Origin of the sequence: Streptomyces argenteolus (assembly GCF_042902585.1) — a bacterium.
Lineage (GTDB): Bacteria > Actinomycetota > Actinomycetes > Streptomycetales > Streptomycetaceae > Streptomyces > Streptomyces argenteolus.
In genome coordinates this window covers 57,672-113,909 of the sequence record NZ_JBIBEG010000005.1, presented here as the reverse complement: position 1 = coordinate 113,909, position 56,238 = coordinate 57,672, and the positions used below count along the sequence as shown (strand labels likewise).

Below are 56,238 nucleotides of genomic sequence, written 5' to 3'. Positions count from 1 at the left end.
CCACGATGGTGTTGGCCCCGATGACCAGGTCGGCTCCCATGTCGTGGAAGACCTGAAGCATGGCGAGGAGCTTGCGGTCCTGCGCGATCCAGGCGGAGAGCCCTTCCGAGTCCAGGACGACGGTTTCGATGCGTTCGCTCACGCGGCGTCCGCGCCCGTGGAGGTGTCGGCGGAGTCGAAGATCTTCGCGCGGGCCTCGGCGAGCTCCTCGTCGCTGAAGCCTCCGTGCTCCTCTTCATGCCGGCGAAGGTCGTCGCCCAGGAGTTGGTGCCGGATCTGGCGTGCTACGGCTTCGGCTACGTAGCCGGAGACGTTGTCCGTGAGCTTGCGGAGTTCCGCCACCTGATCGCTGGGAAGCGTAACGGTGATACGAGTCGTTGAAGACATATAGCAAGCATACTAGAGTATGCGCACAAGGGCTTGAATATTGCCGCCCATCGCCACTCTCCGTGACGCTCGCCATGCAATGTGGGCGAGGCGCCACACGTCGCAAGGTTGCCTCTCCCTCGGCCTCGATGTGCGGGGTGAAGCTGTATGAACAAGCTCCTGTGTGCACGGGACTGTTGAGTCTTAGCTCACGGCCGGCTGGACGACCGGCGGGGCTCAGCGGAGTCGCGATGGTCGATTGGCCGTCGCCACCACTCCGTAGATTTGAAACAGCCCATCAGCCAGTGCGCTTCCGCTATGTCAAGGATGATGTTGCCGACCCAAGGGATTGGCTCGAAGCGGAGCATCCCCTCCTGGATATGCACTGGCTCCCAATCCAGGTCGTGGTGGAGAAGGACCGCATATGGCTCACCGCGACGCTGCCAGAAGACCATAGGTTCGTGGACCTCGTTCACGAAGGGTTTGACGATGTCTTCCGGAGCGAACTCGACGTTTGCCATGTCCGCCCACCTACCGACTCCCTCGCGTTCCCGTGCCAGATAGCGCCGCATGACCTGTACGAACGCGTTAAGGCTCGCATCGTCCAGTACGGACTCCCGGGAGACGATGATCGACTTCACTTTCTTGCGTAGCGCTCTGCCCCGGCGGAGCTGGCGGGTCGCATTGGCCCAGAAAAGCCCGCCGCGCTCGGGATCGTGGACCACGCAGAGAACGGGAAGGCTGCCATCGCGCCAGTTATCCCCATGATTGCCGACCGGTACGCGGTGCCCGCGTCTGGTTCGGGTTGAGACTCCTCCCTTCACCTGCATGGTCAGGGAATCCTCCGTCCGCTGTCCGTTATCGACGAAGGTGATGTGCAGATCCTCGCCGTGGTCGTTACCGCCGTCTATCTCCTGCACGATGTGGCCGTGCCGTTCCAGCAGTGAACGCACCTCATTCACTGCCATGCGTCCGATACGCCTGCTTTCGGGCACCTTCGGCATATAGCCCCCTCTTCACGAATGCCGGGGGACCAGATTAGGACCAGCCACTGACACGCATGGCGCCTTCGGTGAACGTGGCGGGACGTGCAGCAGTGTGCCCGCCTAGTCAACTGCTGTCATCATGGGAAACCACGAGATTGAGGACGACCTGATCCGGCGCAACCCACCCTGGGCCGAAGGCTGGACGAGCTGACCAGCCGCGTCCGCATGGCGGCGCTCGAGCTGACCGCCGCGCTCCTGGCGACACCAAGTCGGAAGCAGGCAAGTGGGTCGTGGTCCTGCCGGCCTTTCTCCGGACCAACCTCCGGCCTCACCTCGACCGGCATGCGGAGAAGGGGCCGGACTTCTGCTCGCCGGGGAGAAGGGCAAGGCGTTCCACCGTCCGAAATGGCGCACGGCTCGCGCGCTCGTCCGTATGCCGGAGGGCTTTCGCTCTAGGGCCTTCGTCACACGGGGCACACCCTGGCCACTCGGTCCGGGGCCACCCTCAAGGGCACGATGGTCCGCGTCGGCCAGGCGTCGGAGAAGGCCGCGTTGATCTATCAGCACTCGGATCTTGAGCGACAGCAGGAGGTCGCGAGCGGGCTGGACGACTTCGTGCGGTCCGCCCGTAAGAAGGCTGATCAGGGGCCTTCTGGTGCGGATCTGGTGCGAGACCCCTGAACTGGTCCAGACAACAAAGAAGCCCCCGGCCGCTGGCCTGGGGCTTTTTCATGGAGCGGGTGACGAGAATCGAACTCGCGCTCTGAGCCTGGAAATCACCGGCGATTCTGCCCGTAACGGGCTGGCGACCTGGGACAGCCGTGGCTGGCACCCCTCCAGGCCAGCCAGATGCCGGCTCCTGCTGACCGCTGTTCACCGCACGTGGTGGCACGGTTCTGGCACGGCTACCTTCTGATCCGTAGCTCTCTGTGGCTCGGTAGGTAGCGGTCATACTCGTTGCCTTATAACCCTACGAGGGGGCTGTCAGGCACGGTCTGTTGTGGTTGCTGGCCTTCGCTGTTGTACCGCAACATCCGAGACCAGGGCAGTCAGCTGGGGCAGTCAAGGATGAAGTCGACCTGGCAGTTCACTGCTTGCCCGAAACGCAGATGATGTTCGCGATCCACCGCTCCTCGATCGCACCCTGCATCCATGAATGAATTCTTTCGACCGCCTAACCCAGGCGAGAAATGCAATCGATGGCATATGCAATGTGATTTTATGCTGCAAGATAAAGGTTGACTTCTGTGTGTTGAAGTTTTCGGAGCTAATTTGGAAACCCTCAGCAGGTCTCTTCTTTTCTGTTGTGGGTCCAGCTAATGCTGCAAGTCTTCATTGATTTAGGGTAAGCTTGCAGCGAGGTGCACTGATGAGTCCTGGGCAATTATTGGAGCTGTGACGTGAACACCAATGTCACTGACACGCTGAAGCCGCGTGCTGGGAAAAGATTTCAGCCGACTAAGGAACTTGCCCTGCATGAACCGGCGCTGAGGGCCTGTGTCGAGATTTGCCCGCCTAGGAGTAATTTGACTGTTGTTCGGGAAATGACGGGACCGTACGGGATTCCTGATTTCACTGCCATCCTGGGTGGGCGAGATCAACTTGACGCCCGCCTCAATTGCCCAGTGCCTCCGTTGCTGAACGAAATCGACGCGGCGATTGCAGCGGTCGCTCATGTCAAGGCGGCGCGAAGTATTGACTCCTTGGCCCGCGCGATCGGATGGCCCGTCTCCACCATCGCTCGGAGGATTCCTCGCCTGGTCAAGGCTGGTGGCCTTGTCGAGATTCGACCGAAACTTTATGTCAGGCCACAAGGTATTAAGCCCCTAGGCGGCGTAATTGCTGTCGAGGCTAAAGTGGAAGACTGGCGAAAAGCGCTACGTCAGGTGCGAACCTACGCGGTATGGGCAGATTCATATGTTGTCGTAATGGGGGATCTCACTGCGAACGCATTGCGCACGATGAAAGGTGAGGTTGACAAGGATCGTGGCGGGCTCATGGTCAGCGGAGAATGGGTCGTCCGCCCACAGGTTCAATTGACGCACTCGCGACCGCGGCGCGTCTGGGCGGCAGAACATGTGCTCGCCGCCCTCCGCGACACTTACCAACCTTCCTCGGCCCCGTAGCGGGACAGCCCATGCCGGAAGGGCTCGGTCCAGTGAGAAGCGTTCAAAGGCGACCCTGTGGCAGCTGCCACACGCGGCCAAAGGGCGGACGCGGTCTGATACATGTCCAACAGCGTGGAGTATCGAGCTTCGTAATTATCTCCGTTGTCGCCGATTTCTCCGACGGCTATGTGAAGGGCGGCGATGTGGTGCCGAAATGCTTCCTGGGGGCCAGGCGGAGGAAATTCACCTAGGGCCTGGTAGAGAGCCGGGTTTTGGTTTTTGAGCACGTTGACTTCTGCCGACCTTAGCGAGCCTAGTAGGCGTTTGACGGTCACACGTTCGTACCATCCTCCGCCGCCTCCGTCGCCAGGCTCTCGCGCTGCGTAGCTGGCGTAGGCGCAAGCCCTCTGACGCTGGTCCCAGCCGGATCCTACGCTGGCGGCTCCTGCCGCGACCGCTGGCAGACTCGTGAGATCACCGTGCGAAATATGGACCGGGGCATTCTCGCTCAAAGCCCGGACAGTTCTACAGAGTCCATGGGTTTCTTTGGCGCTCGCCTCTGCTGGAAGGCTAGCGAGATGACGTACTGGTACTACAAACCAGCCTGCTGGTTCAAGCTGCGCAAGCGCACCAATATGCGCGTCTAGGGTTGTTTCACCTTCCCAGAAGGGGGCAGTTCCGGCAATTGTGAGCCAGCAGTCTGGTGCTAGATCGATGGCCTGTTTAGCGAGTTCGAGAGTTACCTCACTCGTCTGGGTTTCTGCGTGGTGGAGCAGCATGGTCGGAGCAAGTTTCGTTGCTCCAATTTTGTCCTGGAAATCGAATACTTTGGATAGGTGATCGTGCCTCAAGAGTGGAGTGGATAGGTCGCCTCGGTTTCCGCTCCACAGGTCATATGCCTGGTAATATCGAAAGTCCCCCACGCCTGCCATTTGGAGTGCGTGTGTCTGGGCGTCGAACCAAACGCGTGCCCCTTCTGCGTGCAAGCCTCGAGCCATAACGTCTGCGCTTCGCCGATGTCGCAGCGGCTCGACAGGAGATGCGAACGGAGAAATTACGGCACCCTCTGCGTCGCCAGATTTTACGGCCTGGACTATCCATGCAAGAAGATTGCGCGGACTGTCCTCGATCAGAATGCTCACGATAGCTCCTCGATGGCCTGAGCCAATCGATTTCCGTTCAGGTAACGACGTGCTGGTTGTGGGTGCAGGCATTTGCGAATGAAGGTGCTTTGTTGATCTGACAGGTCCGGTCTATGCTCTGCGATATCGACGATTCGCGTGTTTATCAGCCGTACGGCGTAATCTGCGTCATCGCCCTTGAAGGGTATTGGTAGTTCCCCGCTGAGCGCGGTATACATGAGAATGCCGACGCAGAAAACATCGGAAGCGGCAGTTGGGGCGCCTGAAAAACTGTGCAGATGCTCTGGACTAGCAAAGCCAGGGGTGCCAGGTTGCCCTGCGATTGTGAGACCCGAGCGTAGGGTGTGTCGAGCAAATCCGAAGTCCATGACCTTGTAGGTCCCGTTGGAGAGCCGGCGGATGTTGTTGGGGCTCAGATCTCGATGAACCACTCGCTTGACATGCGCAGCCCCAAGTCCGCGGGCCACGTCTCGGGCCATTGTCATGGTTTCTTTCCATGTCCATGGTCCGGATTGAAGGCTCGGAGTTAGGTCGTCGCCGTCAAGGTATTCCTCCAGCCAAGCTGCACCCACTGGTGGGTTGCCTATCTCGATGAGCTCGGATGCAACAGCCACGACGTATGGGCTGCTGATCGCGGCGAGCAACTCGACTTCGCGCTCGGCCCGCTTAATGCTGTCCGGATTCGATGCTCCTATGGAGATCACCTTGAGAACCAGCCGCTCCTTCCCGCGGTCAACGAGCGTGACCGACTTTTGCGCGCCGCCCCTCAAGGAAGCAACCTCGGTCACGTTCAGGGCAGTTAGAGCTTGCACGACAACTTCACGGGGTACGTCCTCCATGTCTCGGAGGCTAGCGCTGCGCGATCTCGCATGTGAAGGTTTTGTGGAAGCTACCAACCGGTAAGTCTTGAAGTGGCGTGAACGGCAACCTGCCGCAGGTTTAAGCGCGCTGAGGTGGTGCGGGTTTGGCCGGTGTCCTGCGCGGTTTGGGGTCGGGCATGATCAGGGGGCCGTACGCTGGCCGACAACTCGGGCAGGCTGTGATTCTGCCCGGAATTTGAACGAGTGGCCCCTTGGTCTTGCTCGACGCGGGACCCGAACCGGGGAGGTGGCTAAAGCCGTGGAGCCGACCGCCCCAGCCACAGAGGGTCTCTCCCCACTTCATGCCCGCAGCCGCCGAGCGCGGCCAGCCGGGGCGGAGACAGGAGGCAGGCCCCGCCGCTGAGGCGGCGCGCGCCCGCGCTGTGCGCGGGTCTTGATGAACTAGCGAAAGATCTACCGCGCTGAAGCCGGGCACTCCGTGGGTCGTGCCCGTACATGGCCGTCGGCCGCCCTTGGTGTGGGAGCGGCCGACAGCGGGTCCGGAGGTTGTCAGGCAGATGTGGCGGCCTCGCGGCCCCTTCGCGTCCGGCGATGGAAGACCTCGTCAAAGGTGGCGCGGGCGCCAGTGGGGTCGATGTAGTGCATGGCCAGGAGGGCTGCGATGACGGCGCCGACGAGGTCGTTCTGGACCTCGGACCAGGTGTGGTCGTCGCCGCAGGTGGTGAGGCCCTTCAGGCCGTGGAGGGCGTGCATCGCCTCGCCGGCTTCCTCTGCGACCTTGCCGACCTGGAGGGCTTTGAGCTCCTCGTCGGGCAGGTGGGCGCCAGCCGCTCGGCAGACGGCGGAGAGCTTCTCGATGTTGTCCCACAGGGTGTCCACGGCGGACCTCCGATTTGATGGGTTCGGTTATTCCTGTGCGGGTCGTCCGAGCTGGCGTACGGTCCATCCGGCCATGCGCCAGGCGTCGGCGTCGATGAGGTTGCGGAGGTCGACGAGGACCGGGGCCGCGACCAGTGGGGCGAGGGCCTTGGGGTCGGCCTCTCGGAAGTGCGGCCACTCGGTGGCCAGGACGATCAGTTGGGCGTCCTGGACGGAGTTGTCGAGGGCTTCGGCGTAGTCGAGCTCCGGGTGCCGGCGCAGTGCCGTGGGCACGGCGTGCGGGTCGTGGACGGTGACGGTCGCGCCGCGCTGGTGCATGAGGGCGGCGATCGCCAGGGCCGGGGATTCGCGGACATCGTCGGTGCCTGCCTTGAAGGAGGCGCCCCAGACGGTGATGCGTACGCCGTCGACGGGGCGGCCGAGCGTCTGCTCGATGAGCCTCAGTGCGGCGGTGGGGCGGGATTCGTTGACCTCCTCGGCGGCTCGTAGCATGGTCGCTGCCTCGGTGGCGCCCAGGGTGCGGGCGGATGCGGTGAAGGCGCGGACGTCCTTCGGTAGGCAACCGCCGCCATAACCGGGGCCGGCGTTGAGACCGCCGCGGCCGATACGGGGGTCGAGGCCGATGGCCTCGGTGAGCTGCTGGACGTCGGCTCCGGCGGCGGTGCACATGTCGGCGACGCCGTTGATGAAGGAGATCTTCATGCCGAGGTAGGCGTTGGCGGCGCCCTTGATGAGTTCGGCGGTGGCGGGGTCGGTGACGAACAGCGGGATCCCGTTCGCCAGGAGAGGTGCGTACACCTGGCGTACGGCGGCCTCCGCGCGGGCCGAGGGGACGCCGACGACGATCCGGTCGGGTCGCAGGGTGTCGTCGATGGCGTGGCCCTCGCGGAGAAACTCCGGGTTCCAGACGACCTCCACGTCCTCACCGGCCGGGGAGAGACGCGCGAGGAGTGCGCCGAGGTCGCGTGAGGTGCCGACGGTGACGGTGGACTTGCCGATGATCACCGTCGGGCGAGACAGGTGCGGGGCGAGGGCGCGCGCGGCGCCGAAGACCTGTCCGGTGTCGTAGCTGCGTCCGTCCGCGTCGATCGGCGTGCCCACGGCGAGGAAGTGGACGTCCGCGAACTCGGCCGCCTCTTCGAGGCTGGTGGTGAACCGCAGTCGTCCAGTGGCGGTGTGGGTGGTGAGGAGTTCGGGCAGGCCGTCCTCGTAGATGGGGCACTCGCCGGCGTTGAGGCGGTCGATCTTTGCCTGGTCCAGGTCCACGCCGATGACCTCGTGGCCGATCTCGGCCATGGCAGCGGCGTGGGGGATGCCCAGGTGACCGCAGCCGATGACGGATACGCGCATGGGGTCGACGCTCCTTTCCTTGCCTTTCGCCCGCCCGGTGAGTCCGGGCCGGCCGGGTGCGTCACGCTAGCGTCACCCCCCGGCGCGGCCCTCTTCGTGCAGGTGAATCAACCAGCGGGCCGTTTCAGGAGATTGACGAGTGCGGGCAGCGCCTCAGCGGCGGTTGCCCGGCATACCAGATCACCGTCCTGGGGCCCCTCCAGCGGGTACGGCATGAACTGGCCGTCGTGCCAGAAGCCCTCCGGGTCCAGGTAGACGATCTGCATGCCGCGAGCACGGGCGCGAGCCTGGACCTTGCGTCGGTCGGCGTGCAGGCCGACGACGAGGAGGGCCTTGGCACCGTCGACCCACTCGACGTCGGGTACGGCCTGGTCGTAGCGGCGCATGAAGCACTCGTCGAGCCCGGCCCGCGCGGCGAGCACGTCGAAGTTGTTGGTGATGACCGGACCGACGAGGTGCCCGGCGTCCTTCAGTTCCTTCAGTGCCCACATGGCTGGGGTCGGCTCGGCCAGGAAGCAGGCACGGAACATCTCCACGAATTCTGCCGTCTTCTCCTCCGGCTCCGTCAGCACCTCATGGAGGAGTGTGTCCGCTGTCGGGGAGAGGGTGAAGCGGTGCTCCCGCGGCTCGTGGCCCTGGCGGTCGGTGACCCGGTAGATCTCGTGGAGCCGGTGCAGGGGCGGAATGCCCGCCTCGACCGACGTACCGCATCCGATCTCCACCTGGAACGGCCGCAGGTCCGCGAGGACGGATAGGTCCGGCACCCGGGTCGGCGTGCCGGGGCGGTCTTTGAACCGGATTCCGGTGGAGAGCACGTTCCACGGCAATTGCCGGACAGCGGGCGGCGGTGCGTAGGACACAGAGGCGATCTGCACGTCCAGGCTCCGATAGCCGGCTGGGAGGGTGCGGCCCGCAGCGGCGTCCTGGGGGTGGACGTCGTGCTCGGTGATCCGGCACTTCAGATCCCGCCGTGTCCATAGAAATCCACCGGGAGCCTCCTTCCAACCACCGGTGGCGAGCGAATCCCACAGGGCGTCGTGGTGTGCGTCGATCTCGTCGGCCGGGGCGGATGCGGAGTGATAGAGGTACAGGTCGGTCAAGCCGATGGCCGGCGCAGCCGTGGTGGGCACCAGGCCGTACCGGTAGCGGTAGTGGATGATCCGCCGCCGTGCGTCGTTGGAGGCCGCCCAGCCGGACTGGCCGGCGGTGGCCTTCTCCTGGGTGCGGCGCCAGATGCCTTCCTCGATGTAGCGGGGGCGGTCGGCGTCGCCGAAGTACGTCTTCCAGACCTGCTGCTGGTCGGGGACGAGCTGGTCGATGACGATATACGGGATGTCCATGATCCCTCCCTGGGGAATCACGCGTGGATGTTCCAGATGGCTGACGAGGTGCAAGCCGTCCCGCCCCGGGCAGCCGAAGCCGCGCTGAGCGGGGCGGTTCTTCAGCGCCGCTCGACGAGAGAGCAGCGTGGGAGGCTCCGGCGGTCGAGCGCGGGCAGACGGCGGCGGTGCCGGGAGCGGCCTCAGCGGTCGGAGGGCAGGCTGGCGTCCGGTGCGACGGCGGTGGGCCGCTGGCCTGCTCCTTCAAGGAGCGGGCCAGCGTGCTCACGCAGTGCCCAGGCCGGGCCGACCAGGCCGGCGACGGCCAGGAACGTGAGCGCGATTCGACCTCCGTGGTCGGCCCGTGCGGTTCTGGACGCGGCGATTCGGGCATGGCGGCGCTCCGCCCCGGTCACGAGGTGCCGCCGAGGGCGCGTTCGTGTGCATCCAAGAGGCGGCTGGTCTGCGCGTACAACCGCTCCAGCTCCGCCGTGGTGAGGATGAGGGCACCATTGAGGGTCGAGCCGTCATCGAAGTGGAACTCGACGGGGACCGATCCTTGCCGGGCCCTCGGGTCGTAGACCGCGTCCCGGCCTGCCAGCAGCGTGGCGTGGGTGGCCTTCACCGGCACGGGCCTGAGCGTCGTCCCGTCGGCGGGCGCGGACCACTGGGTCCCGCCCCCGGGCGGGCGCAGGTGGTAGGTCGTGGCGGAGCCCTCACCGGGGAGAGCGACCACGACCCCCACACGGTCCTCGCGGGCGCTGTCGGTGGCGAGGTCGCCAAGCTGGGGAACGAAGGGAGCTGCGGTACCTAACCCGGACCCCTGCGAGGGAAGGTGGGGAGAACGTCGTCGCGTCATGCCCTGAAGTTAGGGACAGGGGAACCCTCGAATATGAGCCGGAGGAATACGACCCCTATCCGTCCAGGTGAAAGCGGTCGGACATGCGCCGCAGCTTCTCCCGCGTGGCTGCTCTTTCCGCGTAGACGATGCTGCGAAGCGTCGAACGGGCGATGGGGTGGTTCCGTACGAGCTGGGGCGCGATCCGCTCGGCTGTCTCCAACTCGGCCAGGGCCTTGCCCCGGTTCCCGTCCCACAGCCAGGCGCGCGCGACGTCCATGTGGTGGTGCCCCTGACGGGAGTTGGGCAGCGAACCCACCAGTCCCGGGCTGGTACGGCGGTTTATCTCCAGCGCTTTGCCCTGCTTGCCCATCTCCAGGGCCACGCTGATCGCGTGGATCTGCACGTTCCCGGCGGAGAACGTCAGCGAATGCCGGTCGTACACCGGTGCCCCGACATAAGCGTCCATGCGCTCGGCGGCAGCCTTCGCGTGTCCGATCCGGTCCTCGGCCTCCGAGGCGCGGCCGGCTCGGGCGGCAGAGACCGCAGCCCGTAGCTGCAGCGTGCCCCAGGCCCGCACGGCCAGCGGCTCACCACGGTCGTACTCCTGCTCCACCGAGGTGATCGCCTTGTCCGAGAGCGTCAGAGCGTCGGCCCAGTCAGCCGTCGCCCACATGTCCCAGACCCTCATCCAGTCCGCGACGGCGGGCAGCACCGGATCTCCCGACAACCTGGCTGACCAGGCGGCCCGCTCACAGGCCATGGCGACCAGTTCGGGGTGCCCGAGGGAGTGGGCGGCGGTGTGTGCGAACTTGCAGCACACGGCGTAGATGGCATACGCCTCCTCCCGTTCGTGCCCCTCAGACTCCTCAGCCAGGGCTCGTGCCTCGCGGAACAGGTCCGGGAGAACGCGGAGAATCGCCACGTTGGAAGCGGTGTCCCGCAGGCGGTGCAGCCGGGTCACCTCACGCCACAGCTGTGATGCGGGCCGCGGAGCCCCGTCGAAGACGGGGACGAGGTCGTAGCGGCGCAGCTCGCGCAGGATCGACGAGGCGGCAACCTGCCACTGGTTGTCGTCGGGGGAGCTGCTGTACGGGCGTCCGATCAGGTCGTTGGGATGGACGTGCAGCTCTGCGGCCACCTGGTTGAGCAGCCCGACCCGGTCCAGCTCGATCAGGCCACGTTCCATCTTCGACACCCAGCCCTGCGACTTTCCCAGGGCCGTCGCCAGGTCGGCCTGCGGCATGCCCAACCGCAGCCTCGCCCTGCGAACGCGCTTGCCGATCTCCTCGGCTTCCTCCAGCATCAGGACACCTCCCGGCCGCCGGACGATCCGGCGCGATCGCCGGTCTGTCCGTACAGAGTTCGTCTCCAGCACGGTACCCATGACGCGGCTTGCGCGTGAGACGAGCGGCCGGGGCAGGGCTGCAACAGCCGTGTTTCCCGCTTCGCCATGAAGGGCCAACACAAGGCAGGGGAACTCTTGCCTTATCGGCGACCGGCTCGTCCGAGCCTGGTGCTGGGTCCTCCGCCGTTCCTGTTCCACGGCAGCGGATCATGTTGATGAGGAACACACCACGTCGCATTTCGCCGGAGGCAGCCAGTGACCGTCGTGACCGTCTTGCACCCGGGATCCATGGGCGCGGCGGTCACCGCCGAGCTTGTCGCCGGCGGCCATGAGGTGCTGTGGGTACCCAAGGAGCGCAGCGAGAACACGTGGCGCCGCGCGAGGGAGGCCGGAGCCATGGCCTGCGACTCCCTTGCGGAAGCGCTGTCCCGTAGCACCGTCGTTCTCTCGATCTGTCCTCCACAGGCGGCGGAAGACGTGGCAGCGGCAGTGGCTGCGCACGGCTTCTCTGGGACGTACGTCGATGTCAATGCCATCAGCCCGCAGCGTGTGCAGCGCATCGCCGAGGACATCCGCCCCGGCTCCGAGGTTGTCGACGGCGCCGTCTTCGGTCCGCCGCCAGGTGAAGGGCGTACGGCAAGGCTCCACCTCGCAGGGGCCGGCCCCGCCGTCGACCTGGTGGAGCCGCTGTTCGCGAAGTCCTCGCTGGATGTGCGCCGGGCAGGCGAGGCCATCGGTTCCGCTTCCGCCCTGAAGATGGCCTTCGCCAGTTACCAGAAGGCCGCTCGTACTCTCGCGGGGGTCTCCCACGCGCTCGCACACGCTCATGGCGTCGGCGACCAGCTCACGGCTGAAGCCGAGATCATGGTCTCTGCGATCCTCTCCGATCCGGGATACCTGCCGAGCGTGGCTGCCAGGGCCTGGCGCTGGGCGCCCGAGATGCAAGAGGTCGCCGACACTCTCCGGGCGGCCGACCTGCCTGCGGACATGGCCGAGGCCACGGCTCGGGCCCTTTCGTTCTGGGAGCAGGACAAGGACCAGTACGACTTGCCGGTCGCGCAGGTCCTCTCTCAGCTCCGGTCGGGAAGAACCGCTTGACGCTGCTCCCGCTGAGAGTGCCTGCCCAGGGCTGATCACCTCCGCCGAGGCCGAGAGGTAGCGGTGGGTGTGGCCGGTGCCGCAGGCTGCGGGAGAGCTACGGGGCGTAGGACGCTGCTGCGTGCCTGTGCCGCCTGAGCTTGCCGGCTTGGAGCGGGCCTCTGCGAGAGCCGTTGTACGCGCCAGGCCAGTGTGCGTGCTGGGGAGCGGGCGTCGTCGAGGGCGCGTTCGTCCGCTGCCTGCTGCAACAGGCGTCGAGGATCGTGGCCTGTGGTCTCCGCGGCGGCCAAGGCGGCAGTCAGCGCATCGGTGGCGGGGTCGGCGAGGATTTGGTCAGCGTGTGCGGGGGCGGTCTGGTGGATGAGCTGGGCGTACCGGACTGCGACCTTCTGAGGTGGTCGATGCTGGCCGGCGGCAAGCAGGTGCCCGGATGAGGTTCGCTCGTAGGCGGCCCGGAGGTGGAGCAGAGTCTGGTGGGCGGCTGCGGCCTGCTGGTTGTGCTGTTGTTGGTCGTGCCAGCGGGCGGCGGCGATGACGGCCAAGAGCGCGGCATCGAGGAACATCGCCAGGAGAGCTCCGTCCTTGGGTGATGGCTGGCGGAGCATAGATTTCACTGCCCCGCGCAGGGCACGGGCGTGGTGGTGTTCGGAATGGATACGTGAACGGGTTGCCCGTTCGAAGGCAGAGGCTGCCGACCGAAGTTCACTACGGATGTCCGGTGGTGCGGTGAGGGCCACGGCGTCGAGTGCTTCGCCGAGGGCGGCCAGGTGGGCCTGGGCGGCTTCGGCGTCCGGCCGGCCGAGGTGGTGAGGGATGCGCTCCGTGGCTGCGGTGGCTTGGTGCCACGGGTGCGGCCGTAGATGCCCGTTGGGATTGCCGGCAGGGATGTCTGCTGCGGTGAGACGGCTCTGGATCTTGGGGAGGGAGAGGTCCGGTGACAGCGTCGAGCCGGAGAACCACACCGGTTTTCCTTCGGTGTTCGTGTCGTGTTTCAGGGCGACTTTGTAGCCGCGGGGTTCTCCGGAGGGGAAGTGCAGGACCTCGACGAGGACGCCGTTGGTGCGGGTGAGTAGAGCGAGAAACTCCTCGGTGGTGGTGGCAGCAGCCGCTGCTGTGCGGACAAGGCTGCGCAGGCGTACGCGGGCGGGTTTGTCGTGGCCGGTCCGGTGGGCCTTCTCCTGCTCGGCGCGGGTGGGCCGTTTCGCGGCGGTGCGGTCTCCGCGTACGACTTGGAAGAGGCCGTATTCCTTCTCGACGGCTGCGAGTTCGCGGTCGGCGGTGAGGAAGTCGTTCCAGTGGCGTGCGGTGCGCAGGTCGCCTCGGATTTTGGTGGCGGCGATGTGGATGTGGTCGTCGGCATGCCGGACGGCGACCCATCGGCAGCCGTCCGGATCGTCTGTCGGTGCGATGCCGGTTGCTGTGACGACACGACGGGCGATCTCCGCCCATTCGGCGTCGTCGAGGATGCGGTCGCCGGGTGCTGCGCGGACGGAGCAGTGCCACACGTGCTGCTTCGGGGCCCGGCCGAGTCGCTTGGCCTGCTGCACGCGTAGGTCGAGGTCGGCCACGAGGAGCTTCTTCGTGGCGGCGGTGTCGTCGGTGCGGCCGGGGTCGGGTGCGAAGCCGTCCCAGGAGGCGACGAGGTGCGGGGCGGTGTGCTCGTTGGCCCGACCGGGGCCGTAGAGGTAGCGGATGAGGCCGGCTGTGCTCTTGCCGCTGCTGATCTTCGCGATCACCGTGGCCCCTTTGTGGCGGCAACCTGATTAGTGGCTGCTGCGATGTGGCGGACGGCGGTACCGGCCGTGTCGAGGACGCGTTCCGCATGGTCGAGGAGTGCGGTGTCCCCAGGGTGTGGAGGTCGCCGGAGTTGAGCTTCTTGGCGATCTGGTTGACGTTGTGGCCGATCTTGGCGACTTCACCTCGGAGGGCTGTGAGTTCGTCGATGTAGTCGTCGAGCTGAGTGCGCTGACCAGGCAGCGTGAGGTCTCCCTGGATGTGGGCCATGACGACGGCGCCGACGTAGTGGGCGGCGGCGATGTTCAGCGAGCGGGCCACGGTGAGGATCGCTGTTTTCTCGTCGGTGCTGTAGCGGACGTCCACGCGTTCCTTGCGCTGGGTCTCTTTGCGCTGACGGCGGCGGGCGACTCGGTGCAGTGCGGCGGCTTCGGCGGCACGCTGCGGCAGCACGGCGCGGGTGGTGGTGTCGACGGGCTTGTTCCGGTCGGGCGCCCCCTGGCGCCCGAGCTCCTCCGCCACCCCCGGGGCGGAGGCATCTGCGTTGGACCGGCCCTTGGACGGTCCAACGCCATACCTTGCTCCGCCTGATGTCGGGGTGGAGGTGGTCTGCTGCTGCGCCGGCGAGGTCTCGCGGACGGGCGTGTGCATGTGGGCTCCTGCAAGCGTTGGTGGAGGGAGAGGGCCCGTTCCCCCCGTGCTGATTCATGGGAGGAACGGGCTGGGGTGACGTGGGGTGCGAGGTTCAGTCGGTGCTTGTGGTGACGGCATCGAGCTCGGCCTGCAGCAGGTCCTTGACCTTGTCCAGGCGGGCACGTGACATGCCGAATCCGTTGTCCCGGATCGCCTTCTCGACGTTGCGGCGGGAAATGCTGCCGCCTCGTCCGAGGGGAGCCGTGCGGCCGATGGCCACGGCCTGCTCCAGGGAAACGCTCGACTGCTTGTCTCCCGGCTTACCGGGCTGCTGTGGCACATCGGTGTCCGTGTCCGTGGTGTGTGGCGGCGCGAGCTCACCGATGGTGTGTTCCGCACCGGGTTCGTGGCGGTCGTCGCTGTTGTGGCGGTCGGTGGCTGTGGGGCGTCGGGCCACGAGGAGGTAGAAGTGGACGGCTCCGGCCAGGGCGAGCGGGGCGATGGCGGAGATGACTCCGACGGTGATGTTGTCGAGGGCGAGGTTGGTGTGGCGGGTCTGCTGGTTGAGGCGGACGGCGTGCAGGACGTTGGCCCAGATGCTTGTGGCGGTGGCGACGCCGACCAGGGCGGAGACGTAGAGGCGGGCGGACAGGGGTGCGGTCCGCAGGATGAGCAGGGCGCCGATCCCGATGGCGATGAACCCGTCGATGACGAGTGGGAAGGCGTAGGTGAGCGCCCGGTGGATGTGGCTGGCGGCGGCCATCTGACGCAGCGCGTCGTAGGACAGTGCGAAGGCGGCCACGGCCAGCAGCGACACGCCCGTGCGGATCGCGGTGGCCAGTGGCAGCTGGGCAGACGGTGCCGTGGTGATGGCGGGGGAGGGCAAGGGAAATGCTCCAGAGTGCGGGTGCGGCTGAGGTGGCCCTGAGGGCGGGGGACCCGTCACGACTCGTCGCGTGCCTGGTCAGGGCCGGTACGAGTGCGGCGGTAGTGACGAGTCGACTCGTCACCGGACCGCGACTCGTCACCGCGCTGACCTGCGCGGGGGCGAGTCGTGACGGGTCGTGCCGGGTCAGGCCCCGGTCGCCGTTTCGGGGGTGGGCTCGGGGCAGTAGCGGGCCCAGGAGTCGGTGAACTGAAGGCGGGTGAAGCCACGAGCCTGGACGTTGCCGTGGAAGCGGCGGGTGACCGAGCTGATGTCGTACTCCTTGAGCAGGAGCTGCAGGCCCCGAGGGGTCAGGCCGTGGGTGGTGTACTCCGCCCAGGGCATCTCGTCGTCCTGGTTGAGGATGTCGAGGAGTCGGCTGGTGCGAAGTGCCGGCGGGTTGCCTTCGGTGGTGAAGGCGCGGCGGATGTCGGCCAGGAGGCGGATGCCCAGGCTGCTGCGGTCCTGGTCGTGCTCGGCTTCGTGCTTGGCCATGATCTGGCAGGCGGTGCGAGCGAGGTCCGGCCATGCTCCGCCGGCGAGATCGGCGACGCTCACCAGCGGCTGCCAGGTGTCGGCCGCCCGGTCTTCGACCGGCATGGCCGGTGTCAGCTCCATCGCCTCGGCGTGCAGGGGAGTCAGCCAGGCGACGAGCCGGTCACGTAGCGCGTGGAGGGGCGGGGTGTCACGGAAGGTGCGGAACTCCGCCACCTTCTCGCCCGGCCTGCGGCGCCGCATCCGGATGACGATCGACCGGTCCATGATCGTGTCCGGCAGGTCGCCGATGCCGGCGAGGGCCGCCATGGCGAACGTGGGGAACTTCGAGACCTCGTGGTTGGGTCCGGAAACCCGCAGGGTGGGGCGGTTGCGCTGGTGCCCCGCGTTGAGCAGACCACGCATCTCCTCGTTCTTCTCCGCGACCTTCGCGGAGCCGAAGAGCGTGTCGGCCTCGTCGACCAGCAGGGGGGGCGGCGTGGCGGTGATCGACCGGAACACTGCGGCGGCCGACGCGTTGACCGTGATCAGCGGATCGTGGACGCTCTCGGTGATCACGTCCAGCAGCCGAGACTTGCCGCACCGCTTCGCCGGCCCCACCACGGCCAGTCGCGGAGCGTGCTGCCACGCCGTCTGCAAGTGCGTAGCCGCAACCCACAGGGTCACGGCCGTGAACGCCTCCCCGCTCGGCAGTACGACGTAGCGGCGAATCTGCTCCCGCAGCTCCGCGAGCACCGCCTCGCCCTCGGACGGCGGAGCGGGTTCGGGCTCCTCTGCCGGCGGCGGTAGGGGCTCGGCGGGGCGGCCGGGTATGGCCACCGGCGGCCATAGGGTGGCGGTGTTCGGAAGGGATGGCGTGCTCTGGGCGGGATCGTCCATACTGGACATGTAGCTCCTCCGCTTGCGGGCCAATGGGACGGCAATCCCGGCCTCGCAGGTCAGTCGTTCAGGGATGGGCGGCATGAGGTTTGCGCTCTGAGCCCCTCGGTGTTGGGTCACCGGGGGGCTTTTTGTATGTCGAGGGCTGGTTGAAGGCATGCCTCAGCGGATCGGTGCGGTCTGCTGGGGTGCTTTACGGTACCACGGACTATGCGGATCGCATAGCACTATGCGATCCGCAGAACGGATGTTAATCTTGTTCCATGCCGCACAACCGGCGGTACACGCAGCGAACGGGAGGAGGGAGCGATGCCGGATGACGAGGAAAGCCCTGAGGGCGTGCTCCTCAGCGGCGAGGAGAACGCTGCTGTGCGGGTCAAACTGGAGCGCGATAAACGCGGCTGGAGCACCACCACGCTGTCCGACCGCATGAACGACGTCGGCTTCGACATGAACCCGTCTGCAGTCTGGCGCATCGAGAACCGCAAGCGCCGGATCAACCTCGATGAGGCCATCGGCTTCGCCGAGATCTTCGGCATCCCGCTCAGCAACTTCGTCGGGCCGCCCAGCCTGGCGACCATGGGCCGTGCCATGGAGCTGATCGACAACGTCGTCGCCGCCTACAGAGCCTCCAACCGTGCCAACCACGAGGCACGCAAGGCCCGCGACCAGCTCGACGCCTATCTCGCCGACCACACGGACATCCGCGAAGAGGCTGACGTGATGGTCTCCAACGCCATCGCCACAGAACTGATGAAGAGCAACGAAGAGTACGGGCCTGCCTCCGACGCATAGCGGCCCACTCCACCAGACACAGCGGGAATGCAAACCCCTGCTGTGACCGTCCAGCCCATCCCATCCCTGAACGACACGAGGCCAGGCGCGGGGTTGCCGCCCCATCCGCCGGCCGGAACCGGAGCACTCACTTGCGCCCTTCGGCGATACCGCACGCCCCCGCTCAGCAGCCGCGACCGCAGGGGGAGGTGACCACAACCGACACCCTCCTCACCGTGGAGCAGGCTGCCGAACGCCTTGGCACTGGCGTGCGCTTCATCCGGCGACTCATCCAGGAGCGCCGCATCCGCTACGTCAAGCTCGGCAAGCCCGTACGGATCCCCGAGAGCGCCATCGCCGCGTACATCGAGGAGCGCACTGTTCCGACTCTCGGTGACGGGCGTTCCCGCTTCGGGAGGGCCGCCTGATGGCCGCCCGGAAGCCGCAGCGGCGACGTGAATTTGGCACCGTCCGTCAGCTCCCGTCGGGGCGGTGGCAGACCCGCTACTGGGCTCCGGACGGCAGCCGTCGCACCGCCCCGGAGACCTTCGAGACGCGTACCGAGGCCCAGACCTGGCTCACGCTCACCCAGGCCGATATCGAGCGCAAGCACTGGGTTGATCCCGATGCTGGCTCGATCAACTTCGAGACGTACGCCATGAAGTGGGTCGAGGAGCGCGGGCTCTCCGCCACCACGGAGGAGTTGTACCGAAGGCTCCTACGCCTGCACCTGCTGCCCGCATTCGCCTCGGTGAACCTGGATGACATCACGCCGCCGGGCGTGCGCACCTGGCGGGTCGAGCGGCTGGGGACTACCGGTGCGACGACCGTCGCCAAGTCCTACCGCCTGCTCAAGGCCATCATGGAGACGGCGGCCGACGACGAGCTGATCCGCCGCAACCCCTGCCGGATCCGGGGCGCCGGCAGCGAGAAGGCCAGGGAACGCCCGACGGCCACCGTCGAACAGGTCGACGCGCTCGCCGACGCCATGGGGCCGAGGTGGCGGCTGATGGTCTACCTCGGTGCCTACGGGCCCATGCGCCCGGAGGAGCAGGCCGCCCTTCGGCGGCCCGACGTCACGCTCGAACCGCTCGCGGTCAAGATCCGGGACGCTGCACCCGAACTGACCACCGGCCGCCGCGTCGAAGGCGACACCAAGTCGGCCGCGGGAAGGCGAACTGTCTTCCTCCCGGCCTTCCTGTACATCGAGGTGAAGCGACACCTCGATTGGTACGCCAAGAAGGAACCCGACGGACTCCTGTTCATCGGGGAGAGGGGCGCCCCCTTCCGCCGGTCCACCTTCGGCCGCAAGTGGCGCAGGGCTCGGACCAAGGCCGGCCTGCCGGAGGGCTTCCGCTTCTACGACCTCCGGCACACCGGCCACACCCTGTCCACCCAGTCGGGCGCCACGCTCAAGGACACGATGGTCCGCGCCGGCCAGTCCTCGGAGAAGGCGGCGCTGATCTACCAGCACTCCGACGACGAACGTCAGCAGGAGGTCGCTGGCGGCATCGACTTGAGGGTTCGTGCAGTCAGGAGGGCAACTAGCCAAGCTTCGTCCGCTGCTTGGGAAGGCTGAAATCGGATGGCCGGGGCGCCGTCGTTACACGCCCCGGCTATCCGGTGTTCTTCGGCTAGGGCCTTCCGGCTGTTGAAGGGTTTCGGCTTGGTGACCCTGAAGCCGATAGGGCGCCTCATCAGGATGTCCGCGCAGCCGTGCGTACCGCCACGCAGCATCGAAGGTCAGCGGGGCCCGGCTTCGCCGTATCGCCGTGCAAGCGTGCCAGCTGGTACGAGGGGACAGGAGCACGCGGACTATGGTCAGCCGGATCTCTTTCCCCCGGCTCACGCCGGTCGCTCCGAGTTCCGCTGGCCCAGTTCCATTGGGAGTTGTTCGGCGAGTTCCTTTTGTCCGTACTCCAGGAACAGTACGTGCAGGGTGCGTAGAAGGTCGCCTGCGTCCTTGTCGGTCAGTTTGCCTAGGAAGGTGTGCAGGAGCTGGGCGACGGCGACCCACTGTGCTTCTGGATGCCACTGCTGGACATCCCGCACGATCTGATCGGCATCGACGCCTGGCGGCAGGTAGCCGTGGTGCGCGGTCTGCTCCAGCAACAGGTATAGGCGTGCCGTGGCCGGGGTACGCAGAATCTCGTCCTGCATGAATCGGACACGTGCTGCGGTCTGGCGGCGTGCGAGTTCTTCCAGTGTCTCTTCACGCTTGAGTTGAGCGATGCGCTGGGCGGTGGCGTGAGCGTGATCGTCGACGTGGAGGGTGACCTGCGCTCTCAGGATCTCAATGCCTTCGGTGAACCATGGAAGGAGGCGTCTGAGGTCGTGGTTGATGTCCTGTTCCGTAGCTTCCCAGCGCAAAACGCTGCGCTGGGAAGCGAGACTCTCCGCGATATGCCGTACCGCTCGTCCGGCATCTTCGTAGGCAGTAGTGCTGCCCGGCCCGCCTTCCTGCCGGCGCCACTCGACTCGGATGGTGGCGTCGAATGTGAGGCCGGGTTCGTTGCTGTCGAGGAGGTCGCGGAATTCACGCACCCAGCTGGCCTGTGCGGTGCCCGCGCTGCGCGAGGAATCTTTGCGTATCAGCGGGCTCACGCGGTCTCCGTGGAACGGCCGACGACACGGGGGTGGTACTTGGCGACGGCCCGGCTCCGATCATGGGCGAGGAGGTCGGCCAGTTCGTGTCGTAGTCGTACGCGTGTGGCGTCGGCGTTCGGTGCCGGGTAGGGCTGCCAGGCGTACAACAGGTCGTTCAGGCGGTTGCGGAGCCTGCGGGCAAGGTCCGGGTCTGGTGCGTCCAGGGCCTCTCTGAGGACGCTGAACACGAGAGGGCTCAGGTTCGGACGCTGGTGGGCGGCGTCCATCCAAAGGCGGAGCGCTTCTGCGGGCACCGTGTCGTCGTCAGTGGGTGTCAACAACGTCTGCCAGCCGACGGCCAGGTCTTTCAGCGCGGGCTGGAACTCGTCCTCCTCGCTACCTTCCTGGAGCAGCACCGGCTCGGGGTCGGCCTCACCCTCTCGGCCAGCCGTCAGAGTGGCCAAGGCCGCAAAGGAACGGCGGCCTGACGCAAGACGGTTCGTATCAGAAGCGCACCAGTCGATGATTGAGTTGAACAGGGCTTTGCGAGCAGTCGGGTTAGACCAGATGGCGCGGACCGCGGAATGCAGCGACTTTTGTACCCCGGAGTCCTCCGAGCCTGCCGCGTATCCAAGGCGCAGCAGCGCCTTGGTGGTGTAGAGGCGACCAAACTCGCCAGCGCACACATCGACAGCCAACCTGGGCAGTGCTGCGTCCTCCCTGTTCTTGGACCAGCGCAGCAACAGCTCGTGGATGAAACGCCCCATGGTTGGATGAAGGGAGGCAGCCGAGATCAGCTCGGTGGCTGTTTTCCACAGGACCGGGTCCCCATGCCAGGCTGAGATGATTTTTTCAAGGGGATCCGGCTTCCTATGACGGGTGGCCCAGCGCACAGCGAAGGTGCCGACCCTGTTCGCCAAGAGGAGCCGGTCGTCCGTCGTGAACGATTCCAGGAACTCGTTGGTCTTTTTCTTCTTGGTCGTTGGCGCCTCGGCCATCCACGCCAGGAAAGTCTTCCGTACCGCTGGTCGGTCGATCCAGAAGTAGCTCAGGACGGCGTCGTCCCATCCTGGTCGGCCGAAATCGAGCGTGTCGTTCGCCGGATCGAGGTCGGCATCGATCTCATCCACCAGTTCAACGACGCCTGGCGAGACCTGTCCTTTTAGCGACAGCGGTGTCTTGAAGTGGCCGCAGAGATCGGCCGCCTTCACGTACACATGCGCGACAGTCGCGCTCCGGAACAGTGCGGCGACCAGAAGGAAGTTCCGCTGGAAGTCCGTCCTTCCCGGCTTCTTGTGCCACTTGAGTAATTCCTCGCGCCAGTCGGTGCGTGCCTCGACAACACTCAGCACCCTGGCATTGAAGCCGTCCGGGTCGGCTTCGACCTGTTCCTGGGTTACGGACTCCTTAGTCCAGTGGATTTGCTTGGTCTGCTCGGACTTGAGGATGAGGCCGACGGTGTGGAGAACGTCGGAGGGTGGCTGCCCGGCTAACAGTTCCAGAATGCGTCCGTCGGTGAGCCAGCGCGTGGTGTCAAGTTCGGGAGCCTCGGCCGAGAGCCAGGTGCGGGCCACCTCCACGGGGTCTGGCTTGCCCAGTTGGGGGACGACCCCTTCCGGGGCGCCCCCTCGGATCCGCTGCCACTGCTCCGGTGTGGTCAGCACGATCAGTCGTGAGGAGCGGTTCTTCAACGTCTGCTGGACGTCGTGGAGCAGCGCCCCGAAGTCGCTGCTGACCGCCACGGTCTCGTCCTCGTCGGCCGGGAGATCCAGTAGATAGCCGGCGTTCTGCTCACGAGGGAGAAGCCGCAGGGGAAACCGTGCGGTGCCGCCGAAGCTCAAGGGTCCTACTCTGGCCCCGGTACGAAGGTGCAGATCAGCCAGGAGGGCGTGGGCGGTGAACGTCCGGCCCGCACCAGGCTCCCGGGGCAGGACCAACACCGCGCCCGGCTCCTCAAGTGCTTTATATGCCGTCCGGTAACCGACCGGCTCGGCGAACACCGCGCGGACGGTCTCCAGGTAGCGGCGGGGCAGCTCCGAGTGCTCCAACAACTGTCCCAGGACCGCCGTGAGCTTCACCGCCGTCATCTCACCGAAGTTGAACAGGGCCTCCTGCCGCAGTTCGGCGACCGCAGCCCGCAGCATCCGCTGAGCCTCACGTACGCCGGGATCATCCTCATGGCTGGCTGGGCCTGTACCGCTAGCAAAGCCGTTCGCTCCAGACCCGACAGAACCGTCCCGACCATCATCGGAGCGGTGGTCCCCACGTCCGTCCCGCAACTGTGGGTCGGTTGGCGTGCCGCCGTCAGCATCGTCCTGCCTGGCCCGCTCAACCCGGGGACCTTCCTTACCGAAGTCGTCGTAGCCATTTCCGCTCCGAAAGGTTCCGCCGAGTGGATTTTCGGGCGCAGGAAATCCCATGCTTGCTCTCCCCGTTGCTGGTCTTGCGGTCTGTGATTTTTGCTTGTGCGCTTAAGGACGCAACTCACATAAGTTCGTCAATCTCGACGCTGATCATTTCCCCGCCGGGATGGACAACCTCAGCGGTGTGGAGGATGTCGGCGTTCGCGCTGCTGGATGCCCGTCGAGCCTTCAACGCACGCGAGACACCGCGGACGTCTCGGGCCCTGTTGACGATGCGCATGCCGCTTGCAGGCCGCTGCGCTTCGCCGGCGAAGGTGATGTGACGTCCGTACACGTCCTCAAGGAGGGCCCGAAGCCGACCCAGGGTGCGGCGCAGTCGTTCATCCTGCCCCTCGGCCAGGTGCCCGTTCTCGGCGTACAGCCCGAGCGCCTCCACCAACGTCTCCAGCCGTTCCGTTCGCTCGTCGGTCACCTCGGCCGGGTCGAAGTCCAGCGCGTTGCCAGGGTCCCCGACCACCACGTCTGGTACTTCCTCCACTTCCTCCGGCGGGAGCGGAGCGCTCGTATCCCTTCGCTGTGCACGGCGGTCGAGGACTACCTCGGCACGGTGGAGGAGGAACCCGATGGCCTGGGGGAGAGCCGAGGCGGCCAGTGCGGGAAACGCCAATGCATCACTCATTGCAACCCCCGTGTTTACCTGTCGCGCGCGAATGGCGCGATGCGCGGGAATTTAACCGGATGATGCGGTGAGCATGGGTAGTAAAGTTCACTATTGATCAAAAGATAGCGTCAAGGGGGCGTTCGGTTTGTAATTCGACATTTTCTGTGCCGTAAGTTGCGGCTTCGGTCGTTGCTTGTGCGTCCAACGCTTTGCTCTTGGGCGGTTACTCCGGTCCGGGAGAGTCGGGCTGGGGGTGCCGCCCGAGCGGACCCGTCCTTGTTGGTGTGTGGGGTGCTGCGGGGGTGCGGCAACGAGGGCCTCTCCCTGCGGCTGGCGCCCGCTCCCTCGTGGAGGGGGGCCTGCCCCAGCGGACTGGCGCGAATGCCGCGAGGTGTGCTCTGGGAGGCCTTTCCGTGGCGCATTCGCGCGACTTAGGGCACGCGGAGGGCACGCCGCCCCTCAAGAGTTCCAGACAACAAAAAGCCCCCGGCCGCTGGCCTGGGGCTTTTTCATGGAGCGGGTGACGAGAATCGAACTCGCGCTCTGAGCTTGGGAAGCTCATGTTCTACCATTAAACTACACCCGCGAAGCGCGCCGATGATCCGGCAGTGCATCGCCCACACTGTACCCCATCGCAGGCCCCCGGCGCCGTCGCCGTGGGGCCCGTGTGTCGTGCCGGGGCGTGGGTGGTGGGGTGGACGCGGTTGGTGGTGCGGGGAGTTGGGGGCGTAGCGTGGGTGGTCGGAGTGCCGCCTGGAGTGGCGTCCTGTTCATCCCCTAATGTGGCGGTCTCGTCCAAGGCTGGTTGGGGAAGGGACTTGATGGAGTCGATGGAGCGCACCGTCGTCCGCTGTGCCTCGGGGCACGTTTTTGCTACCTCGTCGTTCCCGATGCAGCAGCTCGGGTCCGAGCGGATCGGTCCCGGGCGGCTCATCCGCTGTCCGCGCTGTGCGCGGTTGCGGCAGGCGGTTCCCGTGGTGTTCGAGGAGCGTTAGCGGGCGTCGGAGGTCCGGGGCAGGGACGCGCGGGAAGGTCCGGTTGGGGTCGGCTCGCGCGTTCTGCGTATCCTCGGTGCGTGCTTCTCTCAGATAAGGACCTCCGGGCCGAGATCGATGCCGGGCGGGTTCGCATTGACCCGTTCGACGCTTCGATGGTGCAGCCCTCGAGCATCGATGTGCGGCTCGACCGCTACTTCCGGGTGTTCGAGAACCACCGCTATCCGCATATCGACCCCGCCGTCGAGCAGGTGGACCTGACGCGTCAGGTCGAGCCGGACGGCGACGAGGCGTTCATCCTCCACCCCGGGGAGTTCGTCCTGGCGTCGACGTACGAGGTCATCTCGTTGCCCGACGATCTGGCCTCGCGACTGGAGGGGAAGAGTTCGCTGGGGCGGCTCGGGCTGGTGACGCACTCGACGGCCGGCTTCATCGACCCCGGGTTCTCGGGGCACGTGACGCTGGAGCTGTCCAATCTGGCGACGCTCCCGATAAAGCTCTGGCCCGGAATGAAGATCGGGCAGCTGTGCATGTTCCGGCTGACCTCGTCTTCGGAATTCCCGTACGGGTCGGAGCGCTACGGATCGCGTTATCAAGGCCAGCGAGGGCCGACCGCCTCGCGGTCGTTCATGAATTTCCATCGGACCCAGGTGTGATGCCGCGTGGCTGCTGAAGAGCGGGAGAATCTGACGTACGAGGCCTTCGGGCGTGCCGTGCGTGAGCTGGCGCAGACGGTCGCCGACGACGGGTACGAGCCGGACGTCGTGCTGAGCATCGCGCGGGGCGGGGTCTTCGTCGCCGGCGGCCTGGCGTACGCCCTGGACTGCAAGAACATCCACCTGGTGAACGTCGAGTTCTACACCGGGGTGAACACCACCCTGGACATGCCCGTCATGCTGGCACCCGTTCCCAACGCCATCGACTTCACGCAGAAGAAGGTCCTGATCGCCGACGACGTCGCCGACACGGGCAAGACGCTGAAGCTGGTCCGGGACTTCTGCATCGACCACGTGGCGGAGGTGCGCAGCGCGGTCATCTACGAGAAGCCGCATTCGCTCGTGAAGTGCGAATACGTGTGGAAGAAGACCGACCAGTGGATCAACTTCCCCTGGAGCGTGGAGAAGCCCGTCGTGCGCCGTGAGGGACAGGTCCTCGACTCCTGAGGGCTCCGCAGACCGTGGCGTGCGGGTCTGGCCCCCAGAGGGCTCGGGTTCGTACGCGGGAGGGCCCCGGTGGCATGCCACCGGGGCCCTCCCGCACGTCGGACCGGGTCGGTCAGATCGTGCCGAGCTTGATGATCGAGAGCAGTGCGATCAGCTGGATCGCCGAGGCGCCCAGCGCCTTCGGCCACGGCAGGTCGTGGGACTTGCTCACCATGGACGTGAACAGGGCTCCCGCGGCCAGCCAGGTGATCCAGCCCAGGATCTGGACCAGGGAGTTCTCGCCGCCCAGGAAGAGGGCGAAGACCAGGCGGGGGGCGTCCGTGATCGACATGATCAGCATCGACAGGCCCACGGTCGGCTGCCAGGAGCCGGTGCCGCCGAGCTGACGGGCCAGCGTGTGCGTGACCGCGCCGAGGACGAGTCCACCGAGGACGAAGCCGAGGCCCGTGAAGATCACGTACGGGGCCGCGGTGGAGACCTCCGCGTGGATCGCCTCGTCGCGGGCCTGGTCGAATCCGAAGAGCGCCAGCAGGCCGTAGATGAACGTGACGGTGATCGCGGTGCCCCACACGGGGTAGTCGCGCATCTGCCAGAACGTCGGTCCCGGCCGCAGCACGATGCCGCTCAGCAACTGCTTCCAGTGCAGCCGGGGTCCCGACGGCTGCACGGGGGCCTGGCCGCCCTGGTAGGTGCTGCCGTCGCCGTACGGGTCCTCACCGATGCTGAACGCCTGGGTGTGCCCAGGGGCGTTGGCGTACGGGTCGTGCTGCGCGGGCTGGTGGTACGGATCGCCGAAGTACTCCGGCTCGCCGTGCCCGCCTCCGTGTCCGTTGCCACCCCCGTGTGCGTTGCCGCCGTGCCCGCCGTGGTACGGGGCCCCCTGGGGGCCTCCGTACGGTGCGCCGTTGCCTCCCGCCGGGGGCCACGGCTGCCCGCCGTACGGCTGCGATGGTGCCTGCGCGCCGTACGGCTGTTGCTGCTGCGGGTGTTGTTGCGGTGTGCGGTTGTCCCGGCCGCGTCCGATCCTGAATCCAGCCACACATCGAACGTACCTGGTCCGCGCGGGTGCGGGGTGGGAGCCGGGGGAACAGGGGGCCCTTTGCGGCCTAGCTGTGACATCCCCTAAGGGAACCCTGGGGGGCCGGCCCCACCCCGCAACGCCCTCCGGGCACCCGCCCGCGACCCGCGTCGACCCCTGAGGGCCGACGGGCGGACCCGGGAGCTCATGGACGCGACAGGAGGGCCGTGAACCCCCCCGGGAGCCCGTGGACCTGACAGGAGGGCCGTGGACCCCCCGGGCGCTCGCAGAAGCCCCCCGCAGGCCCTGGGGCCGGTCCCGGCGGCCTCGGGCTCCCCGGGAGCTCCAGCAACCCCGCGACGCCGGGAGCCCCAGCACCCCGCTTCCGCGCGGCGGGGCAGAGCTACTGGACGGGCTCCGGCTCCGGCTGGTCGGCCGTCTCCGCGTCGCCGGCCGGGTCGGTGGGCGTCTTCACCGACTCCAGCAGCAGCTGCGAGACGTCGACCACCTGGACGGACTCCTTCGCCTTGCCGTCGTTCTTCTTGCCGTTGACCGAGTCGGTCAGCATGACGAGGCAGAACGGGCAGGCGGTGGAGACGATGTCCGGGTTGAGCGAGAGGGCTTCGTCGACGCGCTCGTTGTTGATGCGCTTGCCGATCCGCTCCTCCATCCACATCCGGGCACCACCGGCGCCGCAGCAGAAGCCGCGCTCCTTGTGGCGGTGCATCTCCTCGTTCCGCAGACCCGGCACCTTCGCGATGATCTCGCGCGGGGGCGTGTAGATCTTGTTGTGACGGCCCAGGTAGCAGGGGTCGTGGTACGTGATCAGACCCTCGACCGGCGTCACCGGGATCAGCTTGCCCTCGTCCACCAGGTGCTGGAGCAGCTGCGTGTGGTGGATGACCTCGTACTCGCCGCCCAGCTGCGGGTACTCGTTGGCGATGGTGTTGAAGCAGTGCGGGCAGGTCGCGACGATCTTCTTCGCGGACTTCGCCTTCTTGGTGGAGTCGTCCTCGTCGTCCTCGCCGAACGCCATGTTCAGCATCGCGACGTTCTCCTGGCCGAGCTGCTGGAACAGCGGCTCGTTGCCGAGGCGGCGGGCAGAGTCACCGGTGCACTTCTCGTCGCCGCCCATGATCGCGAACTTGACGCCTGCGATGTGGAGGAGCTCCGCGAAGGCCTTCGTCGTCTTCTTGGCACGGTCCTCGAGAGCGCCGGCGCAGCCGACCCAGTAGAGGTAGTCGATCTCGCTGAGGTCCTCGACGTCCTTGCCGACGATCGGGACCTCGAAGTCGACCTCCTTGGTCCATTCGACCCGCTGCTTCTTGGCGAGCCCCCAGGGGTTGCCCTTCTTCTCCAGGTTCTTGAGCATCGTGCCCGCCTCGGAGGGGAACGCGGACTCGATCATCACCTGGTAGCGGCGCATGTCGACGATGTGGTCGATGTGCTCGATGTCGACCGGGCACTGCTCGACGCAGGCACCGCAGGTGGTGCAGGACCACAGCACGTCCGGGTCGATGACGCCGTTCTCCTCGGCGGTGCCGATGAGGGGGCGCTCGGCCTCCGCGAGTGCGGCGGCGGGGACGTCCTCGAGCTGCTCCGCGGAGGCCTTCTCGTTGCCCTCCATGTCCTTGCCGCCGCCGGCCAGCAGGTACGGCGCCTTGGCGTGCGCGTGGTCGCGCAGGGACATGATCAGGAGCTTCGGGGAGAGGGGCTTGCCGGTGTTCCAGGCGGGGCACTGCGACTGGCAGCGACCGCACTCGGTGCACGTCGAGAAGTCGAGGATGCCCTTCCAGGAGAACTGCTCGACCTGGGAGACGCCGAAGGTGTCGTCCTCGCCCGGGTCCTCCCAGTCGATCTCCTTGCCGCCCGTGGTCATCGGCTGGAGCGCGCCGAGGGCGACCGCGCCGTCGGCGTTCCGCTTGAACCAGATGTTCGGGAAGCCGAGGAAGCGGTGCCAGGCGACACCCATGTTGGTGTTCAGCGAGACCGTGATCATCCAGATCAGCGAGGTGCCGATCTTGATCATCGCAGTGAGGTAGATGAGGTTCTGCAGCGTGCCGAGCGCCAGGCCCTTGAAGGCGAGCACCAGGGGGTACGAGACGAAGTAGGCGGCCTCGTAGCCCTCCACGTGATGGATCGCGCCTTCGAGGCCACGCAGGGCCAGGATCGCCAGGCCGATGACGAGGATGACGTACTCGACGAAGTACGCCTGCCAGGCCTTGGAGCCGGCGAAGCGGGACTTGCGTCCGGCGCGCGAGGGCAGGTTCAGCAGGCGGATGGCCATCAGCGTGACGATGCCGAGCACGGTCATGATGCCGATGAACTCGATGTACATCTCGAACGGCAGCCAGCCGCCGACGATCGGCAGCACCCAGTCGGCCTGGAAGAGCTGTCCGTACGCCTGGAGCAGCGTCGGCGGCAGGGTCAGGAAGCCGATCGCGACGAACCAGTGGGCGAAGCCCACGATCCCCCACCGGTTCATCCGGGTGTGGCCGAGGAATTCCTTGACCAGGGTGATCGTGCGCTGCTTGGGGTCGTCGGTGCGGCTGCCTGCCGGCACCGGCTGTCCGATGCGGACGAACCGGTAGATCTGCGCGACGGCTCGGGCGATGAGCGCAACGCCGACGACAGTCAGCACCAGCGACACGATGATCGCGGCGAGTTGCATGTGGGGCTCCTCGGGCCTGCGAGGGTGGGATCCAGCGCGTACAAGCGATTACTAAGCAGTAACTTAATCAGTCTGTGCTGACACTATCCACTTATTCCGCCACGCTGTAGTTGGGCAGGCGGTGATCTGTGTCGCTCAGGCGAGCCTTCCCGGGGCGCCGTACCCGCCGCAGTGCCGCATGCAGGGGGATGCGTACGGATTGCGCCAGGATCGCCAGGTCCAGCCGTGTTCCATGATGCTCCGCGTAGTGCGCGTCCAGGAGGGCGGGTTCGTCCCAGGGCATTCCGGAGCGGGCGCGCACCTGGGCCAGCCCGGTCAGGCCGGGCCGCAGTTCCTGCCGCCAGCGCCCCGCCGGCCCCAGCGCGACGGTCTCCTCGGGAGTGAGGGGGACCGGGCCGACGAGGGAGAGCGTCCCGCCCACGACGTGGGGCAGCCGGGACAGGAGGTCGAGCCGGAGCCGCCGGGTGCGCAGTGAGCGCAGCTCGAAGGGGTGCCCGCCGAGGCCGATCCGGACCTCGCGCCGCACCGCTCCTGCGCTTCCCCGGGTCCGCGCGCCGAGCACCAGGGCGGCGAGTGCCAGTACGGGCGCCGTCAGGGCCAGGAGGGCCGAGCCGAGCACCAGGTCCAGGGACCGCTTCACGGTCAGGGCCCCGAGCGCGGCGGTGAGGTGCCCGGCCGCGGAACTCCAGGCCCCGGCCGTCGCGGAGACGGCGGGGTGCCGCGTCCTTCGTGTCGCAGTCCGTCTCGCGTTCCGCATGGCACCTGCCCGGGGTCGTGAGGTGACGGGTTTGACCGTCTCGATGCATTTTGTGACAGAACGATCCCACGGTGCGATGGTGGTGGGGTGTGCGCGGCGTGCTCCGTGCGCCGGGTGTCGTGGATCCTCGCCGTTCCGGACGCGCGCCGAGATGGCTCCCGCACCTCCTCTATCCGGAAAAGCCCTGCTCAGCGCACATGCGAGCACATAAGTTGAGTGTAAGTGGCTCAGGTCCTTTGACTCCGGGGAGGGAGTGATGCATCCTTGAGCCAGATCCACTCAAGTAGTCAGTTGGAGGAATTGAAATGGCACGTGCGGTCGGCATCGACCTGGGCACGACTAACTCCGTCGTCAGCGTTCTCGAAGGCGGCGAGCCCACCGTCATCACCAACGCCGAAGGCGCCAGGACCACGCCGTCCGTCGTCGCCTTCGCCAAGAACGGCGAGGTGCTCGTCGGCGAGGTCGCCAAGCGCCAGGCGGTCACCAACGTCGACAGGACGATCCGTTCGGTCAAGCGCCACATGGGCACTGACTGGAAGATCGAGCTGGACGGCAAGAACTTCAACCCGCAGCAGATGAGCGCCTTCATCCTGCAGAAGCTGAAGCGCGACGCCGAGGCGTACCTGGGCGAGAAGGTCACCGACGCGGTGATCACCGTCCCGGCGTACTTCAACGACTCGGAGCGCCAGGCGACCAAGGAGGCCGGCGAGATCGCGGGCCTGAACGTCCTGCGCATCGTCAACGAGCCGACCGCCGCGGCGCTGGCCTACGGCCTCGACAAGGACGACCAGACGATCCTCGTCTTCGACCTCGGTGGCGGCACCTTCGACGTGTCCCTCCTGGAGATCGGCGACGGCGTCGTCGAGGTGAAGGCCACCAACGGTGACAACCACCTCGGTGGTGACGACTGGGACCAGCGCGTCGTCGACTACCTGGTGAAGCAGTTCGCCAACGGGCACGGCGTGGACCTCTCCAAGGACAAGATGGCTCTCCAGCGTCTCCGCGAGGCCGCGGAGAAGGCGAAGATCGAGCTCTCGTCCTCGACCGAGACCACGATCAACCTGCCCTACATCACGGCGTCCGCCGAGGGCCCGCTGCACCTGGACGAGAAGCTCACGCGCTCGCAGTTCCAGCAGCTGACCGCGGACCTCCTGGACCGCTGCAAGAACCCGTTCCACAACGTCATCAAGGACGCGGGCATCCAGCTCTCCGAGATCGACCACGTCGTTCTCGTCGGTGGCTCGACCCGTATGCCGGCCGTCGCCGAGCTCGTCAAGGAGCTCACGGGCGGCCAGGACGCCAACAAGGGTGTGAACCCGGACGAGGTCGTCGCCATCGGCGCCTCGCTCCAGGCCGGTGTCCTCAAGGGTGAGGTCAAGGACGTCCTGCTCCTCGACGTGACCCCGCTGTCCCTCGGTATCGAGACCAAGGGAGGGATCATGACGAAGCTCATCGAGCGCAACACCACGATCCCGACCAAGCGTTCCGAGATCTTCACGACGGCCGAGGACAACCAGCCGTCCGTGCAGATCCAGGTCTACCAGGGCGAGCGCGAGATCGCGGCGTACAACAAGAAGCTCGGGATGTTCGAGCTCACCGGTCTGCCGCCGGCCCCGCGTGGCGTGCCGCAGATCGAGGTCGCCTTCGACATCGACGCCAACGGCATCATGCACGTGGCCGCCAAGGACCTCGGCACCGGCAAGGAGCAGAAGATGACCGTCACCGGCGGCTCCTCGCTGCCGAAGGACGAGGTCAACCGGATGCGCGAGGAGGCCGAGCAGTACGCCGACGAGGACCACCGCCGCCGCGAGGCCGCCGAGTCCCGTAACCAGGGCGAGCAGCTCGTCTACCAGACGGAGAAGTTCCTCAAGGACAACGAGGACAAGGTCCCCGGTGACGTGAAGACGGAGGTGGAGACCGCGCTCACCGAGCTGAAGGAGAAGCTCAAGGGCGAGGACACCGCCGAGATCCGCACCGCCACCGAGAAGGTCGCGGCCGTCTCCCAGAAGCTGGGCCAGGCGATGTACGCCAACACCCAGGCCGAGGGTGCGACGCCGGGCGCCGAGGCGCCGGGCGACGGCCAGGCCAAGGCCGCCGACGACGACGTCGTCGACGCCGAGATCGTGGACGACGAGAAGGACCAGAAGGGCGGTGCGGCGTGACCGAGGAGACTCCGGGCTTCGACGAGAAGCCTGACGTCCCCTCCGGCGCCAACTCCGACGACGCCGACCCGAAGGCCGCCACCCCCTCCGAGGAGGAGGCGGCGGCCCCGGCCGGGGACGTACAGCAGACAGCGGCACTGACGGCTCAGCTGGACCAGGTCCGCACCGCGCTCAACGAGCGCACGGGCGACCTCCAGCGGCTCCAGGCCGAGTACCAGAACTACCGCCGCCGCGTCGAGCGTGACCGGGTGACGGTCAAGGAGATCGCGGTCGCGGGTCTCCTGACCGAGCTCCTGCCCGTGCTCGACGACGTCGGCAGGGCCCGCGAGCACGGCGAGCTCGTCGGCGGGTTCAAGTCCGTGGCCGAATCGCTGGAGACGGTCGTCGCGAAGCTCGGCCTCCAGCAGTTCGGCAAGGAGGGCGAGCCCTTCGACCCGACGATCCACGAGGCCCTGATGCACTCGTACGCGCCGGACGTCACCGAGACGACCTGCGTGGCGATCCTGCAGCCCGGGTACCGCATCGGGGAGCGCACCATCCGCCCCGCGCGGGTGGCCGTGGCCGAACCGCAGCCGGGCGCCACGCCCTCGGCCGCGAAGGAAGAGAAGACAGACGACGAGGAGAGCGGTGGCACCGAGGAGGTCTGACATCACGTCCGACCACCGCGGTGAACACCGACGGGGCGTGCGGCCGGCCACTGGGCCGGCCGCACGGCCGATCGTCCGGAAGGAGGGACGTCGATGAGCACGAAGGACTTCGTCGAGAAGGACTACTACAAGGTCCTCGGCGTCCCCAAGGACGCCACCGACGCCGAGGTCAAGAAGGCGTACCGGAAGCTCGCCCGCGAGTACCACCCGGACGCCAACAAGGGTGACGCCAAGGCGGAGGAGCGCTTCAAGGAGATCTCCGAGGCGAACGACGTCCTCGGTGACCCCAAGAAGCGCAAGGAGTACGACGAGGCGCGCGCCCTCTTCGGCAACGGAGGCTTCCGGGCGGGGCCCGGCGGCGCCGGCGGCAACTTCAACTTCGACCTGGGCGACCTCTTCGGAGGCGCCCCGGGCGGTGCCCAGGGCGGCGCGGGCGGCTTCGGCGGTGGCGGAGGCGGGGGCCTGGGAGACGTCTTCGGCGGCCTCTTCAACCGGGGCGGCGGTGGCACCCGTGTCCAGCCGCGACGCGGCCAGGACATCGAGTCCGAGGTGACACTCAGCTTCACCGAGGCGGTCGACGGGGCCACGGTCCCGCTGCGGATGTCCAGCCAGGCACCCTGCAAGGCGTGCTCGGGCACCGGCGACAAGAACGGCACCCCGCGGGTCTGCCCGACCTGCGTGGGCACCGGGCAGGTCTCCCGCGGCACCGGCGGCGGCTTCTCGCTCACCGACCCCTGTGTGGACTGCAAGGGGCGGGGCCTCATCGCCCAGGACCCCTGTGACGTCTGCAAGGGCAGCGGCCGGGCGAAGTCGGCCCGCACGATGCAGGTCAGGATCCCCGCCGGGGTCCTGGACAACCAGCGGATCCGGCTGCGCGGCAAGGGCAGCCCGGGGGAGCGCGGCGGTCCGGCCGGCGACCTGTACGTCGTCGTCCACGTCGACGCCCACCCGGTCTTCGGCCGCAAGGGCGACAACCTCACGGTCACCGTGCCCGTCACCTTCCCGGAGGCGGCGCTCGGCGGCGAGGTGAAGGTGCCCACGCTCGGCGGGCCCCCGGTCACCCTGAAGCTTCCGGCGGGTACGCCCAACGGACGTACGATGCGGGCCCGGGGCAAGGGCGCCGTGCGCAAGGACGGCACCCGTGGCGACCTCCTGGTCACCGTCGAGGTGTCCGTCCCCACGGACCTCGGCGCCGAGGCTCAGGACGCGCTGGAGTCCTACCGCAAGGCGACCGCGGGGGAGGACCCGCGGGCGGAGCTGTTCCAGGCTGCGAAGGGAGCTTGAGATGGACGGCCGTCGACGCAATCCGTACCAGCTGACCGACGAATCACCGGTGTACGTGATCTCGATCGCGGCCCAGCTCTCGGGCCTGCACCCGCAGACGCTGCGCCAGTACGACCGTCTCGGCCTGGTCTCGCCCGACCGCACGGCCGGGCGCGGCCGGCGCTACTCCGCCCGTGACATCGAACTGCTGCGCACCGTGCAGCAGTTGTCGCAGGACGAGGGCATCAACCTCGCGGGCATCAAGCGCATCATCGAGCTGGAGAACCAGGTCGCCGCGCTCCAGCAGCGCGTCGCCGAGCTCTCGGCGGCGGTGGACGGGGCAGCGGTCGCCATGCAGCAGCGCGAGGCCCAGGTGCACGCCTCCTACCGGCGGGACCTGGTGCCGTACCAGGACGTGCAGCAGACCGGCGCGCTGGTGGTCTGGCGGCCGAAGAGGCCGAAGGACTGAGCGGTCCGGAAGGGGCCCGTGCGGGAGTCTCACGACTCCGGTACGGGCCCCTTCCGCGTGCTCGCGGAGGCGTCCACGATGCCGGACCGCACGATCAGGACGCCCAGATGCGTCCGGCTGGTGGCGCCGAGGGCCTGGGTGAGCCTGGCGATGTGGGACCGGCAGGTGCGGACGCTGATGCCCAGCTTGCGGGCCACCACCTCGTCGACGTGGCCCTCGCTGAGCAGCCGGGCGATGCTCTGCTGCACGGCCGTGACCTGGACCCCCGCCGCGGGCCCGGGCAGTTGCTCGGTGAGCGGGGTGGCCTGCGCCCAGAGGACCTCGTAGACCTGGACCAGGTAGCGGACGAGTGCGGGGTGGCGGATCTGCAGTGCCGCGCTGCGGTCGGCGGTGGCGGGGATGAAGGCCACGGCGCGGTCGAAGATGAGGAGCCGCTCCACGGTCAGCTCGGTGGTGCGCACCTGGAGGGAGGCCGGGGGCACCTGGCGCAGGTAGTCCCTGACCTGGGTGCTGTAGCGCGCCGGGTGCTGGTAGATGTGACGGAGCCCGGCGCCCCGGGCGATGGCGGTCGTGGCGTTGTCCAGGGCCGTCCGCAGGGTGGCCTGGGGCCGGGTGCTCCCCGGTTGCGCGGTCAGGACCTCGTCGGCCGCCTGGGCGGTGGCCTCCTGGATGGCCGTGCGTATCGCCTCCGGACCCTCCAGCATGGTGATGGCCAGATGGGGGTCACCGTCGGCGATGGCGGCCAGGGGCACCAGTGAGCGGGTCAGCCGGAGCGTCTGCTCGATGCGCTCGTCGATCTCGCGGGTGAGCGGCTGCAACAGGCGGGACAGGGCCGCGGACGGCGGTACCGGACGCAGCCAGTGCTCGTCCCAGGGGTCGGGCTGGACCAGGGCGCCGGTGGTGAGGCACGGGGCGGCTCCGAGCTCCTGACGGGCGATCCGCCCCTGGCGCAGCGCCCGCTCGTACAGTTCGAGTGCGGGGGCGCAGAGTTCGCCAGGCCCGTGACGGTGCGGCGGTTGCACCGGTTCTGTTCCCATCTGGGAGCCCCCCGCTTTGTGCACTGCAACAAGTTGCCGGTGGTGGAAGCCTAGTGGCGTGGTGGAGTGTGGAGGTGTCGTGGCCGGGAGAGCCGGCCGGGGCGCGAGCCGTTCCACGCGCCACCGGGCGGCGGCGCACCGCGCGGCGGCGCGCCGGCCGTCAGCTCTTCTGGTCCAGGATGCCCGACTGCGAGATGAGGTAGCCGAGCTGGGCCCGACTGCCGCTTCCGAGGGCGGCGTTGAGCTTGGCTATGTGCGCCCGGCAGGTGCGTACGTTCATGCCCAGCCTCCGGGCGATGGAGTCGTCCACATGTCCTTCGACGAGGAGTTGGGCGATGGAGCGCTGAACTCCGCTGATCCCGGCGGGGGTCGGGGTGTAGGAGACGTCCTCCAGCAGGGGGGTGGCGCGTTGCCAGAGTTGCTCGAAGACGTTGATCAGGTAGGAGACGAGACCCGGGTGCCGGAGTTCCAGTGCGACCGTCAGGTCGTCCTGAGCGGGGATGAAGGCGACGGCGCGGTCGAAGATGAGCATGCGCTGCACGAGCTCCTCCAGCGTGCGGATCTCGACGCCCTCGGCGAGCCGCTCCGCGTACGCGAACGTGCCGTGGTGATGGCGGACCGTGTGCTGGTAGAGGGTGCGGATGCTGACACCCCGGTCCACCACGGCCGTGCCGCGCTCCAGGCCCTTGCTGAGGATGTCCTCGCTACGGGCCCCTCCGGGCTGCACGGTGAGCACCTCGCTGCGGCACTCGGCCGTGGCCACGTCGATGGCCGCGTTGATGCGGGTACCGCCTTCGAGCACGGTGATTGCGTGCGTCGTGGGCGGATCCTGCGCGCTGATGTCCATGAAAGGTTCGAAGGACTCGGTGAGTGCCAGGGAGTGGCGCCTGCGCTCCTGGATCTCCCTCTCGATGGGGTGCAGCCGCTGGGCGAGGGCCGCCGACGGCGGCACGGGGCGTAGCCAGTCGGCGTCGTCGGGGTCGGGGTGGAGCAGGGCGAAGTCCATCAGGCACGGAGCGGGTTCCACCTCCGAACGCGGTATGCGGCCGGAGCGCAGCGCGCTCGCGTAGAGACGCTGCCCCGCATCGCATAGTTGGGTGATCCCGTGCCGATGCGCCCCATTTGCGTCGCATGTATCCATATCTCCACCCCCCATGTTCCTGAACGTGCAAGAACATGATGCATCGATCCAGTGGTGCTTGCGTGTCCGCGTGAGACATCGTCTTGAGAGCGGGGGAGATGAATCCATCAAGTGAGGACGAAGCCGAAATGTCTAAGCGAATGCTTCGCTCGGTGCTTGCCACAGCTTTCGTGGGGGCCCTGGCCTACGGTGCGTTGGGTGTCCACGACATCACCTGGGGGGCCGCGCCGGCCGAGCAGGCGACGGCCGTACCCGGTGACATCACCTGGGGGGCCGCTCCGGCCGACATCACCTGGGGCGCGACGTCGGGTGACATCACCTGGGGTGTCGCTCCACGTGACATCACGTGGGGTGCGGCTCCGACCGGCACCGCGGCATGACCACCCCACCGGACGACCGCACCTTCCGGCGGGAGATGGCCACGGCGTACCGCTCAGGGTGGCATTTCATCGATCTGCTCACGGCCCTCACCCGCCAGGGCGATTCGTTGATGGTCACCCTGTTCGGAGAACCGATTGTCGTCGTGATGGAAACGGATGACGACATCCGTGCCTATCGCTGTCTCCGTCGGCCGCGCGGAGCGCCGCAGCCCGTTCGATGTGCCGTGCGCTACGGCATGATTTTCGTAAATCTCGACCAGCGTGATCATGAGCTGTTCGAACAAGAAGCCATTTCCGCCACCCCCCGCAGTGCCTGAACGATTCCCCCGTCGTTCCATGTCGTTCGGGCACTTCCCCCACACAACGGCGCCATCGTGACCTGAACACGGTGGCGCCGTTGTGCTGCCCGGATGTTTCCCGGAATTCCCCGGGCCCTCTTCCGTCCGGGGTTTCAGCCTTTTCCGAGCGCCCTGTCGACGGCGATCTCGATGACGACCCGCTCCGGATTGGGCCGGGGGGTGCGCTCGTAGCGCTCCGCGTAGCGGCGTACGGCGTCCTCGACCTCGCCGGGCTCCGTACGGACCACCGCCCGGCCCTCCAGGGTCGCCCAGCGGCGCCCCTGGATCTGGCAGACCGCGACCCGTGCCCCCTCCGGGCCCGCCGCCAGGACGTGGGCGACCTTCCTGGTGTTCCTGCCGGTGATGACGCGCGCGAGCCGCGTCTCCGGGTCGTAGGTCACCCCCACGGGCACCACGTGCGGGGTTCCGTCCGGGCGGAGTGTGGTCAGGGTGCACACATGGCGCTCCCGCCAGAAGGCGAGGTACTCGGGGCCGGGGTTGCTCACGTCAGGCATGGGGTCAGCCTAGAGACAGGAACATTCCGGGGCCGTGCGGGCCTCGTTCCTGCCTTGAGTGGAATAGACTCAACTTTGTACCCGTTGTTGCAGTCATAGTTCCGTGGAAGCACCAGTACGAGGAGGAGACAGCGCCCGTGGACGCCGAGCTGACGAACAAGAGCCGGGACGCCCTCAACGCGGCCACCAGCAGGGCCGTCAAGGACGGACATCCGGACCTGACCCCCGGGCATCTGCTGCTTGCGCTGCTCGCGGGCGAGGACAACGCCAACATCATCGACCTGCTGGCCGCCACCGAGGCCGATCAGGTGGCCGTGCGCGAGGAGACCGAGCGGCTCCTGGGCGCGCTGCCCAGCGTCACCGGGTCGACCGTCGCGCCGCCGCAGCCGAGCCGTGAGCTGCTCGCCGTGCTGGCCGACGCCGACCGGCGGGCCAAGGAGCTGGGCGACGACTACCTCTCCACCGAGCACCTGCTGATCGCCGTCGCGGCGAAGGGGGGCCGCGCCGGTGAGATCCTCGACGGACAGGGAGCCAGTGCGAAGAAGCTGCTGGACGCATTCGAGAAGAGCAGGGGAGGGCGCCGGGTGACCACTCCCGACCCCGAGGGCCAGTACAAGGCGCTGGAGAAGTTCGGGACGGACTTCACGGCCGCCGCGCGCGAGGGCAAGCTCGACCCGGTCATCGGCCGCGACCAGGAGATCCGCCGCGTCGTGCAGGTGCTGTCGCGCCGCACGAAGAACAACCCCGTGCTCATCGGTGAGCCCGGAGTCGGCAAGACGGCCGTCGTCGAGGGCCTCGCCCAGCGCATCGTCAAGGGTGACGTCCCCGAGTCCCTGAGGAACAAGCGGCTCGTCTCCCTGGACCTCGGTGCGATGGTCGCGGGGGCCAAGTACCGCGGTGAGTTCGAGGAACGCCTCAAGACCGTCCTCTCCGAGATCAAGGAGAGCGACGGGCAGATCATCACCTTCATCGACGAGCTGCACACCGTCGTCGGCGCGGGCGCCGGCGGCGACTCCGCGATGGACGCGGGGAACATGCTCAAGCCGATGCTCGCCCGCGGTGAGCTGCGCATGGTCGGCGCCACCACGCTGGACGAGTACCGCGAGCGCATCGAGAAGGACCCGGCCCTGGAACGCCGCTTCCAGCAGGTCCTGGTGGCCGAGCCGTCCGTCGAGGACACCATCGCGATCCTGCGTGGCCTCAAGGGCCGTTACGAGGCGCACCACAAGGTCCAGATCGCCGACTCCTCGCTGGTCGCCGCCGCGACGCTCTCCGACCGCTACATCACCTCCCGTTTCCTCCCCGACAAGGCCATCGACCTCGTCGACGAGGCGGCGTCCCGGCTCCGCATGGAGATCGACTCCTCACCGCTGGAGATCGACGAGCTCCAGCGGTCCGTCGACCGGCTGCACATGGAGGAACTGGCGCTCAAGAACGAGACCGACCAGGGCTCCAAGCAGCGGCTGGAGAAGATCCGCCGCGACCTCGCCGACAAGGAGGAGGAGCTGCGCGGCCTCACCGCCCGCTGGGAGAAGGAGAAGCAGGGCCTCAACCGCGTCGGTGAGCTCAAGGAGCGCCTCGACGAGCTGCGCGGCCAGGCCGAGCGCGCCCAGCGCGACGGCGACTTCGACACCGCGTCCAAGCTGCTCTACGGGGAGATCCCCGGCCTGGAGCGTGAGCTGGCCGAGGCGGACGAGGCCGAGCAGGAAGCCTCCAAGGACACCATGGTCAAGGAGGAGGTCGGTCCGGACGACATCGCCGACGTCGTGGGCGCCTGGACCGGCATCCCGGCCGGCCGCCTCCTGGAGGGCGAGACCCAGAAGCTGCTGCGGATGGAGTCCGAGCTGGGCAGGCGGCTGATCGGCCAGACCGAGGCCGTGCGGTCCGTGTCGGACGCCGTACGCCGCACCCGGGCGGGGATCGCCGACCCCGACCGGCCCACCGGCTCGTTCCTCTTCCTCGGCCCGACCGGGGTCGGCAAGACGGAGCTGGCCAAGGCGCTCGCGGACTTCCTGTTCGACGACGAGCGGGCCATGATCCGCATCGACATGAGCGAGTACAGCGAGAAGCACAGCGTCGCCAGGCTCGTCGGGGCCCCGCCCGGCTACGTCGGCTACGAGGAGGGCGGCCAGCTCACGGAGGCGGTGCGCCGCCGCCCCTACAGCGTCGTGCTGCTGGACGAGGTCGAGAAGGCCCACCCCGAGGTCTTCGACATCCTGCTCCAGGTGCTCGACGACGGCCGGCTCACCGACGGGCAGGGCAGGACGGTGGACTTCCGCAACACCATCCTGATCCTCACGTCGAACCTGGGCAGCCAGTTCCTCATCGACCCGCTGATCGAGCCCGAGGTGAAGAAGGAGCAGGTCCTGGAGGTCGTGCGGGCCTCCTTCAAGCCCGAGTTCCTCAACCGGCTCGACGACCTGGTCGTCTTCTCCGCCCTGTCCGGCGACGAGCTGGCCCACATCGCGGGGCTTCAGGTCACCCGTCTGGCCCAGCGGCTGGCGGACCGCAGGATCCAGCTCGACGTCACGCCCGAGGCGCTGGCCTGGCTGGCCGTGGAGGGCAACGACCCGGCGTACGGCGCCCGGCCGCTGCGACGGCTCATCCAGACCGCGATCGGGGACCGGCTCGCCAAGGAGATCCTCGCGGGCGAGGTCAAGGACGGCGACACGGTCCGGGTGGACCGGGCCGGTGACGGCCTGATCGTCGGGACCGCGACGGAGGCGAAGAGCCTGTAGACGCACCCCCCGTCCCCGGCCGGCAGACCTCGCGTCCCGGCCGGGGACACGTGTGTGCGGGGCCGCCGGTTTTGATGGGTGCATCCGGCACGCATCGACGACGGATATCGCCCACGAAATTGAGCCGAAAAATTCCATTGTGTGGCCGACCGGTGGGTGCGGATCGTTCCGGGACCGCTTTTTGTACCGCCGCGATACATATCGCGGCCTTCCGTGCGAGCTGTGGCAATGGCGATGGGCATGATCGAGTCATGCTCGATACCGGGACACTCCGGGGCCTTTTTCCTTTGTGACGGGGGAGGCTCTCACTAATTCGGAAGCCGGTAAGGTACGCGCATGACGGAGCGGATATCTGGCGAGCCTGGTGCGGATTCGAGGGATCGCGGAAGTGGCACCCTGATTCGCCACAGCGAATTTCGGACGCTGTGGGCGGCTTATGCCCAGTCGGTGCTGGGTGACCAGCTCGCGCGGGTGGCCCTCTCGCTCCTGGTCTTCGAACGCACCGAGTCGGCGGGCTGGACCGCGGCGACCTACGCGCTGACGAGCCTGCCCGCCCTGCTGTCCGGCGTCCTCCTCTCCGGCCTCGCCGACCGCTTCCCGCGGCGTACGGTCATGATCGGCTGCGACCTGGTGCGCGCGGTCCTCGTGGGTCTCATGGCCCTGCCGGGCACCCCTCTGCCGCTGCTCGCCGGGCTGCTCGTCCTGGCACAGCTCGCCGAAGCCCCGTTCGGGGCGTCGCAGGGTGCCCTGATGCCCGCAGTCCTCGGGGAGCGCCTGTACGAACAGGGGCAGCGGGTCATGATGATCACTCATCAGGCCGGGCAGCTCATCGGGTTCGCCGTGGGCGGGGTGCTCGTCGTGTGGCTCGGCAGCCATGTCTCCCTCGGGCTGAACGCGGCGACGTTCCTGGTCTCCGCCGTCCTGATCAGGCTGGGCGTGAAGGCGCGGCCGGTGGAGGAGCCGGCCGGGGCGCCGCCGAGGCGGATGCACACCCAGGTGCGGAGCGCGGCCGTGCTGATCTGGTCCGACCCCCGGCTGCGCTCCCTGGTCGCGCTCGGCTGGCTGGCGGGGTTCATCGTGCTCCCGGAGGGCCTGGCCGCGCCGTTCGCGCAGGAGGCCGGCGCGAGCGCCGCCTCGGTGGGACTGCTGCTCGCCGCCCATCCCGCCGGAATGGTCCTGGGCGCCGCCCTGCTCGGGCGGGCCGGTCTCGACGTCGAGCGGCGGCGCCGGCTGCTCGGGCCGATGGCGGTGGGCGCGAACCTTCCACTGGTCGTCTACTGGGCGGGCCCCGGCGTGGGGGTGGCGCTGCTGGTGCTGCTCGTGTCGGGCGTCTTCTCCGTGTACCAGATCACCGCCGGGGCGACCTTCGTCCTGCTCACCCCGGCCGGCCAGCGCGGTCAGGCCCTGGGGCTGGCCAGGTCGGGGCTGACCGCCATGCAGGGCATCGGGGTCGCGGCGGGCGGGCTGGCGGCGCAGCTGTCCGGCTCCTCGGCCCAGACCATCGGCGGCGCGGGACTCGTCGGAACGCTCTGCGCGGTCCTGGTCGGGGTTTCCTGGTCACGGGCCCGGGGAACGAGCGCCGGGACGATTCCCCTCAGCGCGTAGAACGCCGGGCGGGACTCCCGGCCGCCATCGCGGCTAGGGTCGGAGCCAGGAAACCACGTGCGATCCACAGGAGTACCCAGCGATGTCTATCGACCCGTCCTCGATCCCTAACTTCGGGGGACAGCCCGAACCGCAGGCCGCAGGACCCGAGGGCCCCGTGGTCCCTGACCAGGACCTCGTCAAGCAGCTCCTCGACCAGATGGAGCTCAAGTACGTCGTCGACGACGAGGGCGACCTCGCCGCGCCGTGGGAAGAGTTCCGCACCTACTTCATGTTCCGCGGCGAGGAGGAGCAGCAGGTCTTCTCGGTGCGGACGTTCTACGACCGCGCCCACTCCCTGGACCAGCGCGCCGTTCTGCTCGACGCGATCGACGACTGGAACCGCCGCACCCTGTGGCCCAAGGTCTACACCCACGCCCACGAGGGCGAGGAGGGCGCCGCGGCCTCCGTGCGGCTGATCGGTGAGGCGCAGATGCTCATCGGCACCGGCGTCAGCCTGGAGCACTTCGTCTCCTCGACGGTCAGCTGGGTGCGGGCCTCGATCGAGTTCGACAAGTGGCTGGTGGAGCGCCTGGGCCTGACGTCCGGCGAGCAGAAGGCGGAGGGCGAGGAGCCCGGCGAGGCCTGATCCGGCCGACAGCGCGAGGCCCGGTCCGGGCATGGTCCACGAGGCCACGGCCCCGGCCGGGCCTTCGCCGTGCCGGGGCCCGTCCGGGCGGCCGGGGTCAGGCCCCCCGGAGGCCCTTCAGCCGGGTGACCGCCTCGGTGAGCACGTCCGTACGCTTGCAGAACGCGAAGCGCACGAAGGGCGCTCCCTGCGCGCGGTGGTCGTAGAAGACGGCGTTCGGGACGGCGACCACCCCGCACCGCTCGGGCAGCGCCCGGCAGAAGGCGAAGCAGTCCTCGGCCCCGAGGGGGCGGATGTCGACGGTGACGAAGTACGTGCCGGCGGGCCGGTAGACGTCGAAGCCCGCCTCGGCGAGTCCCTCGCTCAGCAGGTCGCGTTTGGCGCGCAGGTCCGCGCGCAGCTCGTCGAAGTAGCTGCCGGGCAGCCGCAGGGCCTCCGCGACGGCGTACTGGAAGGGGCCCCCGGAGACGTACGTGAGGAACTGCTTGGCGGAGCGCACGGCGGTGACCAGCTCCGGGCTCGCGGTGATCCAGCCGATCTTCCACCCCGTCAGCGAGAACGTCTTGCCGGCACTGCTGATCGTGACCACACGCTCGCGCATGCCGGGGAAGGACGCGAGGGGGATGTGCTCCCCCTCGAAGACGAGGTGCTCGTAGACCTCGTCGGTGACGACGAGCAGGTCCCGCTCGCAGGCCAGCGCGGCGATCGCGGCCAGCTCCTCGCGGCTCAGCACGGTCCCGGTCGGGTTGTGCGGGGTGTTGAGCAGGATGAGCCGGGTGCGGGGGGTGACGGCGGCGCGGAGTTCGTCGAGATCGAGCCGGAAGGCGCCTTCGTGGGGCCGGAGGGTGACGGGCACGCGGGTGCCGCCCGCCATGGCGATGCAGGCGGCGTAGGAGTCGTAGTAGGGCTCCAGGGCGATGACCTCGTCGCCGGGCTCCAGGAGGGCCAGCAGGGAGGCGGCGACCGCCTCGGTCGCGCCCGTGGTGACGAGGACCTCGGTGTCCGGGTCGTAGGCCAGGCCGTGGTGCCGCTGCTGGTGCTCCGCCACGGCGGCGCGCAGTTCGGGTACGCCGGGGCCGGGCGGGTACTGGTTGCCGTGGCCGGCGCGTACGGCCCGTACCGCGGCCTCGCGGATCGCCTCCGGGCCGTCGGTGTCGGGGAAGCCCTGGCCGAGGTTGATCGATCCGGTCCGCACGGCCAGCGCCGACATCTCCGCGAAGATCGTCGTACCGAAGTCGGTGAGGCGGCGGTTGAGCAGCGGTCGTCCCTGTGTCATGGCGCCATCCTGGGCCGAAGCTCTGGAGTTGCTCAAGTCTGCTTTGGCCCGGGCGGGGCGCGGGAATCCACCGGGCACGTGAGAAGCGGGGACCTCGCTTCGGGGGACAGAAGGATGTGAGGTCGATGGAGTTGTTCGTCTTCATCGTGTTCCTGGGGATCGTGGTGGCGGGGATCACCGCCCTCGCCTCGGGGTCGGGCGGCAGGAAGAAGCCGCTCGGGGGGCGTGCCGGGCGAGGGCGCCGGGGTTCGGACAGTGGCGGCGGTGGCGGTGGCTCCGACGGGGGCAGTTGGTGGGGCGGTGACAGCGGCGGAGGCCACTCGTGCGGCGGCGGCGGCCACTCGTGCGGCGGCGGGGGCGGCTGCGGGGGTGGCGGCGGTGACTGAGCCGGCGGCGCCGGCCGTGCGCCACGGACGGGGAACGCGGGTGTGAGGTGTCCGGCGGGAGCTAACTCCCGCCGGACATCTTTTGGTTGGGGGTGCGGGGAACAACTGAACCGGGCTGCCCCCTGACGGATGGAAACCACGGCAAGTTGGGTAAAAACGCTGTGAGTGCCGCGTACTTCGTGATTGCATCGATGTAGAGAACATTCAGCCCTCGGACCCCAGTTGGGCCGGATCGGGCTTCCCCGCCCCATGTGCACCGCACGGGGGCACCTCCTGTCCATGAGTCCTTGTGTGTCCTGCGGAGCCGATCCATGCTCACGACCCTTCAGACCTCCTACTCCGATACCCGCGCCGCCGATCTGGCGTGGGCGCTCGGGTGCGAGCCGCTGCCGGCTCTCGCCGTGCTCGACCTCGAACTGGGCGGTGCGAAGGTGCAGATGAGGCTGCTCGGCGCCTCCCACCAGGTCCTCCTGACGGAGGAGGAGCGGCGAACCTGTTCGGAGACCGTCGCCTGCCTCCCGGGCAGCAGTACCCCCCTGCCCCTCGGTGTCGCCGAGAGCGTGGGTGACTGGGAGTACGAGTTCGCGGCACGCGTCGAGACGCTCTCCGAGGGCTCCTTCGCGGGACGCGCACAGGAGTTGCTCGCGCTGGTGACCGACCATCCGCACGGGCTGGCGGGGACATTTCCCGGCAGTCCCTACGCCTTCACGGCGATGCTGGCGCAGCGTGCGGAGGGCCAGGTGCGCTGGCGCACCTGGCACGCGTATCCGCAGGAGGGGCAGCTCGTCGTGACCAGGACGCGGGTGGGGGTGCGGGCCGGGGCGCGGGTCTCCTGAGCGGCGGCCGGGGCCGCCGGAAGTGTTTCCGGCCGTGCGCCACTTACACCCGTGTGGGTGACAAGGCGCGACGATTCCGTCACGTAGCGTTCGCCTCATGATCGACCAGCAGACGCCGGTGCGACGGGGCGCGGCACGACTTCCGGTACGGCCGAGAACCGGCAGGTTCCTGGTGCTGGCCGTGGTGTTCGTCTGCGCCGCGTGCGGTCTGGTGTACGAGCTGGAACTGGTCGCGCTCGCCTCGTACCTGATCGGTGACTCGGTCACGCAGGCGTCCGTGGTGCTCTCCGTGATGGTGTTCGCGATGGGCATCGGGTCCCTTCTCGCGAAACGTTTACGCTGCCGTGCCGCCGTGGGCTTCGGGCTGATCGAGGCGGCCCTCGCGCTGACGGGCGGCACCTCGGCGCTGGTCCTCCACGCGTCCTTCGCCTGGCTGGGCGAGTCGCGTCACGCGCTGGTGTGCTTCTCACTCGCCATCGGCATCCTGATCGGCGCGGAGATCCCGCTGCTGATGACGCTGATCCAGCGGGTCGACCGGCAGGACGCGGGCGGCGCGGTCGCGGACCTCTTCGCCGCCGACTACGTGGGCGCGCTGGTGGGCGGGCTCGCCTTCCCGTTCCTGCTGCTGCCGGTGATGGGCCAGCTCACCGGGGCGCTGTTCACCGGCGGGGTCAACGCGGTGGCGGGCGGGGCGCTGGTGCTGTGGGTCTTCCGGCGCGATCTCCGCGCCAGCGAGCGCAGGCTGCTGATCGTGGTCAACGCCGTCGTCATCGCCCTGCTGGCCACGGCCACGGTGCTGGTCGACGACTTCGAGCGGGCGGCCCGGCGCGCGGTCTACGGGGCCGAGGTGCGGGTCGCCGAGCGGACCGGGGTCCAGGAGGTCGTCCTCACCGGGACGGGGCGTGGCTCGCTCGACCTCTATCTGGACGGGCGGCTGCGGGTCAGCTCCCGGGACGAGTACCGCTTCCACGAGGCGCTCGTGCACCCGGCGATGAAGGGCACCCACCGGCGGGTGCTGATCCTGGGCGGGGGCGACGGACTGGCCGCCCGGGAGGTACTGCGCTACCCGGACGTCACGTCCGTGGTGGTGGTCGAGCTCGATCCGGCCGTCACCCGCTTGGCCCGTACGGACCCGGCGCTCTCCCGGCTGAACGGGCACGCCTACGAGGACCCCCGGCTGAGCACGGCCACCGCGGACGCGTTCACCTGGCTGAGGGCCGCACGGGGGCGCTTCGACGTGGTGATCTCGGACCTCCCCGATCCCGGGATCACGGCGGGTTCGAAGCTCTACGCCGCCGAGTTCTACGGTCTCGTCGCCGGCGTCCTGGAGCCCGGTGGCCGGCTGGTGGTGCACGCGGGGTCGCCGGCCGGCCGGCCGGAGACGTTCTGGACGGTGGACGCCTCGGTGCGGGCGAGCGGCCTGAGGACGCGTCCGTACCGTGTGCGCGGGCGCCTCACCGGCTCCGCGGCCGGGCAGGACCGCCGAGCCGGCGCGGTGCCCCGGGACTGGGGATTCGTGCTCGCCGCCCGGCACGCCCCGGGCCCGCTCGGCCTCGACCCCCGGGCGCCGGAGCTGGCGACGCTGGGGGAGCGGGATCTGCGGGTGGCCCGGCACGGGGCGGAGCGTGCAGGCGAGCGGGGGGTGCCGCCGTCCACGCTGGTGCATCCGCGCTACCGGGAGGAGCGATGAGGGTGCCGGGGCGGCGCGGCAGCCGTGCAGTGCGCGGGTCACGGGGCGCGGAAGCGCTGACGGGACGGCCGGGGCTGAGTAGGCTCGGGCGGTATGGAGCATGAGGTGTTCGTTCCGGTTCCGGTCGCGTCCCTTCGGCGGACGCTGGGTGATCCTGCCCGCGTCGCCAGATGTGTGCCCGGACTCCAGCAGGATGCCGACGCGTCGGCGGGCCCGCTGGCAGGACGGCTGAAGTTCCGGGCCGACGGTCACACGATCACGTATCGCGGGGCGCTGAGCCTGCGGCCCTCGGGCGAAGGCGACGCGAGTGCCTTCTCCGTGTCGGGTGAGGGCGTGGAGGCCCGGGGCACCGGCTCGGCGAAGCTGGCGCTGACCATCGGGCTCACGGAGACGGACGGCGGGACGACGATCCGCTTCACAGGGACGGCGAGCGGTGACGGCCGCGTCGTGGACCTGGACGGGGCGACGGCGCTCGCCTCGGCGCAACGGCTGCTGGACCGCTTCACGCAGCAGCTGGTGACGGAGACCCTCGCGACGCACGAGGACGCGCCGGAGCGGGAAGCGGGGCGGACGACGGACCCCTCCGCGCCCGGCACGTCCGGGGGGAGGACGCCGTCCGCGGAGAAGACGCCCGACGCGCCCTCGGGGAAGACCTCCGAGGCGCCCACGGGGGCGACTCCTGAGGCGCCGGCGGAAAAGGAACCCGACGCGTCCGCGGAGGAGAAGCCGGAGGAACCGGTCGGCACGTCGCCCGGGGCTCCCTCCGAGCAGGCTCCCGGCACCCCCGAGGGGCAGACGCCCTCGGACGGGGAATCCGTCTTCGACACACCCGTGCCGGAGTCGTCGCTCGACCCTTCTGCTGAGCTGGAGTTCACCGTGCCCGACGAACCGCCCGCCGAGGCCGCGCACGCCCGGCGCACCATGATCGGCCGCAGCGCGGAGGAGGTCGACCACGCCCCGCCGCGCGGCCGGTACGCCCCCGTCCCGTCGCCCGAGGCGGGAGCCGCGGGGATGACGCTGCGCTGGGCCGCCCCGGCCGCGGCCCTCGCGATCGCCTCGGCCGTGGTCGTCGGCAGGGCTCTGCGGCGCAGGAGGCCGTGAGAGGGGCCCCGCGCCAGTAGTGTCGTGGCGTGAGCGATGTTGGGAAGAACGTCCGGCTGACCGCCGGCGATGCCGAGTTGACCGTCGACCCCGTCCATGGCTGCCGCATCGGCAGCCTGCGCATCGGGGGTACCGAACTACTGCGCCAGGGTGAGCGGTACGGCTGCTTCCCGATGGTGCCGTGGTGCGGACGCACCGAGAACGGCCTGTTCCGCAACGGCGGAGAGCTGCACCGGCTGCCGCTGAACTCCCCGCCGCACGCCATCCACGGCACCGGCCGCGACACCGCCTGGAAGCCCGCCCGGCAGGACGAGGCCGAGGCGGCGTTCTTCTACGACCTGGCCGAGCCGTGGCCGTACGAGGGCCGGGTGACGCAGACCTTCGAGCTGACCGAGGACTCGCTGACGCTGAGCCTCGGCATCGAGACGTACGGGGACTCCTTCCCGGCGCAGGGCGGGTGGCACCCCTGGTTCCTGCGGAACCTCGGTGGCGAGGACGTGCGGATCGGCTTCGAGGCGGACTGGCAGGAGGAGCGGGGCGAGAACCACCTGCCCACCGGCCGCCGCATCGACCCCCTGCCCGGCCCGTGGGACGACTGCTTCGGCATGCCCGCCGGTGTCGACGTGACGCTCACCTGGCCCGAGCAGCTGGAGCTGAGGGTCAGGAGCCGGGACGAGTGGGTGGTGATCTACGACGAACAGGCGGAGGCGGTCTGCGTGGAGCCGCAGTCCGGTCCGCCGAACGGACTGAACACCGCCCCCCGGCTCGTGACCCCGATCGAACCCCTGGAGATCGCCACGACCTGGAGCTGGGTGCGGCTCTGACCCTCCGCGGCAGCGCTTACCCTCGTTGACATGACTGACGTACGCGCTGAGCTGCTCCAGCAGATCAAGGACAAGGCCGTGGTGCACGGCAAGGTGACCCTCTCCTCGGGTCTGGAAGCCGACTGGTACATCGACCTGCGCCGGATCACGCTGGACGGCAAGGCCGCGCCGCTGGTCGGCCAGGTCATGCTCGACGCCACCGCCGAGCTGGACTACGACTGCGTCGGCGGGCTGACCCTGGGCGCCGACCCGGTCGCCACCTCGATGCTGCACGCCTCGGCGGCACGCGGGAAGAGCCTCGACGCGTTCGTCGTCCGCAAGGCGCAGAAGGCTCACGGGATGCAGCGCCGCATCGAGGGCACGGACGTCAAGGGCCGCCGCTGCCTCGTCGTCGAGGACACCTCCACGACCGGCGGCTCCCCGCTGACCGCGGTCGAGGCGGTGCGCGAGGCCGGCGGCGAGGTCGTGGCGGTCGCGGTGATCGTGGAGCGCGGAGCGGCTCCGGCGATCGCCGAGGCCGGGCTGCCCTACCTTCACGTCTACTCCGTGGCGGACCTCGACCTGGCCTGACCTGCGGCTTCTTCGAGGGGCGCCCTGTTTCACGTGAAACAGGGCGCCTTACTCGGCGGGCAGCGTGGAGCCGGAGCGAGAGTCTGGGAAGATAAGGGCGACGATGACGTCGCCCCCAGGTCAGGGACCCAGCCTGAACACCCGCACATCCCAAGGAGCGGACAGATGCCCATCGCAACCCCCGAGGTCTACGCCGAGATGCTCGACCGGGCGAAGGCAGGCAAGTTCGCCTACCCGGCCATCAATGTGACGTCGACCCAGACCCTGCACGCTGCGCTGCGCGGCTTCGCGGAGGCGGAGAGCGACGGCATCGTCCAGATCTCCACCGGTGGTGCCGAATTCCTGGGCGGCCAGTACAACAAGGACATGGTGACGGGCGCCGTAGCCCTCGCCGAGTTCGCGCACATCGTCGCCGCCAAGTACGACATCACGGTCGCGCTGCACACCGACCACTGCCCCAAGGACAAGCTGGACGGCTATGTCCGCCCGCTGCTCGACGTCTCCGCCGAGCGCGTCGCCAAGGGTCTGAACCCGCTGTTCCAGTCGCACATGTGGGACGGCTCGGCCGAGACCCTCGCCGACAACCTGGCCATCGGCCAGGAGCTGCTGGCCAAGGCCGCCGCCGCCAAGATCATCCTTGAGGTCGAGATCACCCCGACCGGTGGCGAGGAGGACGGGGTCACGCACGAGATCAACGACGAGCTGTACACCACCGTCGACGACGCGCTGCGTACGGCTGAGGCCCTCGGCCTGGGCGAGAAGGGCCGCTACCTGCTCGCCGCGTCCTTCGGCAACGTCCACGGCGTCTACAAGCCGGGCAACGTCGTCCTGCGTCCCGAGCTCCTCAAGGACCTCCAGCAGGGCGTCTCCGAGAAGTACGGCAAGCCGGCCGGCAGCCAGCCGTTCGACTTCGTCTTCCACGGTGGCTCGGGCTCCACGGCCGAGGAGATCGCCACCGCGCTGGAGAACGGCGTCGTGAAGATGAACCTCGACACCGACACCCAGTACGCCTTCACCCGCCCGATCGTGGATCACGTGTTCCGCAACTACGACGGCGTGCTGAAGGTCGACGGCGAGGTCGGCAACAAGAAGGTCTACGACCCGCGCAGCTGGGGCAAGTCCGCCGAGGCGGGCATGGCCGTGCGTGTCACGGAGGCCTGCGCCAACCTGCGTTCCGCCGGCACCAAGCTGAAGTAAGCACGCACGTACGTCGCGGACGTCCACGGGCGCACGAGCGGGCCCGGTCTCCCCTGCGGAGGCCGGGCCCGCTCCATGCCCGAGGGCTTCCGAGGAATCGAGGGATCCGCTGTGAGCACGCCCGCGCGCTACGACTTCGACACCGTCATCGACCGCCGGGGCACCTGGTGCGTCCAGTGGGACGGGGTCGCCGAGCGTTTCGGGGTGGACGGCCTCCTGCCGTTCACCATCTCCGACATGGACTTCGAGACCGCGCCGGAGGTGCTGACCGCGCTGCGCGCCCGCCTCGACCACGGCGTGCTCGGCTACACCACCTGGCAGCACGAGGAGTTCCTGTCGGCGATCGCGCACTGGTACGCGACCCGGTACGGCACAGGCCTCGACACCGGCCGGGTGGTCTACGGGCCGTCCGTGCTCAGCCAGCTCTCCCAGCTGGTGCGGATGTGGACGGCCGAGGGCGAGGGCGTGGTCGTCCACACCCCGACCTACGACGGATTCCGCAAGGCGGTCACCGGGCTCGGGCGGGAGCTGCGGGGCGTGCCGGTGGGCGACACGGCGGCCCTGGACCGGGAACTGGCGCGCGCCGACGCGAAGGTCCTGGTGCTGTGCTCGCCGCACAACCCCACGGGGCGGGTGTGGACGGAGGCCGAGCTCCGGGAGATGGCGGGTCTGGCGCGCAGACACGGGGTGGCGGTGGTCTGCGACGAGATCCACGCGGACTTCGTGCACGACGGGTACACGCATGTGCCGTACGTGAGGATCGCGGACGGCGAGGGGCGCTGGGCGGTCATCACGTCCGCGTCGAAGGCCTTCAACTTTCCGGCGCTGACCGGGTCGTACGGGATCATCGGGAACCCGGCGGACCGGGCGGAGTATCTGCGCCGCATGGAGACGGCGGAAGGGCTCGCCTCGCCTGCGGTGCTCTCGCTGACCGCGCACATCGCGGCCTACCGGTCGGGGGCTGCCTGGCTGGACGCGGTGCGGGCGTACACCGCCGAGAACCTGGCGCTGGTGGCGCAGCGGCTCGGCGTGGCCTTCCCCGAGCTGGCGTGGGAGCCGCCGCAGGCCGGCTATCTGGCGTGGATCGACCTGCGCCCCTTGGGGGTGGACGACGAGGCGCTCCAGCGGGTGCTGATCGAGCGCGAGAAGGTCGCGATCATGCCGGGGGCGGTGTACGGGGCCCCGGGGTTCGTACGGCTGAACGTGGGATGCGCGCGGAGCAAGGCCGACGCGGGGATCTCCGCCCTGGTGCGCGCCCTGGGCACGCTGAGGGGCTAGCGCCCCGGGCGCGGGTGCCCGTACACACGGCAAGGCGGGAGGTGGGCGGCGCGCCGGGTGCGTGAATGGCCTCGCGGGCGGGGAGCGGTGATGCTGCTCGTATGACTGATGCGGACGGTGACGGGATCCGGGTGGCCTCACCCGTCGGGCGGTGGGTCGTCCTGACCACCGTGCTCGGGTCGAGCATGGCCCTGCTGGACTCCACCGTCATCAATGTGGCACTGCCCCGCATCGGCGAGGACCTCGGCACCGATCTGGCCGCCCTGCAGTGGACCGTCAACGCCTACATGCTCACCCTCGCCGGTCTGATCCTGCTCGGGGGCGCGCTCGGGGACCGTTTCGGGCGGCGCCGGGTCTTCGTCCTGGGGGTCGTCTGGTTCGCCGTGGCCTCGCTGCTGTGCGGGCTCGCGCCGAACGCCGAGGTCCTGATCGCCTCCCGGGCCTTGCAGGGCGTCGGGGGCGCGCTGCTCACGCCCGGCTCCCTGGCGATCATCCAGGCGAGCTTCCACCCCGACGACCGGGCCCGCGCCGTGGGGCTCTGGTCCGGGCTCGGCGGGGTCGGTGCGGCCGTCGGGCCGTTCCTGGGGGGATGGCTGGTGGACGGGCCCGGCTGGCGGTGGGTGTTCCTGCTGAACCTCCCGCTCGCCGCGATCTGTGTGCCCGTCGCCCTGCGTCACGTGCCGGAGTCGCGGGACCCGGACGCCCACGGGCGCTTCGACGTGCTGGGGGCCGCGCTCGCCGCCCTCGCGCTCGCCCTGGTCACCTACGCCCTGATCGAGGTGCCGGAGCAGGGCGCGTCCCCCGTGGTCGTCGGCGCGGCGCTCGGCGGTGTGGCGCTCGGCGTGGCCTTCGTGACCGTGGAGCGGCGCCGGGCCGAGCCCATGGTGCCACCGTCGATCTTCGCCTCCCGGCAGTTCACGGCCGTCAACATCGTGACGTTCTGCGTGTACGCGGCCCTCGGAGGGTTCTTCTTCCTGTCCGCGATCCAGCTCCAGGTGGTCGCCGGCTACTCCGCGCTCGGCGCGGGGACCGCGCTCCTGCCCACGACGGTGCTGATGCTGCTCTTCTCCGCCTCGGCGGGCGACCTCGGCCGGCGGATCGGGCCCCGCATCCCGCTGACCGTGGGCCCGCTGCTGGCCGCCGCGGGCATGCTCCTGATGCTGCGGGTCGGCGCGGGCGCCTCGTACGTCGCCGACGTCCTGCCGGCCGTGCTGGTGCTGGGCCTCGGCATGGTCACCCTCGTGGCGCCCCTCACCGCGACCGTGCTGGCCGCCGTGGACACCGCGAGGGCGGGGCTCGCCAGCGGGATCAACAACGCGGCGGCGCGGGCCGCCGGGCTGCTCGCGGTGGCCGCGCTGCCGCTCCTGGCCGGGATGGGCCCGGAGGCGTACCGGGACGCGGGGGAGTTCGCCGCGACCTTCCGCCGGGCGATGCCCATGTGCGCCGGGCTCCTGGTGGCCGGTTCGGTGATCGCCTGGTGGACCGTGCGCAAGCCGCGCGAGGTCCTGGAGGAGGCGCGGCCCGCGTGCACGATGCACTGCGGTGTCACGGCCCCGCCCTTGGAGCCGGAGCCCGGACCCAGGCACACTTGAGCCATGTCCATCCACGAGAACCTGCTCGGGGGCCCCGCCCCGACCCACCTGCCCGACGACCCGGAGCCGCGTGAGCTGCTCGCAGCGGGCGCGGCGCCCGCCGACGTCGCGGCGAAGTACCCCACCTCCTCGCTGGCCTGGGCGCAGCTCGCCGACGAGGCGTACGAGGGCGGCCGGGTCGTCGAGTCCTACGCCTACGCGCGCACCGGCTACCACCGCGGTCTCGACGCCCTGCGCCGTGCGGGCTGGAAGGGCCACGGACCCGTGCCGTTCGAGCACGAGCCCAACCGCGGCTTCCTGCGCGCGCTGCACGCCCTCGCGCGCGCCGCGCAGGCGATCGGCGAGCAGGAGGAGTACGAGCGCTGCTCCACGTTCCTGCGTGACTCCTCGCAGACCGCCGCCGACATCCTGGGCTGAGACCTCCTCGCCCCTCGGGCCCCGCGGGCAGCCGCCCGCGGGGCCCGACGCGTTCCGCGGAAGGCCGTTAGGATGCCGAACAGGGGACCGGAGCTCCACCACCTCAGAGGAAGGGGCGGACCGCTACCCGGAAGCTCGTGTCGAGGAGACAGAAATGTCGGCCATCCACCCCGACCCCGAAGCCACCGGTGCGGACACCCCGCACCTGGACTTCGCGGGAACGACTCCGTACGAGGACTATGTCCAGGCGGACATCCTGACCCACCTCCAGCACCTCCGCTCGGACGACCCCGGCGAGATGGTCTTCCTGGTCACCACCCAGGTCATGGAGCTGTGGTTCACCGTCATCGTCCACGAGTGGGAGACGGCGGCGCACGCCCTGCGCGAGGACCGCATACCGGTCGCCCGCGACGCCCTGAAGCGCTCGCTCCGCGAGCTGGAGGCCCTGAACGCCTCCTGGAAGCCGCTCGCCGGCCTCACCCCCGCCCAGTTCAACTCCTACCGGGGCTCGCTCGGCGAGGGATCGGGCTTCCAGTCGGCGATGTACCGGCGGATGGAATTCCTGCTGGGGGACAAGTCGGCGTCCATGCTCGTGCCGCACCGGGGAGCGCCCCGTGTCCACGCCGAGCTGGAGAAGGCCCTGCACGAGCCGGGCCTCTACGACGAGACGCTCGCCCTGCTGGCCCGGCGCGGATACGCCGTGCCGCAGTCGGTGCTCGAACGCGACCTGTCGAAGAAGTACGAGCCGTCCCCCGCGGTCGAGGCCGTCTGGGCGGAGATCTACGCCGACGCCGACCAGAACGCCGAGCTCGTGCGGCTCGGCGAGGTGCTGACCGATGTCGGCGAGCTGGTGTGGCGCTGGCGCAACGACCATCTGACCGCCACCCGGCGGGCGATGGGCTCGAAGACCGGCACCGGGGGATCGGCTGGGGTCGCCTGGCTGGAGAAGCGGGCCACCAAGAGCGTCTTCCCCGAGCTGTGGACGGCGCGCAGCCATGTCTGACCTCCGTGAGCGCGCCACGGCGCTCGACTCCGCCGACCCGCTGTCCGCACTGCGCGAGCTGTTCACCCTCGACGACACCGTCTACCTCGACGGGAACTCGCTGGGGGCGCTGCCCCGCCACGTACCCGCCCGCATGCAGCACGTCATCACCCGTGAGTGGGGGTCGCTGCGCATCCGCTCCTGGGACGAGAGCGGCTGGTGGACCGCGCCCGAGCGGATCGGCGACCGGATCGCCCCGCTGGTGGGGGCCGCCGCCGGACAGATCGTGGTGGGCGACTCCACCAGCGTGAACGTCTTCAAGGCCGTCGTCGCGGCGTCCCGCCTGGCGGGTGGGGGCCGGGACGAGATCCTGGTCGACGCGACGACGTTCCCCACGGACGGGTACATCGCCGGCTCGGCCGCCCGGATGACGGGCCACCGCGTCGTGCCGGTCGCCCCGGCCGACGTGCCGGCCGCGCTCGGCCCCCGCACGGCGGCCGTCCTCCTGAACCATGTGGACTACCGCTCGGGCAGGCTGCACGATCTTCCCGGCCTCACCGCCGCCGTCCACGCCGCGGGCGCCCTCGCGGTCTGGGACCTGTGCCACAGCGCAGGCGCGCTGCCCGTGGGCCTGGACGCCCACCGGGTGGACCTGGCCGTCGGCTGCACGTACAAGTACCTCAACGGCGGGCCCGGTTCGCCCGCCTACCTGTACGTCGCCGAGCGTCACCAGGAGGCCTTCGACTCGCCCCTGCCCGGCTGGACCTCGCACGCGGACCCGTTCGGGATGACTCCCGGCTACGTCCCGGCGGACGGTTCCGTGCGGGGCCGGGTCGGCACCCCGGACATCCTGTCCATGCTGGCGCTGGAGGCCTCGCTCGACGTGTGGGACGGCGTGTCCGTGGACGCCGTACGGGCCAAGTCCCTCGCCCTGACGGACTTCTTCCTCGAGTGCGTCGCCGCCTACGTGCCCGAGGGCCGGGTCACTCCGGTCACCCCGGCCGCCCACGGCGAGCGCGGCAGCCAGGTCTCGCTGCGGTGCGAGGTGCCCGCGGAGACCGAGCCGGTGATGCGCGCGCTCGTCGAGCGCGGGGTGGTCGGAGACCTCCGGCGTCCCGACATCCTGCGGTTCGGTTTCACCCCGCTGTACGTGGGCTTCGCCGACGCGGAGCGGGCGGCGCGGGTCCTCGCGGAGGTCCTGGGGGTCTGAGCGTCCGCCGCCGTGCGCGCCCGCTCTCCGGGCCCGTGCGGCGGCGG

At 68.8% G+C, this 56,238-nt stretch carries 50 protein-coding genes, 1 tRNA gene and 2 pseudogenes (1 of these 53 cut by a window edge); 29 read left to right on the top strand and 24 right to left on the bottom strand.

The window, feature by feature from the left end; all coding sequences use genetic code 11:
* The 3 genes from ACFY8O_RS19245 to ACFY8O_RS19235 form a co-directional block, all read right to left on the bottom strand.
* A protein-coding gene (locus ACFY8O_RS19245; RefSeq protein WP_387903907.1) for a DNA-binding protein crosses the window boundary here: on the bottom strand, positions 1 to 142 show its 5' end (the start). The gene continues 260 nt to the left of window position 1, outside the view; 142 of the gene's 402 nt are visible here — the first part of the coding sequence; it begins with the start codon at positions 140 to 142; its stop codon lies beyond the left edge, outside the window.
* On the bottom strand, positions 139 to 387 hold the full coding sequence (locus tag ACFY8O_RS19240) for a hypothetical protein (protein ID WP_387903905.1): 249 nt from the start codon (positions 385 to 387) through the stop codon (positions 139 to 141). The genes ACFY8O_RS19245 and ACFY8O_RS19240 overlap by 4 nt, the downstream gene beginning before the upstream one ends.
* Before the next feature lie 188 nt (positions 388 to 575).
* Entirely contained in the window at positions 576 to 1,370 is a 795-nt protein-coding gene (locus ACFY8O_RS19235) for a DUF4365 domain-containing protein (RefSeq protein ID WP_387903904.1), read from the bottom strand.
* 180 nt (positions 1,371 to 1,550) lie between these two features.
* Between ACFY8O_RS19235 and ACFY8O_RS19230 the strand changes: the two are divergent.
* Positions 1,551 to 2,033, top strand: a pseudogene (locus ACFY8O_RS19230) (tyrosine-type recombinase/integrase); the annotation flags it as partial.
* Positions 2,034 to 2,752: 719 nt separating this feature from the next.
* Complete coding sequence (locus ACFY8O_RS19225; protein WP_387903901.1) at positions 2,753 to 3,478, top strand: hypothetical protein; 726 nt, start codon at positions 2,753 to 2,755, stop codon at positions 3,476 to 3,478.
* Between the two features lie 1,120 nt (positions 3,479 to 4,598).
* Here ACFY8O_RS19225 and ACFY8O_RS19220 read toward each other — a convergent pair.
* The 6 genes from ACFY8O_RS19220 to ACFY8O_RS19195 all read right to left on the bottom strand — a co-directional run bounded on the left by ACFY8O_RS19220 (position 4,599) and on the right by ACFY8O_RS19195 (position 11,115).
* Positions 4,599 to 5,441, bottom strand: coding sequence for a serine/threonine-protein kinase (locus ACFY8O_RS19220; RefSeq protein ID WP_387903899.1), 843 nt, complete (start codon positions 5,439 to 5,441; stop codon positions 4,599 to 4,601).
* 531 nt (positions 5,442 to 5,972) lie between these two features.
* Positions 5,973 to 6,302 carry a MazG-like family protein gene (locus ACFY8O_RS19215; protein ID WP_387903896.1) on the bottom strand — a complete coding sequence of 110 codons (330 nt, stop codon included), beginning with the start codon at positions 6,300 to 6,302 and terminating at the stop codon, positions 5,973 to 5,975.
* 27 nt (positions 6,303 to 6,329) lie between these two features.
* Positions 6,330 to 7,652 (bottom strand): UDP-glucose dehydrogenase family protein, encoded by a 1,323-nt coding sequence (locus ACFY8O_RS19210; protein ID WP_387903894.1) that lies wholly within the window; start codon positions 7,650 to 7,652, stop codon positions 6,330 to 6,332.
* Positions 7,653 to 7,759: 107 nt separating this feature from the next.
* Entirely contained in the window at positions 7,760 to 8,992 is a 1,233-nt protein-coding gene (locus tag ACFY8O_RS19205) for a hypothetical protein (protein ID WP_387903891.1), read from the bottom strand.
* A 391-nt stretch (positions 8,993 to 9,383) separates the two neighbouring features.
* The gene (locus tag ACFY8O_RS19200; protein ID WP_387903890.1) at positions 9,384 to 9,830 is read right to left on the bottom strand and encodes a hypothetical protein; all 447 of its coding nucleotides are present in this window, start codon (positions 9,828 to 9,830) and stop codon (positions 9,384 to 9,386) included.
* Positions 9,831 to 9,885: 55 nt separating this feature from the next.
* Complete coding sequence (locus ACFY8O_RS19195; RefSeq protein ID WP_145764345.1) at positions 9,886 to 11,115, bottom strand: helix-turn-helix domain-containing protein; 1,230 nt, start codon at positions 11,113 to 11,115, stop codon at positions 9,886 to 9,888.
* A gap of 297 nt (positions 11,116 to 11,412) precedes the next feature.
* On the opposite strand from ACFY8O_RS19195, the gene ACFY8O_RS19190 reads away from it, so the two are divergent.
* A complete protein-coding gene (locus ACFY8O_RS19190; RefSeq protein ID WP_387903887.1) occupies positions 11,413 to 12,255 on the top strand; it encodes an NAD(P)-dependent oxidoreductase in 843 nt (280 codons plus the stop codon).
* A gap of 35 nt (positions 12,256 to 12,290) precedes the next feature.
* On the opposite strand, the gene ACFY8O_RS19185 is transcribed toward ACFY8O_RS19190, so the two are convergent.
* The 4 genes and pseudogenes from ACFY8O_RS19185 to ACFY8O_RS19170 all read right to left on the bottom strand — a co-directional run bounded on the left by ACFY8O_RS19185 (position 12,291) and on the right by ACFY8O_RS19170 (position 16,921).
* A complete protein-coding gene (locus ACFY8O_RS19185) occupies positions 12,291 to 13,991 on the bottom strand; it encodes a relaxase/mobilization nuclease domain-containing protein (RefSeq protein ID WP_387903884.1) in 1,701 nt (566 codons plus the stop codon).
* A pseudogene (mobC, locus tag ACFY8O_RS19180) lies at positions 13,988 to 14,511 on the bottom strand (plasmid mobilization relaxosome protein MobC). The gene ACFY8O_RS19185 and the pseudogene mobC overlap by 4 nt, the downstream one beginning before the upstream one ends.
* Positions 14,512 to 14,734: 223 nt before the next feature.
* Positions 14,735 to 15,508 (bottom strand): DUF2637 domain-containing protein, encoded by a 774-nt coding sequence (locus ACFY8O_RS19175; protein ID WP_387903882.1) that lies wholly within the window; start codon positions 15,506 to 15,508, stop codon positions 14,735 to 14,737.
* Positions 15,509 to 15,694: 186 nt separating this feature from the next.
* Complete coding sequence (locus ACFY8O_RS19170) at positions 15,695 to 16,921, bottom strand: DUF3631 domain-containing protein (RefSeq protein ID WP_387904536.1); 1,227 nt, start codon at positions 16,919 to 16,921, stop codon at positions 15,695 to 15,697.
* A 309-nt stretch (positions 16,922 to 17,230) separates the two neighbouring features.
* Between ACFY8O_RS19170 and ACFY8O_RS19165 the strand changes: the two genes are divergently transcribed.
* The 3 genes from ACFY8O_RS19165 (at position 17,231) to ACFY8O_RS19155 (ending at position 19,274) form a co-directional block, all read left to right on the top strand.
* Positions 17,231 to 17,716 carry a helix-turn-helix domain-containing protein gene (locus tag ACFY8O_RS19165; protein ID WP_387903879.1) on the top strand — a complete coding sequence of 162 codons (486 nt, stop codon included), beginning with the start codon at positions 17,231 to 17,233 and terminating at the stop codon, positions 17,714 to 17,716.
* Between the two features lie 188 nt (positions 17,717 to 17,904).
* Positions 17,905 to 18,123 carry a helix-turn-helix domain-containing protein gene (locus tag ACFY8O_RS19160; protein WP_387903877.1) on the top strand — a complete coding sequence of 73 codons (219 nt, stop codon included), beginning with the start codon at positions 17,905 to 17,907 and terminating at the stop codon, positions 18,121 to 18,123.
* Positions 18,123 to 19,274, top strand: a complete 1,152-nt coding sequence (locus ACFY8O_RS19155; protein ID WP_387903874.1) for a tyrosine-type recombinase/integrase — start codon at positions 18,123 to 18,125, stop codon at positions 19,272 to 19,274. Before ACFY8O_RS19160 ends, ACFY8O_RS19155 begins: the two co-directional genes overlap by 1 nt.
* A 266-nt stretch (positions 19,275 to 19,540) precedes the next feature.
* Here ACFY8O_RS19155 and ACFY8O_RS19150 read toward each other — a convergent pair whose 3' ends face one another.
* The 4 genes from ACFY8O_RS19150 to ACFY8O_RS19135 all read right to left on the bottom strand — a co-directional run bounded on the left by ACFY8O_RS19150 (position 19,541) and on the right by ACFY8O_RS19135 (position 23,891).
* Positions 19,541 to 20,299: a hypothetical protein gene (locus ACFY8O_RS19150; protein ID WP_051748512.1), complete on the bottom strand. Its 759-nt coding sequence runs from the start codon at positions 20,297 to 20,299 to the stop codon at positions 19,541 to 19,543.
* Positions 20,296 to 22,425, bottom strand: coding sequence for a hypothetical protein (locus ACFY8O_RS19145; RefSeq protein ID WP_387903871.1), 2,130 nt, complete (start codon positions 22,423 to 22,425; stop codon positions 20,296 to 20,298). The genes ACFY8O_RS19150 and ACFY8O_RS19145 overlap by 4 nt, the downstream gene beginning before the upstream one ends.
* A 340-nt stretch (positions 22,426 to 22,765) precedes the next feature.
* The gene (locus tag ACFY8O_RS19140; protein WP_158712957.1) at positions 22,766 to 23,323 is read right to left on the bottom strand and encodes a hypothetical protein; all 558 of its coding nucleotides are present in this window, start codon (positions 23,321 to 23,323) and stop codon (positions 22,766 to 22,768) included.
* A gap of 494 nt (positions 23,324 to 23,817) precedes the next feature.
* Positions 23,818 to 23,891: transfer RNA gene (locus ACFY8O_RS19135), tRNA-Gly, on the bottom strand.
* A 489-nt stretch (positions 23,892 to 24,380) separates the two neighbouring features.
* Between ACFY8O_RS19135 and dcd the strand changes: the two genes are divergently transcribed.
* Positions 24,381 to 24,956 (top strand): dCTP deaminase, encoded by a 576-nt coding sequence (dcd, locus tag ACFY8O_RS19130; protein ID WP_099173424.1) that lies wholly within the window; start codon positions 24,381 to 24,383, stop codon positions 24,954 to 24,956.
* Between the two features lie 6 nt (positions 24,957 to 24,962).
* Positions 24,963 to 25,463: a phosphoribosyltransferase gene (locus tag ACFY8O_RS19125; RefSeq protein WP_145809859.1), complete on the top strand. Its 501-nt coding sequence runs from the start codon at positions 24,963 to 24,965 to the stop codon at positions 25,461 to 25,463.
* Positions 25,464 to 25,575: 112 nt separating this feature from the next.
* Here ACFY8O_RS19125 and ACFY8O_RS19120 read toward each other — a convergent pair whose 3' ends face one another.
* The 3 genes from ACFY8O_RS19120 to ACFY8O_RS19110 form a co-directional block, all read right to left on the bottom strand.
* Positions 25,576 to 26,502, bottom strand: a complete 927-nt coding sequence (locus tag ACFY8O_RS19120; protein WP_387903868.1) for a Yip1 family protein — start codon at positions 26,500 to 26,502, stop codon at positions 25,576 to 25,578.
* 382 nt (positions 26,503 to 26,884) lie between these two features.
* A complete protein-coding gene (locus tag ACFY8O_RS19115; protein ID WP_145812958.1) occupies positions 26,885 to 29,152 on the bottom strand; it encodes a heterodisulfide reductase-related iron-sulfur binding cluster in 2,268 nt (755 codons plus the stop codon).
* A gap of 91 nt (positions 29,153 to 29,243) precedes the next feature.
* Positions 29,244 to 29,909: a sugar transferase gene (locus tag ACFY8O_RS19110; RefSeq protein ID WP_387903865.1), complete on the bottom strand. Its 666-nt coding sequence runs from the start codon at positions 29,907 to 29,909 to the stop codon at positions 29,244 to 29,246.
* A 305-nt stretch (positions 29,910 to 30,214) separates the two neighbouring features.
* Between ACFY8O_RS19110 and dnaK the strand changes: the two genes are divergently transcribed.
* From dnaK to ACFY8O_RS19090, 4 genes are all read left to right on the top strand, one after another.
* Positions 30,215 to 32,071 carry a molecular chaperone DnaK gene (gene dnaK, locus ACFY8O_RS19105; protein WP_145812962.1) on the top strand — a complete coding sequence of 619 codons (1,857 nt, stop codon included), beginning with the start codon at positions 30,215 to 30,217 and terminating at the stop codon, positions 32,069 to 32,071.
* The gene (grpE, locus tag ACFY8O_RS19100; protein ID WP_387903861.1) at positions 32,068 to 32,718 is read left to right on the top strand and encodes a nucleotide exchange factor GrpE; all 651 of its coding nucleotides are present in this window, start codon (positions 32,068 to 32,070) and stop codon (positions 32,716 to 32,718) included. The genes dnaK and grpE overlap by 4 nt, the downstream gene beginning before the upstream one ends.
* A gap of 93 nt (positions 32,719 to 32,811) precedes the next feature.
* Positions 32,812 to 34,002, top strand: coding sequence for a molecular chaperone DnaJ (gene dnaJ / locus ACFY8O_RS19095; RefSeq protein ID WP_145812967.1), 1,191 nt, complete (start codon positions 32,812 to 32,814; stop codon positions 34,000 to 34,002).
* A 1-nt stretch (position 34,003) separates the two neighbouring features.
* Entirely contained in the window at positions 34,004 to 34,450 is a 447-nt protein-coding gene (locus ACFY8O_RS19090) for a heat shock protein transcriptional repressor HspR (RefSeq protein WP_014046944.1), read from the top strand.
* A gap of 29 nt (positions 34,451 to 34,479) precedes the next feature.
* On the opposite strand, the gene ACFY8O_RS19085 is transcribed toward ACFY8O_RS19090, so the two are convergent.
* Together ACFY8O_RS19085 and ACFY8O_RS19080 are read right to left on the bottom strand one after the other, a co-directional pair.
* A complete protein-coding gene (locus tag ACFY8O_RS19085) occupies positions 34,480 to 35,487 on the bottom strand; it encodes a helix-turn-helix transcriptional regulator (protein ID WP_145812970.1) in 1,008 nt (335 codons plus the stop codon).
* A gap of 160 nt (positions 35,488 to 35,647) precedes the next feature.
* Positions 35,648 to 36,493 carry a helix-turn-helix transcriptional regulator gene (locus ACFY8O_RS19080; RefSeq protein ID WP_145813049.1) on the bottom strand — a complete coding sequence of 282 codons (846 nt, stop codon included), beginning with the start codon at positions 36,491 to 36,493 and terminating at the stop codon, positions 35,648 to 35,650.
* A gap of 287 nt (positions 36,494 to 36,780) precedes the next feature.
* Between ACFY8O_RS19080 and ACFY8O_RS19075 the strand changes: the two genes are divergently transcribed.
* Together ACFY8O_RS19075 and ACFY8O_RS19070 are read left to right on the top strand one after the other, a co-directional pair.
* Positions 36,781 to 37,008, top strand: a complete 228-nt coding sequence (locus ACFY8O_RS19075; RefSeq protein WP_387903856.1) for a 5'-nucleotidase — start codon at positions 36,781 to 36,783, stop codon at positions 37,006 to 37,008.
* The gene (locus ACFY8O_RS19070; RefSeq protein WP_033296620.1) at positions 37,005 to 37,325 is read left to right on the top strand and encodes a Rieske (2Fe-2S) protein; all 321 of its coding nucleotides are present in this window, start codon (positions 37,005 to 37,007) and stop codon (positions 37,323 to 37,325) included. Before ACFY8O_RS19075 ends, ACFY8O_RS19070 begins: the two co-directional genes overlap by 4 nt.
* Positions 37,326 to 37,459: 134 nt before the next feature.
* Here ACFY8O_RS19070 and ACFY8O_RS19065 read toward each other — a convergent pair whose 3' ends face one another.
* Positions 37,460 to 37,861 (bottom strand): pyridoxamine 5'-phosphate oxidase family protein, encoded by a 402-nt coding sequence (locus ACFY8O_RS19065; protein WP_145812975.1) that lies wholly within the window; start codon positions 37,859 to 37,861, stop codon positions 37,460 to 37,462.
* A 137-nt stretch (positions 37,862 to 37,998) separates the two neighbouring features.
* Here ACFY8O_RS19065 and clpB point away from each other — a divergent pair, with 137 nt between their 5' ends.
* From clpB to ACFY8O_RS19050, 3 genes are all read left to right on the top strand, one after another.
* On the top strand, positions 37,999 to 40,599 hold the full coding sequence (clpB, locus tag ACFY8O_RS19060) for an ATP-dependent chaperone ClpB (RefSeq protein ID WP_387903852.1): 2,601 nt from the start codon (positions 37,999 to 38,001) through the stop codon (positions 40,597 to 40,599).
* Positions 40,600 to 40,935: 336 nt separating this feature from the next.
* Entirely contained in the window at positions 40,936 to 42,204 is a 1,269-nt protein-coding gene (locus ACFY8O_RS19055) for an MFS transporter (RefSeq protein ID WP_145812979.1), read from the top strand.
* Positions 42,205 to 42,286: 82 nt separating this feature from the next.
* The gene (locus ACFY8O_RS19050; RefSeq protein WP_387903849.1) at positions 42,287 to 42,832 is read left to right on the top strand and encodes a YbjN domain-containing protein; all 546 of its coding nucleotides are present in this window, start codon (positions 42,287 to 42,289) and stop codon (positions 42,830 to 42,832) included.
* Between the two features lie 97 nt (positions 42,833 to 42,929).
* Here ACFY8O_RS19050 and ACFY8O_RS19045 read toward each other — a convergent pair whose 3' ends face one another.
* Positions 42,930 to 44,108: a pyridoxal phosphate-dependent aminotransferase gene (locus ACFY8O_RS19045; protein ID WP_387903846.1), complete on the bottom strand. Its 1,179-nt coding sequence runs from the start codon at positions 44,106 to 44,108 to the stop codon at positions 42,930 to 42,932.
* A gap of 125 nt (positions 44,109 to 44,233) precedes the next feature.
* On the opposite strand from ACFY8O_RS19045, the gene ACFY8O_RS19040 reads away from it, so the two are divergent.
* The 12 genes from ACFY8O_RS19040 to kynU all read left to right on the top strand — a co-directional run bounded on the left by ACFY8O_RS19040 (position 44,234) and on the right by kynU (position 56,191).
* The gene (locus ACFY8O_RS19040; protein WP_145812985.1) at positions 44,234 to 44,494 is read left to right on the top strand and encodes a hypothetical protein; all 261 of its coding nucleotides are present in this window, start codon (positions 44,234 to 44,236) and stop codon (positions 44,492 to 44,494) included.
* A gap of 311 nt (positions 44,495 to 44,805) precedes the next feature.
* Positions 44,806 to 45,330 carry a DUF2617 family protein gene (locus tag ACFY8O_RS19035; protein WP_145812987.1) on the top strand — a complete coding sequence of 175 codons (525 nt, stop codon included), beginning with the start codon at positions 44,806 to 44,808 and terminating at the stop codon, positions 45,328 to 45,330.
* Between the two features lie 97 nt (positions 45,331 to 45,427).
* Complete coding sequence (locus tag ACFY8O_RS19030; RefSeq protein WP_387903843.1) at positions 45,428 to 47,020, top strand: polyamine aminopropyltransferase; 1,593 nt, start codon at positions 45,428 to 45,430, stop codon at positions 47,018 to 47,020.
* A 93-nt stretch (positions 47,021 to 47,113) separates the two neighbouring features.
* On the top strand, positions 47,114 to 48,121 hold the full coding sequence (locus ACFY8O_RS19025) for a carbon monoxide dehydrogenase (RefSeq protein WP_387903841.1): 1,008 nt from the start codon (positions 47,114 to 47,116) through the stop codon (positions 48,119 to 48,121).
* A 29-nt stretch (positions 48,122 to 48,150) separates the two neighbouring features.
* Positions 48,151 to 48,945: an aldose epimerase family protein gene (locus tag ACFY8O_RS19020; protein WP_387903838.1), complete on the top strand. Its 795-nt coding sequence runs from the start codon at positions 48,151 to 48,153 to the stop codon at positions 48,943 to 48,945.
* Between the two features lie 30 nt (positions 48,946 to 48,975).
* Positions 48,976 to 49,515 (top strand): orotate phosphoribosyltransferase, encoded by a 540-nt coding sequence (gene pyrE / locus ACFY8O_RS19015; RefSeq protein ID WP_145812994.1) that lies wholly within the window; start codon positions 48,976 to 48,978, stop codon positions 49,513 to 49,515.
* 165 nt (positions 49,516 to 49,680) lie between these two features.
* Complete coding sequence (gene fbaA, locus ACFY8O_RS19010) at positions 49,681 to 50,712, top strand: class II fructose-bisphosphate aldolase (protein ID WP_145812995.1); 1,032 nt, start codon at positions 49,681 to 49,683, stop codon at positions 50,710 to 50,712.
* A gap of 75 nt (positions 50,713 to 50,787) precedes the next feature.
* Positions 50,788 to 51,990 (top strand): MalY/PatB family protein, encoded by a 1,203-nt coding sequence (locus ACFY8O_RS19005; protein ID WP_387903836.1) that lies wholly within the window; start codon positions 50,788 to 50,790, stop codon positions 51,988 to 51,990.
* A gap of 101 nt (positions 51,991 to 52,091) precedes the next feature.
* Positions 52,092 to 53,582 (top strand): MFS transporter, encoded by a 1,491-nt coding sequence (locus tag ACFY8O_RS19000; RefSeq protein WP_387903834.1) that lies wholly within the window; start codon positions 52,092 to 52,094, stop codon positions 53,580 to 53,582.
* Positions 53,583 to 53,585: 3 nt separating this feature from the next.
* Positions 53,586 to 53,999, top strand: coding sequence for a DUF3151 domain-containing protein (locus ACFY8O_RS18995; protein ID WP_387903832.1), 414 nt, complete (start codon positions 53,586 to 53,588; stop codon positions 53,997 to 53,999).
* Positions 54,000 to 54,153: 154 nt separating this feature from the next.
* Positions 54,154 to 55,002: a tryptophan 2,3-dioxygenase family protein gene (locus ACFY8O_RS18990; RefSeq protein ID WP_387903830.1), complete on the top strand. Its 849-nt coding sequence runs from the start codon at positions 54,154 to 54,156 to the stop codon at positions 55,000 to 55,002.
* A complete protein-coding gene (kynU, locus tag ACFY8O_RS18985; RefSeq protein WP_387903828.1) occupies positions 54,995 to 56,191 on the top strand; it encodes a kynureninase in 1,197 nt (398 codons plus the stop codon). Before ACFY8O_RS18990 ends, kynU begins: the two co-directional genes overlap by 8 nt.
* The last annotated feature ends 47 nt before the right edge of the window (positions 56,192 to 56,238 follow it).

Coding starts and splice junctions, on each gene's coding strand:
- ACFY8O_RS19240 (WP_387903905.1), bottom strand. CDS start 387: ATGTCTTCAACGACTCGTATCACCGTTACGCTTCCCAGCGATCAGGTG.
- ACFY8O_RS19235 (WP_387903904.1), bottom strand. CDS start 1,370: ATGCCGAAGGTGCCCGAAAGCAGGCGTATCGGACGCATGGCAGTGAAT.
- ACFY8O_RS19220 (WP_387903899.1), bottom strand. CDS start 5,441: ATGGAGGACGTACCCCGTGAAGTTGTCGTGCAAGCTCTAACTGCCCTG.
- ACFY8O_RS19210 (WP_387903894.1), bottom strand. CDS start 7,652: ATGCGCGTATCCGTCATCGGCTGCGGTCACCTGGGCATCCCCCACGCC.
- ACFY8O_RS19205 (WP_387903891.1), bottom strand. CDS start 8,992: ATGGACATCCCGTATATCGTCATCGACCAGCTCGTCCCCGACCAGCAG.
- ACFY8O_RS19200 (WP_387903890.1), bottom strand. CDS start 9,830: ATGACGCGACGACGTTCTCCCCACCTTCCCTCGCAGGGGTCCGGGTTA.
- ACFY8O_RS19195 (WP_145764345.1), bottom strand. CDS start 11,115: ATGCTGGAGGAAGCCGAGGAGATCGGCAAGCGCGTTCGCAGGGCGAGG.
- ACFY8O_RS19170 (WP_387904536.1), bottom strand. CDS start 16,921: ATGGACGATCCCGCCCAGAGCACGCCATCCCTTCCGAACACCGCCACC.
- ACFY8O_RS19165 (WP_387903879.1), top strand. CDS start 17,231: ATGCCGGATGACGAGGAAAGCCCTGAGGGCGTGCTCCTCAGCGGCGAG.
- ACFY8O_RS19155 (WP_387903874.1), top strand. CDS start 18,123: ATGGCCGCCCGGAAGCCGCAGCGGCGACGTGAATTTGGCACCGTCCGT.
- ACFY8O_RS19145 (WP_387903871.1), bottom strand. CDS start 22,425: ATGCTGCGGGCTGCGGTCGCCGAACTGCGGCAGGAGGCCCTGTTCAAC.
- ACFY8O_RS19140 (WP_158712957.1), bottom strand. CDS start 23,323: ATGAGTGATGCATTGGCGTTTCCCGCACTGGCCGCCTCGGCTCTCCCC.
- ACFY8O_RS19115 (WP_145812958.1), bottom strand. CDS start 29,152: ATGCAACTCGCCGCGATCATCGTGTCGCTGGTGCTGACTGTCGTCGGC.
- ACFY8O_RS19110 (WP_387903865.1), bottom strand. CDS start 29,909: ATGCGGAACGCGAGACGGACTGCGACACGAAGGACGCGGCACCCCGCC.
- dnaK (WP_145812962.1), top strand. CDS start 30,215: ATGGCACGTGCGGTCGGCATCGACCTGGGCACGACTAACTCCGTCGTC.
- dnaJ (WP_145812967.1), top strand. CDS start 32,812: ATGAGCACGAAGGACTTCGTCGAGAAGGACTACTACAAGGTCCTCGGC.
- ACFY8O_RS19090 (WP_014046944.1), top strand. CDS start 34,004: ATGGACGGCCGTCGACGCAATCCGTACCAGCTGACCGACGAATCACCG.
- ACFY8O_RS19085 (WP_145812970.1), bottom strand. CDS start 35,487: ATGGGAACAGAACCGGTGCAACCGCCGCACCGTCACGGGCCTGGCGAA.
- ACFY8O_RS19080 (WP_145813049.1), bottom strand. CDS start 36,493: ATGGACTTCGCCCTGCTCCACCCCGACCCCGACGACGCCGACTGGCTA.
- ACFY8O_RS19070 (WP_033296620.1), top strand. CDS start 37,005: ATGACCACCCCACCGGACGACCGCACCTTCCGGCGGGAGATGGCCACG.
- ACFY8O_RS19065 (WP_145812975.1), bottom strand. CDS start 37,861: ATGCCTGACGTGAGCAACCCCGGCCCCGAGTACCTCGCCTTCTGGCGG.
- ACFY8O_RS19055 (WP_145812979.1), top strand. CDS start 40,936: ATGACGGAGCGGATATCTGGCGAGCCTGGTGCGGATTCGAGGGATCGC.
- ACFY8O_RS19050 (WP_387903849.1), top strand. CDS start 42,287: ATGTCTATCGACCCGTCCTCGATCCCTAACTTCGGGGGACAGCCCGAA.
- ACFY8O_RS19045 (WP_387903846.1), bottom strand. CDS start 44,108: ATGACACAGGGACGACCGCTGCTCAACCGCCGCCTCACCGACTTCGGT.
- ACFY8O_RS19040 (WP_145812985.1), top strand. CDS start 44,234: ATGGAGTTGTTCGTCTTCATCGTGTTCCTGGGGATCGTGGTGGCGGGG.
- ACFY8O_RS19035 (WP_145812987.1), top strand. CDS start 44,806: ATGCTCACGACCCTTCAGACCTCCTACTCCGATACCCGCGCCGCCGAT.
- ACFY8O_RS19030 (WP_387903843.1), top strand. CDS start 45,428: ATGATCGACCAGCAGACGCCGGTGCGACGGGGCGCGGCACGACTTCCG.
- ACFY8O_RS19025 (WP_387903841.1), top strand. CDS start 47,114: ATGGAGCATGAGGTGTTCGTTCCGGTTCCGGTCGCGTCCCTTCGGCGG.
- pyrE (WP_145812994.1), top strand. CDS start 48,976: ATGACTGACGTACGCGCTGAGCTGCTCCAGCAGATCAAGGACAAGGCC.
- fbaA (WP_145812995.1), top strand. CDS start 49,681: ATGCCCATCGCAACCCCCGAGGTCTACGCCGAGATGCTCGACCGGGCG.
- ACFY8O_RS19005 (WP_387903836.1), top strand. CDS start 50,788: ATGCCCGAGGGCTTCCGAGGAATCGAGGGATCCGCTGTGAGCACGCCC.
- ACFY8O_RS19000 (WP_387903834.1), top strand. CDS start 52,092: ATGACTGATGCGGACGGTGACGGGATCCGGGTGGCCTCACCCGTCGGG.
- ACFY8O_RS18995 (WP_387903832.1), top strand. CDS start 53,586: ATGTCCATCCACGAGAACCTGCTCGGGGGCCCCGCCCCGACCCACCTG.
- ACFY8O_RS18990 (WP_387903830.1), top strand. CDS start 54,154: ATGTCGGCCATCCACCCCGACCCCGAAGCCACCGGTGCGGACACCCCG.
- kynU (WP_387903828.1), top strand. CDS start 54,995: ATGTCTGACCTCCGTGAGCGCGCCACGGCGCTCGACTCCGCCGACCCG.